Origin of the sequence: Aeromonas sp. OTU364 (assembly GCF_038440395.1) — a bacterium.
In the GTDB taxonomy this organism is placed as follows: domain Bacteria; phylum Pseudomonadota; class Gammaproteobacteria; order Enterobacterales; family Aeromonadaceae; genus Aeromonas.
This window is the reverse complement of record NZ_JASATR010000012.1, coordinates 1-54,568: the sequence shown is the minus strand read 5'-3', so window position 1 is coordinate 54,568 and position 54,568 is coordinate 1. Positions and strand designations below refer to the sequence as shown.

The window sequence follows — 54,568 nt, the reverse complement described above, 5'->3', positions numbered from 1 at the left end:
CATCATGGCGTCGGTCGCCAATCCGGCGATCCGTCGGCATGAGCTGATGGTGCGCATGCGGGGCTTTGAAGACATGGCGCAGGAGCAGGGCAAGCAGGGCCTGTTCCTGACCCTGACCGCCCCATCCAGCTATCACGCCTGGCGCCAGGGCAGCAAAGACAAGGCGAAGACCTACCAGAACGAGAAGTTCAACGGCGCCTGCCCGACCGACACCAACCGCCTGCTGTGCAAGCAGTGGGCCCGCTTTCGGGCGGCACTGGCCCGCGAGGGGATCATGGCCTTCGGCTTTCGGGTGGTGGAACCGCATCACGACGGTACCCCGCACTGGCACTGCCTGCTGTTTATCAACCCGGAACACCAGCGTGACTTTCTGACTCTGCTCGCCTACCACTTCACCGCCGCAGAACGGGCCGAGCTCAAGATGCCCAACGGTGACCAGCTCGACGCGCTAGCCGAGCTGAAAATCCGCAACAAGATGCCGCGCATCAAGTGGCTAATGGATGTGAATAGCCCGGCGGTGGTCAATGCCATCAACCCACGGGTGAACTGGAAGGAGATCGACCCGACCAAGGGCAGCGCCACCGGCTACATCGCCAAGTACATCGCCAAGAACATCGACGGCCACAAGGTGGGGATGGACTACGAGGCCGAGGCCCCAGTAGACCACACCACCATCGCGGTGGCGGCCTGGGCGAGCTGCTGGCGTATACGCCAGTTTCAGCAGATAGGCGGCCCTGCTGTGAGCGTATGGCGCGAACTGCGCCGCTTGGGTGACGAGGTAATCGAGTGGGATTGCATCCTGGAAGCCGCCCGCACCGCCGCCGACAACAACCGCTGGGGCGACTTTATCGACGCCATGGGCGGCATTGAACTGCCCCGCAAAGAGCACCTGATCCGCCTCTCCAAGCGCCTCGATGAAGCCGCCAACAAGTATGGCGAGGATGTGCTGCGCCTGATGGGGGTGATCACCGACATCGGCCAGACCACCGCCATCACCCGCACCGAGGGCTGGCAGATAGTGCGCAAGGGGGTCAACGGGTCGGGTTTGGGCGAGCAGCGCGAGCTTGCAGTGGGCGAGCGCAGCGAGTTGCCCTCAGGCGGCGGCAGCCGCACCCCTCGGAGTTCTGTCAATAACTGTACGGAAGGATCCAAATCGGGGGTGAAAGGATCCACTCTGGCTAAAGAGCTGGTCCGAATGGGGCTTGATGAGAGCAACGCCGCCCTGCTACAGCACGGCAGCATCGTCCACGCCGACGGCCAATATGTGCGACTGGTCGGCGATCGGCTGATTGTGAGCCGCACCTGGCCGGGTGCGGGCGATGCCGTGGCCGACCAGCTGACTGCCGAGGTCGAGGCAGAGCAGGCCAGAAAGCGGGCTGCCAGCAACGACAAGCTGAAACAGCAGGCCCGCGAGCTGATGCACTCCGGCGGCAACGTCACGGAATGGCTGGCCGCCCTGCCGCTGGCGCAGGCCGAAGTGGCGTTCGCCATCTTCACCCGCCTGCTGGATGACGAAGAGGACCGGGCCAGTTACCAGCCCACCGAACCGGAGCAGGCCCGCGTGGACTGGCTAGTAGCAGATAACAAACGCCATGAAGCAGAAATCGCAGCAGCCCGCCAACGCTGGGGCCTTTAACTAAGGAGGTTTGTATGAAGAAGAAACCCGCCCGCATGCTCTGGACTGGCACCATCGTATGTCAGAGCACCGGAAAGAAACTGTGGATTGCCGAGGGCTGCCACTACGACAAGGCCAACCCTGGTGCCCGCGAATGGCTTAACCCCACCTTCAATCCAGACGAATACGAATTTCCAAAGCCAGAGGAACCCAGAGAAACATGGTCGCCTTATGCAGAGGGGGAATAACGTGCAGGACATCATCCCCCGCGCCGACGTGGAGCGCCTGCTGCCGCTCTGTCAGCGGCTCTGGCCACTCCTCCAGCAGCACCCACCGGGATCGGCGGGTCGTTCCACCATCACCAGCACACTCGACAGCATGCCGGCCACTGACCGCCATTTCTGCGATTTGCTGCTCGACCGGATGGAACGGGTCATCCGGTTTGAGGATGACTGGTTCCCGTTCTACCAAGGCGAGGTCGACACCATCACCCCACCGAAGAAGGCGAAGCGGGTGCTGCCTGTCGGCCCAACACCCAAGCAGGTTTGGAAGGCAACTCGGGCGCGGCAGGGAGCGTTTGCCAAATGATAACGTCCTTACTTCACCACCGGCAGCTCGCCGAGCGCGGTGGTATAGCGGGGGCTTAACTGCTCCCGCTTCATCATCCACTCCCGGGTGTCGCGGCCGCGGGCCGCAAAGTAGACCTTCCCCAGCCGCCCCTGGTTGATCTTGTCGATGACCTGCATCAGCGCCTCGCTGCGCGGGGATGGCTGCTGTGCGGCGAACAGGTCGCCCTGCTGCATGCTGGCGGGGGTGAAGTCGGCCAGCATGACACCCCCTTTCTGGTATCGCTGCTCGTCGCGCCAGATGCGGGGGAGCAACTCGGGGATCAGGGCCAGCAGGGCCCGGGTGTCATGGGTGGGCGTGGCCAGCTTGGTGCTCACCTGGTTGCCGTAATAGGGCTCCCGGTTGCTGAATGGGCTGGTGCGGATGAACAGGGTCACGTGCCGGCAGCACATCCCCTCTCCCCGCAGCTTCTCGGCGGCACGTTCCATGTAGCCGGCCAGCGCCTGGTGCATGGGGCCTATCTGAGTGATGCGCTCGCCGAAAGAGCGCGAGCAGATGATCTGCTGCTTGGCCTGGGCCTCTTGCTCCAGCTCGGCGCAGGGGATCCCCCGCAGCTCCTGCACCGTGCGCTCGACCACCACGCCATAGCGGCGCCGCAGTGCCTTGGGATCAGCGGCGACCAGGTCAGCCACGGTCTTGATGCCCTGCGCTTCCAGCTTGGCCGACAGCCGCCGGCCAATGCCCCATATCTCGTCCACCGGGGTGATCGCCATGAGCCGTGCGTGCCGCGCTTCATCCCGCAGGTCGACCACTCCGCCCGTGGCCGGCCACTTCTTGGCGGCATAGTTGGCGAGCTTGGCGAGCGTCTTGGTGGGGCCAATGCCGACCCCAACAACCAACCCGGTCCACTGCTGCACCCGCTCGCGGATTTGGCGGCCATAGGCTACCAGGTCACCCGCCCAGGACTCGCTCAGTTCGATAAAAGCCTCGTCGATGCTATAGACCTCCACCGCCGGGGCCATCCCCTCCAGAATGGTCATCACCCGGTTCGACATATCGCCATAGAGGGCGTAGTTGCTGGAGAACCAGACCCCGCCCATGGCCTCGAAGAACTGTCGGATCTGGAAGTAAGGCACACCCATCTTGATGCCGAGCGCCTTGGCCTCCGCCGAGCGGGCCACCACGCAGCCATCGTTGTTGGAGAGCACCACGATGGGCCGCCCCTTGAGGTCAGGGCGAAACAGCCGCTCGCAACTGGCGTAGAAGTTGTTCACATCGACCAGGGCAACGGCGCAGCGCTTGTTCATGGACTATCCACCTGGTGCACGACAAAGGCCACTACCCCGAAGATTTCCAGCTCCTGCCCCTCACTGAAATGGATGGGCTGATAGGCCGGGTTGCCAGGCAGTAGCGCCACCGATGGCTCAAGCTGCAGCTTCTTCACCGTGAACTCGCCATCGACCGCGGCGACCACCACGCTTCCATGCTTGGCCTTGCGACTACGGTCGACGACCAGCAGGTCACCATCGCGGATCCCGTGATCCACCATGCTGTCACCAGCCGCCCGCACGAAGTAGGTGGCCGCCGGGTGGGCCACACACAGCTGATTGAGATCGATGGTCTGCTCGGTGTAGTCCTGCGCCGGCGACGGAAAGCCGCAGGCCACCGGGGAGAGAAACAGGGGTAACTCCAACAAGGGAGCATCGGGAGCGGGTTGAGCAAACATGCTGGCAATCTCGAAAGAACTGTATGGATAACCAGTATAGCAAGGCGCCAAAATCGGATCACCGTGCGGCGTTTGGCTCCGTCTACGCTGGCGCTGTAGCAGAGGGAGATCCGAGCCTATCCCAAGAGCATTGTGCTAAAGTTCAAGCCCTCAATAGAGTCAGAATGTTATGATTCAACTGGCTTTTTAATGACGAAACGTTAGGAGGAACTAGTGAAAGATAAACTCAAGATGAACCCAGGTGAAACCTTGAAGCGGGTACACTTTCGCACCAAAGGGACTATGGGCCAAACAGAGATAGAGACTCTATCGATTCTCAGTCCAAATGGGGAAGTTGTAGGCGAAGTGGTTTACACCGACCACACCAATTTGAGAGGTCTTCAAAGACAACAACATGTTTGCCAAACAGACCTTGAGGGCAATGTCATCGTGGATGAACGCTGGTAATTCCAGAATGAATACTACCGGGCCAAAGGCGCTATTGCGTCCTTGGCCCTTGTTATCTCTGTGTATGTCTCCTGCCGAAACTAACGTCCCCTTCCTTGTGTAGAACCGCTACCCTGCCGACGGTGTTGTGCTGCTGGGCGGGGTGATGGTGCCGATTTTTCCTGATAAGCGCTGATGCGGGCCGCAGAGGGTCGGAAAGGGACAAAAAGGGAGCATCGGGGACTATTGGGGTTGATTGGTGTCGCGCTGTTGCGCGATACTGCGCGGGCAACGGCAAAATCCGTTGCCGGGATTGGCGTCCCGAACATACTCAAGCGCACAACACGCGCCCGCGTGTTTTTTTATGTGCGGCCCAGTTGTACCCGCAATTTCAGTTATGGCGGGCTGGGCAGGGGCCCTTCGGGGCGCCGGTTTCCTTGAGTGCCCGGTACGCCAACCCTGTCCAGTTCGTCACCAGAAGATTGGCGTCGATGGTGGCGATTACTCTTTCACTCGAGGAATCACATCATGAACAGCATCCGCTTCCATGACACCCAGTTCACCGTTATCCCCCATCACGGCCAACCCTGGCTGACCGCAACCCAGATCGCCCAAGCTCTTGGCTATGCCAACGACGATGCAGTGAGCCGCATCTACCGCCGTAATGCGGACGAATTTACCCCCTGCATGACCGGGACGGTCAATTTGACCGTCCCGGGAAATCCCATGCAGATCCCGGTTCGGATCTTCTCCTTGCGCGGCGCCCATCTGATCGCCATGTTCTCCCGCACCGCGCTCGCCAAGGAGTTCCGCCGCTGGGTGCTCGATGTGTTGGACCGCGAAACCGCCGCCCATCCGCAGCCCGTCACCGTGCTGACCGACGACGAGCTGCATTCGCTGGCGTGGCTTTGGCGCGCCGCCGATTACATGATGGGGGCCGCCCGTCGCATCTATCCCCTGCTCGATGTCGCCGAACACCGCGAAGCCGGCACCTACTACTCCATCATCCACGAATACCCGATGACCCTGGCCGCCGCCCAACGCATCCTGGCCGACAAGACCCGCCATGTGCAGCCCACCACCCACAGCCACCGCGACTGGAACAGGTTGATCCCCCACCTGCACCGCTAGTCAATAGCAAAAAGTTGGTAATTGTGACAGGTCACGCACCTCGATGCGTGACCTGGAAACTTCAAACGAGTACCATCCATAAAGAATTGAATGTTGCCCAATTACAGGGGCCTCAATGGAAATTAATAAATTTAGACGTTCAACACAAACCAAGAAACTAACAAAAAATTTATTTTATTTGTAAGTCCTTTAACTTTAATAAAGAACCAGGAGCAGTAATGGAACTCGGAGTATATGACTTAGAGTCTGCGGTAGCATGGTATATAAACTATATATCGAATGGAGATGAATATCCGGATCAATCTGACATAGTTAGATGCATTCATGGAAAAACTTTTCCTCACTTAGATTACTTCTATGGTAAAAATGACATAGATCCTATTAAAATCAATGAGTCCCCCAAAATTACAAAAAGAAGAAATGGCTCTGTAATTATTACAAACATTCCTAATGATATCCAGGTAGATACTAAAGTCACAAAAAAAATGCCAGATGAATATAGCTACCTATCAACAAAGCTAAGGGAAAAAAATATAACCCTAGAAAATGTTTTGGATATTGAATTCTTTGAGCGTTACGAAGCACATATTAATTACCACTTACAGTTAACTGGAGGAATCGAAGAGGTTTATAAAGAATTTAGCAATTCCGTTGAGCCTTCGGTCAACCATAAGGGCATGTTTAGAACAACAAAATCTCCCCAAAGCCTGATCAAGCTCCTCTACGAGATGCAGTTCAATGAGTTTGAAAGTATTTTTATGGGTGGTGATTCAAGTCACCTTTATGACGTTCTTGATGACTCAGGGGAGAAAATTGACAAGAAAAAATTCACAGCATTTTTGGATACAGAAAAAATTCATATGCAGTTTGCAATGTGCAGTTTTGGCCCTTTCAAAAACATTCCAGTATTAGCATATTTCGGTTATGGTAACTACTATCCATTTTCACAAAAAGTAAAGAATAAAAATGACCGTTTAGAGCGTTTCTCACAAATTAATAAAGGAGATATTATTGACACCGAGTATTACATGCGAGAATTAACACGATCAAATAATGATAAGACCAAGGATCTACAGAAAAAAATCAATGAATGCCAAAAAAATTACCATGAATATTTCAAAGAAAAATTTGACCTTAAAGACATCAAGAAAAAGCATCTTGAAAATAATGGATGCGAGAATAACTATCCTTCATTTGTAGACAGTTTCATGATGCTAGAGCCTGTGATTCGAACTAAGTCTGCTGCACTAATCGCATATGAATACCCTTTTTACCCATGACTAATAATATCTACATATAGTTTGCCTAAAAAGCTTAGCTCCAATATTGAATGGATCTGACGGAAAATGAAGGATCGCAAAAAGGATCCGGTATCCCCCGCGCGGCCAGCGCTGGCGCGGGGAGCAGTAGGTAGCCAGCAGTCTTTCACTCGAATGGAAATCGACACAGGAAGCGCGCAGGCGAGGCGGGGTCCCGATTGCGCGCCAGCGGTGCTGGCAGGGGTCGGCAGGCGGCGCCTGCCGCTCTGAGAGGATGCTCGAGGATCAGGGGTGACGCTGGGCGCGGGAAGCTGGTCGATGCAGCAGCGGAGTGCTCAGACCGTCAGATGAGAGACAAAACAAAGCCCCCTCGGTGAGGGGGCTTTTCTTAAGCCATTCGGGCACACACAGACTCCAGGTGCTCGGTGTAACTCTAGCCTCGCCTATGCCGCCTGCCCTGTCAGATCTGACAGTCGGTAGGGATTGAACCGGATGATCTCCTCCCCCGCCCAGTCATTGAGCGCCAGCAAGCTGGCCTTGATGCTGTCTATCTCGTTGATGTCGAACACCAGGGCGGTCTTGGTCACATCGCCAAAGCCGCCAGTGCTGTTGGGCATGACCCCCATCAGTTGGGGCGGCACCCGGTGGCTGGCGAGCTGGTCATCCCGGCTCACGTTCTTGATGCTGAGGAAGTCATCCTTGGCGGCCACTTCGGCTACCGGGATCAGCTTGACCCCGTCCTTGCTGCCGCCCGGGGTGTAGAGCAAGAGGTTGCGGAAGTTGCCGGGGCCCTTGCTCTGGCGCAGGGCTTCTTTGAGCTTGGCAATGTCGCCCTCGTTCTGCACCGCGTCGGTGATGTGCATGATGAAGCCCGCGTGGCTGCCGTTCTCGTAGTAGCGGCGGCGGAACAGGGTGGCCGACTCGTTGAGCAGGGTGGAGTTGAGCCCGCCAACATAGTCGGGGATGCCGTAGATCTCCTGATTGATGTCGGCCTCCATCACGTGGCCCACCCCGCCTGCGGGCAGGGCCTGCTCCTGGCCGGGCTGGGCAATCCACCAATACTGGTTCAGATCCAGCGCGCGCCGGGTGTACTTGGCACGCAGGTGGTCATAGCGCAGCACCCCGCCGAGCCGGTTCTGCACCGCCTGCAGGTAGCCGTTGCCGAAGATGAGGTAGTCCAGCACCAGGCCGGTGAAGGCGGCCAGACTCAGTTTCGGGTGCGGGATGAAGCAGGAGCGCAGGATGTTGCGCTTAACCTGGATGGCCGAGGCGTGATGCACCCCGGCCCGATAGACCCGGGACAGCCCATTGAGGGAGAGGGGCGGCTCGTACCAGCGGCCGTTGTGCATGGCCTCCAGGTAGTCGAACACTTCCCGTTGCGATAAGACGGGCACCGGCTCGCCAAAGCTGAACGCCTCGATGGCCTCGCCGGGTTTCTGGGTCGCCGTCACCGGCGAGGTATGGCGCTGTGGGCGGCGCTTTCTCATGCGAAAATCTCCATCATGCTGGTATTGGCACCGGTGGCACCTGCCAGCGGCTCATGTAACAGGGCTTGCATGGTTGCCCAGGCAATGTCGGCGTGGCTGGTTTCGTCGGAGCGGCTCGCCTCAAAGGTCGGCATCTTGCCGCCCGCGGTCACGGCGCGGCGGATGCTCATGAAGGCCTGGGCCAGATCGGTCATTCCGCTGTCAAATTCCAGCCGCCCCTTGTTCATCACATCCTGGGCCTTCATCACCATCTGGATTTTCACGCTCGGGTTGTACTGGATGGCGGTCACTGCCGGGTAGAACTGCTTCACCAACTGATAAACCCCCTCCCCGATCCCGGTGGTGTCGATGCCGATGTAGCCCACGTTGTAGCGATCGCACATGGCCTTGATGGCCCGCGCCTGGGCGTCGAAGTCCATCCCGCTCCAGCGGTGGCGCTCCAGCACCCGGAACTTGCCGCCCGGTACCGCCGGCGGGGCCAGCACGGCGCAGCCTGCGCTATCCCCCTGCCCGCCTTTGGCCGGGTCATAGCCGATCCACACAGACCGGTTGCCCAGGGGGCGCAGAGCAAAGGGTTTGTAGTCGTCCCACAGCTCCCAACTGTCGACCATGCAGCGCTGCAGGGTGGCGAGCGGGAAGACGCTCGAGGTGTCGTCCATGAACTCGCACATCAGCAGGTTGCGGAAGCGCTCCTCGGAATACTCACTGTGCAATTGGGCCATGTCGAACAGGTCGCAGCCGCCGCGCACCGCATCTTCCACCGTGACGATCTGGCGCCATTGGCCATCGCCACCGAGCTTGCCGCCGGTCAGGTGGGCGTGGCTCAAGTCAAACTTGATCTGGTCGGCCTTGGGTCTGCCCTTGTTGAACTCCTCACCCGACCAGAATTTGTATGCCGGATGGGAGAGGCTGGAGGGGGTGGAGAAGTAGGTCTGACGCCACTTCTTGTGCATCGCCATCCCGCTGGCCACGTTGCGAAAATCCGCAAAGCCATGGATCCAGAAGTATTCGTCCATGTAGATGTTGCCATGGTAGCCCTGGGCGGTGCGGGCGTTGGTGCCGAGGAAGTAGAGGTGCGCCCCGTTCGGCAGCACCATGGGGTCGCCCTTGAGCTCCACCCCTTCTGCGTTGGCAAACTGGATGATGTACTGCTTGAAGATGTGGGCCTGCGATTTACTGGCCGACAGGAAAATCTGGTTGCGCCCGGTGACCAGGGCGTCGATGAAGGCCTCGAAGGCAAAGAAGTAGGTCGCCCCAATCTGGCGCGATTTGAGCAGGTTGCGCCGCCGATGCTGCTTGCCCGCCTCATACCAGACCCGCTGGTAATCGAACATGGTCGACTCAAAGCGCTCGATCAGCCGCTCCTGCTGTTCGGGCTCCACCACGTTGCGCTCGGGGGCCTTCTTCGGCCCCTTGTTGCGGTTCGCCACCTTGGGGTTGAGGTCGGCCTCGTTGCCGCCCTTGCTGTATTTGTTGACCCGGGCGATGCGCTCCAACTGCCTGCCCAGCAGGTCAATCTCCTTGAAATCACCACCGGTTTTCACCTCTTTGGCGATCAGCTGGCACATCCGCGCCTCGATGGCGAAGTCGACCCGGTCGATGGGTTTGATGTCATCCCAGCCGTCGCGGGATTTCCAGGTGCCGACCGTCCCCTCCGGGGTCGCCAGCAGCTCCGCAATGGCTCGGATCTTGTACCCCTGAAAGTACAGGTGCATGGCCTGCCTGCGGGGTTCGATATGGGGGAAAAGTAAGGGTGCTGTCATGGCGCCAGTCTACCCAGCCGCTACTGCTCCAAACGCCCCCGCGCCAATGTGCCAGCGCCGCACACACTGGCCGCCGATTGCACGATCCCGCCGCTCACCCAGACCATAACCGCGACATCACCACCCAATCACCAAAGGGATCCCAGCCCATGGCAAAGTCCAAATTTTTCCGTGTTGCCGTAGAAGGGGGCACAACCGATGGCCGCGCCATCACCCGCGAATGGCTTGAGCAGATGGCCCAGCGCTACAACCAGTCCACCTACGGCGCCCGGGTCAATATGGAGCACATCCGGGGTATCGACCCCAACGGCCTGTTCAAGATGTACGGCGACATCACCGCCGCCAAGACCGAAGAGGTCACCATCGAAGGCGAGCAGCGCCTGGCCCTGTTCGTGCAGATTGACCCGACCCCGGAGCTGGTCGAGCTGAACAAGAAGCGCCAGAAGGTGTTCACCTCGGTCGAGATCCACCCCAACCTGAACGAAAAGGGGGCCTACCTGATGGGGCTGGCGATCACCGACTCCCCCGCCAGCCTAGGGACCGACATGCTCCAGTTCTGCGCAGGTGCAGGCGACAAATCGCCGCTGGCCTCCCGCAAGCAGCACAAGGAGTGCCTGTTCACCGAAGCGCTGGAAACCGTCATCGAATTCGAAAGTGAACAGGCGAAAGGCCCCTCTCTGGCCGAGCGCATCGCCGCGCTGTTCTCCACCCACAAGAAGCAATCCACCGCCGATTTCAGCGATGTGCACCAAGCCGTCGAGACCGTCGCGAAAGAGGTCACCACCCTCGATGCCGACCTGCAGAAGAAGTTCACCGAGCAGGCCCAGACCATCACCGAGCTGACCAGCAAGCAGGACGCCACCGCCAAGGCGCTTGCCGACCTCACCGCCAAGCTGGAGGGCCAGGAAGCGTTCAACCAGCAACGCCCGCCCGCCACCGGTGGCGATAGCGCCTCCATTCAAACCGACTGCTAAGGACCATGCCCAATGCGTAACGAAACCCGCCAGAAGTTCAACGAGTTCACCAGCCAGGTGGCCAAACTCAACGCTATCACCAGTGCCATGGTGCAGTTCAACGTGCAGCCCAGCGTCCAGCAGACCCTGGAAACCAAAATGCAGGAGTCGGTCGCCTTCCTCGGCATGATCAGCGTCATCCCTGTCGATGAGATGAAAGGCCAAAAGGTCGGTATCGGCATCACCAGCACCATCGCCGGTCGCACCAACACCGACACCAAAGACCGCCAGCCCAACAGCCCGCACGGTCTCTACGACCAGAGCTACGAATGCGCCCAGACCAACTTCGACACCCAGATCGGCTACGGCCAGATCGACGCCTGGGCCAAGTTCCCCGACTTCCAGACCCGTGTCCGTGACGCCATCCTCACCCGTCAGGGGCTGGACCGCATCATGATCGGCTGGCATGGCACCAGAGCCGCCGCCGACACCGATCGCAACGCCAACCCCCTGCTGCAAGACGTCAACATCGGCTGGCTGCAACACATCCGCACCGACGCCCCGGCCCAGGTCATGAGCGAGGGCACCGAGGGCAGCGGCCAGATCTACGTAGATGCCACCGACGGTGATTACAAAAACATCGACGCCCTGGTATTCGACGTTGTGAGCGAGCTGATCAAACCCTGGTATCAGGACGATACCGACCTGGTGGTCATCTGCGGCCGCAAGATGCTCTCCGACAAATACTTCCCCATCATCAACGACGCGGGCGACAACCAGAACAAACTGGCTGGTCAGGTGCTGGTGAGCCAGAAGCAGATCGGCGGCCTCAAGGCCGTGCGCGTTCCCTTCTTCCCCGAAGACAAGCTGCTCATCACCAAGCTCAGCAACCTCTCCATCTACTGGCAGACCGGCGCCCGCCGTCGTCACATCGAAGACGAGCCCAAGCGCAACCGTATCGTCAACTACGAAAGCACCAACGACGCTTACGTGGTCGAGGACTACGACTGCGCCGCCCTGGTCGAAAACATCGTCATCGGGCCGAACCCGGCCCCTGGCGAGTAAGGGGGTGGCATGACTCCCGCCCGCCGCCACCGCGAAAGAGCACTGGCCGCCCTGCAAGGGGCGGCCAATCCCCAATTCGACCAGGCCCGTGCCAACGCCTACGAACTCCAGCTGATGCAGTTGGCCGAACATCGCCGCACCCTCAAGGGCATCCAGAGCATCGAGCGCAAGATCGACGCCAAGCGCACCATGCTGGGCGTCTACAAGCCGTGGATTGATGGCCTGCTGGCCGCTGACCGGGGCGGACAAGATGACGTCCTCGTCACCGTCATGCTCTGGACCCTCGACACCGGCGATCTCGAAGGGGCCTTCAACATGGCCGATTACGTGATCCGCCACGGCCTCAGCACCCCGGACCGCTACGAGCGCACCGCCGCCACCCTGATCGCCGAAGAGGTCGCCGACACCGGCATCAAGCTGCAAGAGACAGGCGCGGGCCCCAGTTATGGCCTGCTGTGCGCTTACCTCGAGCTGCTGACCCACTGCGACATCTTCGACCAGGTGCGCGCCAAGCTGCACAAGGCCGTGGGCCGCGCCGCTCTGGCCGAAGAGTTCAAGGAGCAGGCCGCCCAGCACTACCGCCGCGCCCTCGAACTGCACGACAAGGTCGGCATCAAGAAAGAGCTCGAAGTGCTCGAGCGTGAACTGAAAAAAGAACAGCAACCCGACGCCACCGGCGGCGGCAGCTAACAGAGCGAACCCCGCACCCTGGGCGGCTCGGGCCTGACGAATGCGCTTCGCATACCAGACGGCCCGACCACCGCCCAACAAGCGGAAAAGGAGCACCATGAGCACCGGATTCATTGCCAATGCCCCCACGTCGCCAGCCGAAGGGGAGATAGACTCCAGCCCCTTCTGGCCGGCGATCTCGCTGCCTGACCTGCGCGACACCGTCCGGCTCGATGGCACCGTCACCACGGCCCGCCTCAAGCATGCCGTGATCGACGCCATCACCAGCGTCAACCGGGATCTGGCTGACTGGCGCCGCGCCCGTGAGGCAGAAGGGGTCGCCACCCTTGCCGCCGTACCGGGCGAGGTCATCAATGGCGAATCGGCGCACCTGCACAGCTATCGGCGCGCCGTCTATGCCATGACCCGCGCCAACCTGCTCGAGCGTTACACCGACTACAGCGCCACCGGTGATGGCGTCAAAGGGGCCGATGCCAAAATCATCAGCTCTGACGACCTCTACCGCGACGCCCGCTTTGCCATTCGCGACATCCTTGGCACCACCCACAACACGGTGGAGCTCATCTGATGGAGCTGCGCAGCCAGCAGGGTGACACCCTGGATCTCATCCTGTTCCGGCACTACGGCTACACCGCAGGCATCACAGAGCAGGTGCTCGCACTCAACCCCGGTTTGGCCGCGCTCGGCCCCATCCTCCCGACCGGAACCCTCATCACAATGCCAGCGGCCCCCACCCAGGCCGAGCAGCCGCTGATCCAGCTATGGGACTGACCATGAGCCGCCTCGACGACGAACTCGAACGACTGGCCGACATCAGCGAGCTGCAACTCGCTGCCCGCATCCACGCCGCCCGCATCAGTGGCACCGGCCCGCACTACTGCATCGACTGCGAAAACACCATCCCGCAGGCGCGCCGTGAAGCGATCCGGGGCTGCGAACGCTGTGCCGAGTGCCAGACCATCCACGAATTTCAAACCGCTCGCCACTACGGCAGCAAACGATAGGAGAGCACGATGCCAGAACCCATTTCATCCAGTGCAGCAACCAGCACCCTGAGCGCCTTGGCGTTGCTGTCCCTCTTCCCAGGCGTTGACCCCGGCGTCCTGCTCGGTGCATTCGCCGGGGCGCTGGTGTTCATCGCCACCACCGCCGAGCTCGGCAACCTGCGCAAGGCGGGCCTGTTCGTTGCCGCCTTCGTGGCGGGCGCGCTGGCGGCCCCGCTGGTTGCCGCCATGCTGGCCAGCGTGCTGCCGCTCAGTGTCGAAGTCCCCAGGGCCGTCGGTGCAATGCTGGCCTCGGCGCTTGCCGTCCACCTGCTGCAGTGGATCTTGCGAAAAACGCCGGAAGACCTGCTCAAACTCCGCAAAGGAGGCTGACATGAACCAACGGGAAAAGAACGCTTTCTCTCTGATCAACTGGCTGGAAGCACTCCTGAAAATTGGTGAGAAATCAGCATTGATATTGGCAGCAATCTGCTTGTGGCTGATGTTGATTGAGTTTTTGAACGGAGCACCTCTAGACCCGGTGAGCACCTTCGGGAAAGCAGCCATTTGCGCGTTCGTTATTGAACTGGCGCGAGTGGTAATCCTGTTCATCAAATGGGCTCGGCGTAAGCACCAAGCCCTCAACGGGGGCTGACATGCTGACCATCCTCTACGCCATGATCTGCGCCGCCATCGCGCTGCGCATCGCCACCTTCAACCGCAACGGGGGCGACTATCGCCCCCTGCCGGCCCTGCTTGCATGGGCCATCACCGTCGCCGCCGGGTCCGTGCCGCTGCGCGTCCTGCTCGGTGTCATGTCCGCGCCAGATCCAGCCGCAGTGATGCTGGCCGCCGTACTGCTCACCGCCCTGATCGGTTCTCGCGGATCCGTCATGCGTCTGCTGCCACGGCGGCGCCAGCAACCGACCACCGCCAGCCACCTGAATGGGAGATTTCAGCCATGAGTCTGAAAAAAGGGGATACCGGCGCCGCCGTCGCCGATCTGCAGCGTCGCCTGACCAAGGCCGGTTACCCGCTCGAACCTGACGGCTGGTTTGGCGATGCCACCGAGCGCGCCCTGCTCGCCTTCCAGCGGGACCATATGATCACCGCCATCGGCCAGGCTGGCCCCCGCACCCTGGTCGCCCTGCTCGGCAGTGAGCGGGGCAACCAGCTGACCATCAACCACATGCAGGAGGGCGCTGACCTGCTGGACCTGCCGCTCGCCACCATGGCCACCGTCGCCCAGGTCGAGAGCATCGGCGAAGGCTTCACCCAGGATCAGCGTCCGGTGGTTCTGTTCGAGCGGCACGTGTTCTACAAGCAGCTCACCAAGCACCTGGGCAAGGCCGCCGCCGACCAGATGGCCGCAAGCTATCCCAACCTGGTCAACCCCAAGCGCGGCGGCTATGCCGGTGGGGCGGCCGAGTGGGAGCGGCTGCAACTGGCCATCAGCCTGCACCGGGAGGCGGCCATCGAGTCGGCCAGTTGGGGGATGTTCCAGATCATGGGCTTCCACTGGCAGGCGCTGGGCTTTGCCTCGGCCAGCGACTGGCAGGCCGCCATGCAGCGCAGCGAAGTGGACCACCTCACCGCCCTGTGCCGCTTCATCCAGCAAGACCCCGCCATGCACAAGGCCCTGCAGGGTCGCAAGTGGGCTGACTTTGCCCGCCGCTACAACGGCCCGGCGTTTAAGGAGAACGACTACGACACCAAGCTGGCCAAGGCATACAGCCACTTTGCCAAGGTCTACCCGGTGAAGGAGGTTGCGGATGTGGCGTAGCCTGCTGCGCTCCCCCCTCACCTGGTTGCTGCTGGCGCTGGCGATTGCCTTAGCTGGCTGGGGCTGGGCGGCCCGCTCTGCCGCCAAGGCTGAGGGCAAAGTCTCCACCCTGCAAAGCGACCTCAAGGCCGCCAACGACAAGGCCGTTGAGGCCGAGCGGCGGGAGAAGCTCAAAGACAGGGTCATCGATACCCTCACCGGCGAGCTGGACGCCCAGGCAACCGCCGCCGCCACGCTGCAGCGCCAGCTTGGCGATCTGACCATCACGGCCACTACCCGGGCCGACACCATCAAGAGGCTCAAACGTGAAAATACTGAACTCAAGGAGTGGGCTGATCGCTCTCTGCCTGATCCTGTTATCAGGTTGCTCCAGCGCCCCGCCCTCACCGGCGCCGCAGATTATCAGGCTCACCTGTCTGGGCCTGACTCCCTGCCAACTGCCGGCAGCCAGCCCGGCCAATAACGGCGACCTGCTCGACCAGTTGACCCAGGCCGAGGCCGCCTGGGCCATCTGCGCCGCCCAGGTCGACAGCCTTATCGCCTGCCAGCAACGCCACCAGAACGGGAGGGAGCATGGAAAAGCCAAAACAGATCCGTGAGGTACTGACCCGCTGCGTGCCCCACCTCAAGACCAACCCGGACAAGCTGCACATCTTCATCGCCCCGGGCAACGTCGAAAGCACCGGCGCCCGCTCGCTCTCGTTCGAGTGGCAATACCCGCTCACCATCGGCATCGAGGACTTTGCCGGCCACCCGGACCAGATCATGGTGCCGCTGCTGGCCTGGCTGCGCCAACACCAGCCCGAGCTGATGACTAACGACGAGCAGCGCAAGGAAGGCATCACCTTCGAGGCCGAATACCTCGCCAATGACCTGATGGATCTCATCATCACCGTCAAGCTGACCGAGCGGGTCAGGGTGTGGCAAAACGAACAGGGGATTGGCTGGGAGCACCTGCCGGAGCCACCGGAAGACCCCTATGACGGCATCACCTGGGAACTCTTTATCAACGGGGAGCCTCAGCCATGGCCGCCGACGACCTGAGCCACCTGACCCACTGGGCCGATGGCCTGCTAGCCAGCATGGAACCCGCCGCCCGCCGCCAGTTGGCGGGCGAAATGGCCCGCACCTTGCGCGCCAGCCAGGCCCAGCGGATCCGAGCCAATATCCAGCCGGATGGCAGCCCCATGGCCCCGCGCAAACCACAGCCCAAGCTGAAGCAAGGCCGGGGGCGCCTTCGCCGCAAGATGTTCTTCAAGATAAGCAACACCAGCTGGCTCAAGGCCCGCGCCAGCGAACAACAGGCGGTGGTGGAGTTTGTCGGCACCGCCAACCGGCTCGCCACCATTCACCAATACGGCCTCAAAGACCGCATCAAGGGCCGCGAGATCCGCTATCCGGCGCGAGAGCTGCTGGGCATCACCAACCAAGAGGTGGAAAAGCTGGAGGAGTTGCTGCTGGCCCATTTGACCAAATGAGACAGTCCGCCCCCTTGCCTGTGTAAACAGGGACTTATACGATGCCAAAGCAAATGGATAGGGTGGGTAAAACATGGACAGGCAAGCAGCATTACGTGAGCGCATCAAGCAGCGGATAAACACCAAAAAAGCGCCAGTAGAAAAGCCAGTAGTAAGCAACTTCACCGAGTCAAATTGGCAGTTCGTGCATACATTGTTGGCCGCCACCCCCTTGCTCACGGCTGCTATCTATTTGATGGGGATGGCGTATCACTACGGTTACATCACCACCTTTGGGCTAGACAGCACCGAGTTTTCGTTACCAGCAGATACCACCCTGTTATATGGCTTTATCTCGCTAATTGGTCTTGTCTCCCCCTACGGGTGGTGGTTTTTAGGTGGTTTCGCCGCACTCTTTGTTTGTCTATTCCTTATGCTGTTTTTGCCACCCATTCATCTGGACACGACTAGGCTGTGGAAACCGATCTGGATGATCACGTTCTTCCGCTGGATAGCCAAAAAGCTCAGAAGCCGCAGAGATTCGTTCATCATTACGTGCCTGGATTTCATGGTCCGTCTATATGACAAATTCTTTATCGTCGTGATGCCTATCCTGCTGACGATATTGCCAGCACTCTATTGCGTCCCCGATGGAATCGACCAAGCCAAGAAAGAGATCGCACAACTGGAGAAGGGGGATGAAATCACAAGCAAACTCAGCAGCACTTCTACCATGCTGAGCGATACCCCTCATATCAGGATCATCTGCAATACCACTCACTGCGCCTACCGGCTCAAAGACGGCAGAACCCTCATCCTGCGCCATGACCAGGTAGAGCAGACATTCCTCCCCCCCCAAGAGCCCAAGAAGTCCTGACAGCCCGGCACAGGGCCGCACCACTGTGGCCCTGTGTTTGCTCCCTGCCGAAACAGACGTCCCCTGCCCTGACGGAAATCGCTACCCTGCTGCTGGTGTTGTGTGCGGTCGGGCTGGTTTGTGTCGATTGGTGGTTGATTGGTTGCGGTTGGTTGCGCGATACTGCGCGGGCAACGGCAAAATCCGTTGCCGGGATTGGTCTCCCGACAGCATCACAGCGCACAACACGCGCCCGCGTGTTTTTTTGTGCAGCCCAGTAGTACCCGCAATCTCAGTTATGACGGGCTGGGCAGGAGCTCCTTCGGGGGCGCCGGATCCCTGTGATGCCCGGTAAGACCAATCCTGTCCAGTTCGTCACCAGTAAGATTGGTCTCTTCGGTGGCGATTCACTGCATCACAGGAATCACACTATGAACAGCATCAACAGTTTTACCCCTGCCGAGATCATCAGCCTTCATCAAGGCCAACCTGTTACAACCTCCCTCAAAGTTGCCGATCTCTTTGGCAAGCGTCACGACGACGTATTGAAGAAGATCCGCAACCTCGAATGCAGCTCAGATTTTCATCTCCGCAATTTTGCGGAGATGTCCCAAGAGGTCGAAATTGGAAACGGAGCAAAGCGTTCTTCCCGATTCTACGAGATGACCAAAGACGGCTTTATCTTTGTGGTGATGGGCTTCACCGGCGCCAAGGCTGCGGCAACCAAAGAGGCCTATATCAACGCCTTTAACTGGATGGCCGAACAGCTCGCCGCCCAGCGCCCGCAACCGGCGATCAGCCTGACCGATGATGAACTCTGCACCCTCACCTGGTGCTGGCGCGCCGCCGACCGGATGATGGAAGCCGCCCGCAGCATCTATCCGCTGCTCGAGGTCGCCGAACACCGTGATGCCGGTCGCTACTACTCCATCATCCACGAGTACCCCTACACCCTGAACCAGGCCCGCAAGATCCTGGCCGACCGCACCCGTCATATCCAACCCAACACCGACGGCGACAGCGACTGGCCCAAACTGATCCCCCACCTGCGCCGCGAGCCCAAACCGATCGGTTGGTAATGTGACCGGTCATATACTTATGTGCGTGACCGATCGTAGCCCAACAGGTAATCTACACATGCTGGTATCATGGCTAAAAGCTGAAGAAATTTACAAAAATATAATAGAATTTATTTTTATAGGAATTTTACGATGGTAAACGTTGAAGTTGGAAATAGAAAGGTTATCAGTACAAACACAATTTTAATTCCAGAAAACGAGACTGCAAAAATAATATTAACACCTATAACGACAGAACCGCCTCTATTTCTTGATGTTGTTTTTGAACAAAAGGATGACGCTGAAAACTCTCTACCTTCGTGTTCTATTACTGGTTCAGGGCAGAAAGGAGTAATGACATTCACAAACTGGACGAACAACCTTGGCTCTCACATAATGAAACCTATTTTTTTTGCAACGACTGATGGAGGATACCACGTTTCTTGTATTTTCATAGTAACAAAAATAGGTAACTCTTATCGACTGGATATTCAATTCATGCTTGGGGAGAACAAAGAATGAGCATGAATGAACCATCTCCTGAATTTAATAATCAACCGTCAGTTGGTATTAGTGAAGTACATACCAACGTGACTCAGGAAGTTGTCCAGATAACAATTGACAAATTAACATTAATATTAAACGAGCATAGTTTATCACAAGATAAATGTTCTGACTGGAAAACTCCTCTTGGTATTTCAATCACTATTGTAATCGTCTTGCTTACTACTGATTTCAAAACTGCCTTGTCCATAGAAGCTAGCGCATGGAAAGCAATTTTCATTGTATCTCTGGTACTATGCCTTGGTTGGCTAGCTAGAAGCTTATATAACATCAAAGACAAGCAGTCTATTTCTCAGGTAATAGAAAAAATCAAAAACAAATAATTATCAATATATCAAAAATAACATTGAAAATTCAAGCGTGCTTAAAAAGAGAGTCTCCATTATTAAAGAGCCTCAACTCGCCAGTGTATTCTCTGTAGATACACTGGCCTCCCCTCGCCTTCCCGGCCATTGCCCAAAACAATGGCCCCATGCAACCGACCCCGACTGAACTCCAACGCCTGATCGACAACCTGATCCGCATCGGCACAGTCACTGCCGTGCGATCAGGGGAATGTCGCGTCAAGACCGGCGACCTCATCACCAACTGGCGGCCCTACGCAGCAGCGCGGGCCGGGAAGAACCGCACCCGCCATCGCCTCTCCATCGGCGAACAAGTGCTGATGCTCTCGGTCAGCGGTGACCTGCGCAATGCCTACATCGTCGGCCCCATCCACTGCGACGCCTTCCCCGAACCGCTGGCAGGCGATGACAATCCGGACCTCGACCGCACCGAATACAGCGATGGTGCCGTCATCGAGTACAACCCGGCCACCGGGGCGCTCAATGCCAGCGGCATCAAGACCGCCACCCTCTCGGCCTCCGTCACCGTCAAGCTGATCACCCCCCTGGTGGAATGCACCCAGGCGCTCAAGGTCGGCTCGACCATCGAGGCGGGGGGCAAGATCACCGCCCCCAGCGCCAAGATTGGCGGCATCAAGGTGACCACCCACAAGCACGGCAACGTCAGCTCCGGCAGCGGCACTTCCGGGGGCCCGCAATGAACTGGCTCGGCATGAACGCCGCGAACGGGCGCGCCATCAGCGCCACCGACCACATCATCCAGTCGGTGCGCGACATCCTCATCACCCCGGTGGGATCCCGGGTCATGCGCCGCGACTACGGCAGCGAGCTGTTTTACCTCATCGATCAGCCCCAGCATCAGGCCACCCGCCTGCGCCTGATGGCCGCCACCGTGCAGGCCCTCATCAACTGGGAACCGCGCATCACCATCACCCGGGTCGATGTGCTGGGCGGCGGCATGGATGGTGCCCTCACCATCGAGCTCACCTGGCAGCGCAAGGACGGCGGCGCGCCGGAGTCTGCTTCTATTGCCATCCCCACAGGAGCCGCCAATTGAGTAACGTGGATTTGACCCAGCTCCCGCCGCCCTCGGTGGTAGAGCCCCTCGACTTTGAGACCATCCTGGCCGAGCGCAAGGCCACCCTGGTGAGCTACTACCCGGCAGACCAGCAAGCCGCCATCGCCGCTACGCTGGAGCTCGAATCCGAGCCGCTCAACAAGCTGCTGCAAGAGAACGCCTTTCGGGAGTTGGTGCTGCGGGCCCGCATCAACGATGCCACCAAGCAGACCATGCTCGCCTTTGCCAGCGGCACCACCCTCGACCACCTGGTCGCCGAGTACGACATCGCGCGCCTGCTGGTCACCCCGGGGGATCCGGCGGCCAATCCGCCTGTCGAGCCTGTCTATGAGTCGGATGATCGTCTGCGCCTGCGCGGCCAGATGGCCTTTGAGGGGCTGACTACCGCCGGGCCGGTCCATGCCTACAAGTTTCACGCCCTGTCGGCCAGTGCCGAGGTGGCGGATGTGTCCGTCGACAGCCCCTCGCCGGGTACCGTGCGGGTGACCCTGCTCTCCCCTGCGGGCCAACCCAGTGCCGACACCCTCAATCGGGTCAGCCAGGCGCTTTCGGCCGATGATGTGCGCCCTCTGTGCGATCTGGTTGCCGTCGAGCCCGCCCAGATCAAACCCTATGCCGTCGATGCCACCCTCAACGCCACCGGCCTTGGCAAAGAGCAAGCGATTGCAGCGGCCACCGCTGCCATGACCCAGACGGCCGCCGCCTATTACCGGGTCGGGGCCACCGTCCCGCTCTCGGCCATCTATGCCGCCCTGCACCAGCCGGGGATCGACAGTGTCACCCTGCGGTCACCGCTGGCAGATGTCACCTGCACGGCGCAGCAGGCCGCCAAACTCACCACCCTCCACCTCGATTAAGGACCAGACCATGGCAAACGCCCTCTATGACAAAGGCCGCGAGAAGTTTCTCACCGGCGCCATCAACGCCAGTGCCGACACCCTCAAGTGCGCGCTGATCAAAGACACCTACGCCCCCACCCTGGCCAGCGACGAGTTTTTCAGCACGCTCTCGTCCCATGTGGTCGGTACCCCGCAGACCCTGACCAGCAAGACGGTCACCGGCGGAGTGCTTGACGCAGCCGACCTCACTTTCAGCGCTGTGCCCACGGCGGCGGTGAAGTATTGCGCCATCTACAAAGACACCGGCAGCGCCGCGACCAGCCCGCTGATCGCCCTGTTCGACACGGCGGCGGGCCTGCCGGTCAGCACCAATGGCGGCGACATCATCATCGCCTGGGACAACGGCGCCAATAAGATCTTCAAACTCTGATGGCAACCCTCTATCCCGTCTGGCGCGGGTCACTGACCTATCACGACGGCGCCCTGTCATTCGACGGGGCGGCGATCTACCGGGGCTCCCTGCCGGGTGACGATGACCCCGCGCCGGTCGCCATTGCCGGGGTCAGGGTCGGCCTGTCACCGGGCGGGATAGCGGCAGGGCCAATCGGCGGCATGGCGGCATTGCAGCGCGCCAGGCCCGCCGGAGTCAGTCAGTTTGCAGCAGGCACGGCCAAGCTGACCCATCGCACCGCACCCGGCGCCATTGACGCTGGTGCCTATGGCACCCCGGATACCACCGCCCGCGCCAGCGTGGGGAGCCTGGGGGATCTGCTCGCCATGGGAGCGGCCGAGATGTCCACCCAGATCACCTTGACGGGACTTAGTGCGAGCGCACTGGGGGTGGCCACGGTCATGGCCAGGCTCGGGGCAGGCGGCATACAGCCTGATGACATCGAGGCGCCGACCATGGTGCAGCGCCTCGCCCCCGCAGGGTTTGGTCATGGGGCCCTTGGCAGCCTCCGGGCACGAGTGCGCCAGCGAGTCGGCGCCCTGTCTGATGGTCAGAGTGGTGCCCCAAGGCTCAACACTCGACTGGCCCAAGCCGCGACCCCGTTCACGGGCGCAGTGGGGAGCCCCACCGCCGAGTACGCGCGGATCCTCTATCCGCTGGCCCCGGCGGTACCGCTCCCCGGTCTGCCCGCCATCACCGCCGCACTGGTCCCGGCCCCGCTGCTGCCTTCGGCACTCTCGCCGATTGCCAGCACCGCGCGCCTGACCACACGGGGGGTTGATGGCTGCACTTTCGGCGCGGCCAAGGTGCATCGCCTGCCCCTGCCATTGCCGACCACCCGGGATCTGCTGCCGCCCTCTGCCACCAGGCTGGAGCACCTCGCTGCGGCCACCCTGGCCAGCACAGTGACGCCGGAGGTGATCACCACCACCCGCTGTGCTGACACCTGCCCGGCCCCGCTGCTGCCCTGGCTCGCCTGGGCTAGGTCGGTGGATTGGTGGGAGCTGGCCGAGTCAGAAGACCAGCAGCGAGCCCTCATCAGCGCCTCGTTCCGCCTGCACCAGCGCAAAGGCACCCCCTGGGCCATCAGGGAGGCGCTAGCCGTGCTGGGCTTTGGCGACAGCACCATCATCGAGCGCGCCACGGGCCGCCGCTATGACGGCACGCTCGCTTACAACGGCAACGAACCCCACGGGGATCCGTCCCAGTGGGCCGTCTATCGCGTCATCCTCGCCCGCCCGGTCACCACCGTGCAGGCGAACCGCATCCGGCGCCTGCTGGCAGAGATGGCACCGGCCCGCTGCCATCTGGCGGCCCTCGATTACACCCAGGCGCCCCTTACATACAACGGCGCCGCAACCTACAACGGCAACTACAACCACGGAGCCTCCTGATATGGCGAATTTACAAGAGGTGGTGAGCTGGGACGCAGGCGTCTATCAGCTCGAAACCAGCGACCCGGTGCTCGGCGGCCCGGGGGGTACCTCCAACAAGCAGGCCCAGGCGCTGGCGAACCGCACCGCCTACCTGAAAAAGCACATGGATGACCTAGAAGGCGGCACCACCGCCGCCGGCAAGGCCAACAAGCTCACCACGGCGCGCACCATCGCCGTGGCAGGGGATGTGACCGGTCAGGCCTCGTTCGATGGCAGCGGCAACATCTCCATCACCGCCACCTATAAAAACTCCGGGGTCGTGGCGGGGACCTATCGCTCTGTCACCGTCGATGCCAAGGGCAACGTCACCGCCGGCAGCAACCCCACAACCTTGTTGGGCTATGGCATCACCGATGCCGTCCCCAGCAGCCAAAAGGGGGCAGCCAACGGGGTCGCTACCCTGGACAGTGGCGGCAAGGTGCCCGTCGCCCAGATCCCAGCCACCGCCATCACCGACACCTTTGTCGTCGGCACCCAGGCCGCCATGCTGGCCCTGACCGCTGAAATCGGCGATGTCGCAGTGCGCACCGACCTGAACAAGAGTTTCATCCTGCGGGTGACGGGCGCCTCGACCCTGGCCAACTGGCAAGAGCTGCTCACCCCCACCGACGCGGTGCAGTCGGTCGATGGCCAGACCGGGGTCGTGGTCATCGCCACCGCCAGCGAAGGGGTGAAAGGCAAGGCGCAGATCGCCACCCAGGCCGAAGTCGACGCGGGGGAAGATGACGGCAAGTTTGTAACGGCCTTGAAGCTGATGAACTGGGTCAAGCAAGCCGGGGAGTCAGTGCTCGGCATGTTGAGGGTGGCTACGCAGGCGCAAACCGATGCAGGAACAGCGGATGATGTGGCTGTGACGCCGAAAAAAATACGCTTTGGGTTTGTCGCCCAGTTGAGTGGTATCGGATACATCAAATTCCCGAGTTGGCTGGGTGGGCTGATAGTGCAATGGGGTAGCAACACGGTTCCGATCAACGGCACGCTCAATGTGACATTGCCGATCACCTTCCCTAATGCAGGCCTGCAAGCTTGGGCAACCTACGACTACCCAGACAGCACGACTTATCCAACGCTGGCAATCCGGATCGCCTCCAGCTCTCAGATTCAGTTGGGTGGCAAGGCTGCGGCTGGCAGCAATTTTGGCCTGCGTTGGCTGGTTATTGGTTACTAGGAGGTGTCATGTACAAATTCGATCCCGAATCCAAAGGGTTCTACCTGATGGCTATTCATGGCGACAACATACCGTACACAGCGGTCGAGCTCAGGCCGGGGGACTATGAGAGGCTGGTCAACGGCCAGAGTGACCAGCAAGAGATCGCCATGGTCGATGGCTATCCAGTTTTACAAGAACGTCCTGCCCCGCCCGCACAGCAGATGGCAGAGCTGATGCTGGCCCAGCTCGACCACACCGCCGCAGGCGAGATTGAACGCCTCCGCCCTGCCGTGGATGGCGGCTATGCCAAGGAGGCCGATGTCGAGCTGTTGGCGCAATGGCAACGCTATCGCTACGAGCTGCCGGATGTGCGCAGCCTGCCGGGCTGGCCTGAGCAACCCGCCTGGCCGCCTCGCCCGGGGGATCCCGCCACCGAATAACCCTTGAGTCCGACCACCACCCCGCCCTGTGCGGGGTGTTTCGTGACTGCCGGCATCCGTCACCTTGTCACCGCTTCACCAGTGTGTACGGCCCTCACACACTGGCCGCCGCTCGCCTGTCATCCCCTGCCCCTGCATCCTGACCCTGCTCGCATCACATGCAACAAGCTCCGTCCGGACAACAGGAGAACCTATGGCACTGGACCAATTTCACCACGGCGTGCGCGTCGTGGAAGTCAACGAGGGCACACGCACCAACCGCACCGTCGCCACGGCGGTGATCGGCATCATCTGCACCGGCAGTGATGCGGATACCGCTTACTTCCCCCTCAACAAACCCGTGCTGATTGCCAACCTGCCGGCGGCCATCGCCAAGGCGGGCAGTACCGGCAACCTCAAGCGCTCGCTGCAAACCATCTATGACACCGTCAACACCATCGTCATCGCCGTGCGCGTGGCCGATGGCGCCGACGCCGCCGAGCTGACCAGCAACATCATCGGCACCATACTGCCGGATGGCAGCTATACCGGCCTCAAGGCACTGGAACGGGCCGCCCCGGTCACGGGCGTCAAGCCGCGTATCCTCTGCGTGCCGGAGAACTGCACCCTGCCCATCGCTACCGCCCTGGCGGGCGCGGCCAAGAAGCTGCGCGCCTTCGCCTATGTGCCGACCATCGCCGACACCGTCGAGGCGGCGCTCGCCTACCGCGAGAACTTCTCCAGCCGCGAACTGATGCCGATCCACGGCGACTGGACCGCCTGGGACACTACCGCCAATGCCAGCATCAAGCTGGATGCCTGCCTCAAGGCGGCCGCCATGCGGGCATTCATCGACAAGGAGATCGGCTGGCACAAGACCCTGTCCAATGTCGGTGTGACCGGAGTAGACGGCATGACCAAGGCGCTGTTCTGGGATCTGCAAGACCCCGACACCGAAGTCGGCCTGCTCAACGCCAGCGAGATCACCGCCCTCATCCGGGCGGACGGCTTCCGCTACTGGGGCAACCGCACCTGTTCCGATGATCCCCTGTTCCAGTTCGAGAGCTACACCCGCACCGCCCAGATCCTGGCCGACACCATGGCCGAGGCCCACATGTGGGCCAACGACAAGCCGCTCACCCCCACCCTGGTGAAAGACATCATTGAGGGCATCAAGGCCAAGGGCCGCGAACTGGTGGCGGGCGGTTACCTGCTCGGCTTTGACTGCTGGTACAACGAGGAGCTCAACGACAAAGACACCCTCAAGGCTGGCAAGCTGCGCATCGATTACAACTACACCCCGGTGCCGCCGCTCGAAGACCTCGGCTTCATCCAGCGCATCACCGACACCTACCTCATCGACTTCGGCGCCCGTGTTGCGGCCGCCGCATAAGGAGCCACCATGGCACTGCCTCGCAAACTCAAACACGGCAACATCTTCATGGATGGTGGGAGCTGGATCGGCGTCGCCGAAGACTTCACCCCGGCCAAGATGGGCCAGAAATTCGAAGCCTATCGCGGCGGCGGCATGATGGGCGCTGCCAACATTCACATGGGGCTGGAAGATGGCGCCCTCGACACTTCCTTCACCTTCGGTGGGGTAGAGGCTGACCTGGTCAAGCGCATGGGGCTCGCCAAGATTGACGGCGTCGCCCTGCGCTTTGCCGGTTCTTTCCAGCGCGACGACACCGGTGAAGTGGTCTCGGTCGAAATCGTCCAGCGCGGCCGCTTCAAAGAGCTGGACCGGGGCACCTTCAAGAGCGGTGACAACTCCCAGAGCAAAGTCAGCATGGTCAACACCTACTACAAGGAGACCATGAACGGCGTCGACCTGTGTGAAATCGACTTGCTCAACATGATCTGGATTGTCGACGGCGTCGACCTGATGGCCGAACACCGCAAGGCCATCGGCCTCTAACCTACTCCACAACCCAACGGGCGGCCCTTATCCAAACAGAAAGTGCCGCCTTCACCACATCACCAGGAACAAACACCATGGAAAACAAGACCGTTACCCTCGACCAGGCCATCCAACGCGGCGACACCGCCATCATCGAGGTGCAACTGCGCAAACCCAAGGCGGGCGAAATGCGCGGCCTCAATATGACCGATGTGGTGCAGATGGACGTCAACGCCCTCACCAAACTGCTGCCCCGCATCACCACCCCGATCCTGACCGAACTCGAAATTGGCAACATGGATCCGGCCGACCTGATGCAGTTGGGCAGCGAGGTAAGCGCTTTTTTGGTACCGAAGAGAATGGCCTACCTCATTGCGTAGACGAGGTGATGGCCGATCTGGCCATCATCGCCCACTGGCCGCCGTCCGAGATGGCGGCCATGGAGATCAGCGAGCTGATGGGCTGGCACCAACACCTCGTTGAGACTCACAACCGCATCAACGGGGCAACAGAGCAATGAACCCTCTCAAACTGCAAATTCTCCTCGGGGCGGTCGACAAGCTCACCGCCCCCCTCAAGGCAGCCAGCGGCCAGAGCCGCATCACTGCCAAAGACCTGGTCGAGACGAAAAAGCGCATCAAGGAACTGGAAACCCAGAGCGGCCAGGTTGACGGTTATCGCACCCTCGGCCAGCAGATTGGCGCCACTCGCGCCCAGCTCACAGCAGCCCAGCGCGATGCTCAGCAGATGGCCCAGCAGTTCGCCAAGGTCGAGCAGCCGACCAAGGCCATGACCCGCGCCATGGAACAAGCCAAGCAGAAGGTGCGCGACCTCTCCCAGCAAGAGCGGGAAATGGTCGCCCGTCATGGCAACCTGAAACGGGCCATGGGCGAGGCAGGCATCAACACCAAACAGCTGGGCCAGCACCAGCGCCAGCTCAAGAGCGACCTTGCCGCAGCCAACACCCAGCTCGACCAGCAGCGGGCCAAGCTGGGCCAACTGGCCGACCAGCAAAAGCGCATCAACCAGGTCAAGGCGAACTATGACAAGACCATGTCCATGCGCAGCACCATGGCAGGTTATGGCGCCGCAGGCATGGCAACCGGTGCCGCGGCTATCTACAAGGGCACCAACATCGCCAGCAAGGCCATGGGTTTTGATGTCGATATGTCCAAGGTGCAGGCAATCACCCGGCTGGACAAAGGCAGCAGCGAGCTGGCCGCCTTGCGGGCTCAGGCGCGGGAGCTCGGCGCCAATACTGCCTTCACGGCGGGCGAAGCGGCGCAGGGCCAGGGCTTCCTCGCCATGGCTGGCTTTACCCCCAAGGCGATCCGTGACGCCATGCCTGGGGTGCTCGATATTGCCAAGGCGGGTGGCGTCGAAATTGCCGCTGCAGCGGATATCGGATCCAACATCCTGACCGGCTTCAAACTGCCGGCAAATCAGATGAACCGGCTCGGGGATGTGATGGTCGGCACCTTCACCCGTGCCAACGTCGACCTGCAGATGCTGGGTGAAACCATGAAGTACGTGGGCCCTGTGGCGGCAGGCCTTGGCGTCGACCTTGAAACCGCCTCCGCCATGGCGGGCAAGCTGGGGGATGCCGGTATCCAGGGAAGCATGGGCGGTACCGCCATACGGGCCATTCTCGGCCGCCTGGCGGCGCCCCCCAAGGCCGCACACGATGCGCTAGCCGCCCTGAACGTGAAGACCTCCGATGCGGCGGGTAACCTGCGCGCCCTGCCCGATATTCTCGACGAGCTCTACAAGAAGACCAGCAAGATGGGGGATGCCACCCGCTCGGGCTATTTCAAGGCCATCGCCGGTGAAGAGGCCTTCGCCGCTCTGGCTGTGCTGACCGAACAGGCGGGCTCCGGCAAGCTGCAAGAGCTCATCGCCACCCTGAAACAAACCCAGGGGGAAGCAGGCAAGGTCGCCAAGGTCATGGCAGATAACGCCATCGGTGATCTGGATAACCTCACCTCCGCATGGGATGACGTGGGCATCCAGATGATGGAGACCGAAAATGGCCCGATGCGCGGGATCATTCAGCGCGTCACCGAGATTATCCAGGTCACCGGTGACTGGATGCGAACCAACCCTGAGTTGACCTCCACCCTGACCCGTATCGCGGCCGTGACAGCCGTGGCCGCTGCCGCTGGCGGGTCGCTGCTGCTGATTGTGGCGGGCCTGCTGGGGCCGCTGGCGGCCATCAAGATGGGGATGTCGATGTTGCTGGTCTATGGGAGCCCCCTGCTGACCTTCATCAAGGCGCTGACCATGGGCATGGTCAGACTCGGCCTTGCCATGCTCACCAACCCCATAGGCTGGTTCATCATGGGCATTGTGGCCATCGCCGCCGGGGCTTACCTGCTCTACAAAAACTGGGATGGGGTCGCCGCATGGTTCAGCGGATTGTGGGCGCAGTGCCAGGCCCCTGCGCTCGCCTTCTGGGAGCTCCTGAAAGAGCTCTTCTCGTGGACCCCCATCGGCTTGCTCATCATGCACTGGGGCGAGATCTGGGCCTTCTTCGACACCCTGCCTGCCGGGGCGGCCAACAAGGGCAAGGCCATCGTCGACGGCCTGATTGGTGGCATCACCGTGAAGTGGGAGAGCCTGAAAGCCAAGATAAAGGCACTCACCGACCTACTACCGGACTGGATGAGAGGGGGTGGCTCGGTCACGGCCAACGTCAACCCGTCAGGCTACCTCACCGGCAACTACAACACCCCGGCCATGGCGGGGGGATCCGGTTACGGTCCACGCATCGTGACGCCGCCACGCCCGGTCGCCAGAGGCAGCACCACCACCGAGATCAACGCCCCCATCCATATCGTCCAGCAACCCGGGCAATCCGGCGCGGATGTGGCGCAAGAGGTTCGCCGCGAACTGGACCGACGCGAACGGCAGGCCGCTGCCAACGGTCGCGCCTCCCTGACCGACCGCAACTAAGGAGCAACCACCATGATGATGACCCTGGGCTGGTTCGTGTTTATGCGCTCGACAGTGGCCCCCCTCTCACAACAAGACGAACGTGCATGGCGCCACCCGGGCAATAACCGGATCGGCGCTCGCCCTGCCTATCAGTTCCTCGGCCCGGATGATGAAACCAGCACCTTCAGCGGTGTGCTGCTGCCCGAGGTGACCGGGGGGCCGGTTTCCCTCGATATGCTCAACAGCATGGCCGACAGCGGCCAGGCCTTCCCCCTGATCCAGGGCGATGGCGTCATGCGTGGGTCATTCGTGATCGAGGGCATCAGCACCACCCGCAGCGAGTTTTTCAGCGATGGCACCGCCCGTAAAATCGAGTTCACCATCAAGCTCAAGCGGGTCGATGACAACGACAGCTCCCTTGGCAACACCCTGCTGGGCCGCACCGCGGGCAACCTCTTTGGCCGCCTGGGCCTAGGCAAGCTGGTCGGCAGTATCGGCAACAAGCTCGGGGGGCTTCTCTGATGGAGGCATTCGACCAGTTCGGCAGTCGCCTGGCCGAGAACTTAGGGATAACCAATCCGCTCGACGCCTTGCGCCAAGGCCACCCGGTACCGGCTTACCAGGTGCTGGCTGACGGCAAAGACATCTCGGCCGCCATCAGGCCGCGTCTGATGTCGATGACCATCACCGACAACCGGGGCTTCACCGCCGACACCATCGAGATCACCCTCGATGACAGCGATGGCCAGCTCGATATGCCACGCCGGGGCGCCACCCTGCGCGCCCTCATCGGTTGGCAAGGCAGCGCCCTGGTCGACAAGGGCACCTACAAGATCGACGAAGTGGAGCACGGCGGGGCACCGGATGTGCTCACCATCCGGGGCAAGTCGGCCGACCTGCGCGGCGGCATGAACAAGCTGCGCGAGCGCAGTTGGCACCAGACCACCGTTAACGGCATCGTCGAGCAGGTAGCGGCACCCTACCAGCTCACCCCCTGCGTGAGTGACTCGCTCAAGGGCCAAGTGATAGACCACATCGACCAAGCCAACGAGAGCGATCTCGCCTTCCTCACTCGCCTGGCTGGTCAGTGCGATGGCATCGCCACCGTCAAGAATGGCCGCCTGCTGTTTATCAAGGCAGGCCAGGGCACCACCGCCAGCGGTCAGCCTCTGCCCGCCATCACCATCACCCGTCGGGATGGCGATCAACACCGCTTCTCAGTGGCTGACCGCGATGCCTACACCGGCGTGACCGCCTATTGGCAAGACAACAAGGAGGCGGAGAAAAAGAGAGTCGAGGTGAAGCGCAAGAAGAAGACCAAGCCGACGCAGGAACGGCCATTGCCCCCGGGTGTCATGGTCAACAAGCAAGAGAACGAACTGCTGGTCGGTAGCAGCGAGAACGTCAAAGAGCTGCGGCATGTCTATGCCAGCCAGGCTAATGCCATGCGGGCAGCCCGGGCTGAATGGGAGAAGCTGCAACGCGGCGTGGCCGACTTCCAGATCACTCTGGCGCTGGGGCGCCCTGAACTCTACCCGGAGCAACCCACCACCGTCAGAGGGTTCAAGCCCCAGATTGACGAGGCCGACTGGCAGCTCACCCAGGTAGTGCACGACCTCACCAACCAGGGCTACACCAACCGCCTGCAGCTCGAGGTGAAGTTGGAGGAACTGCCAGACTAATTTCGAAATGCGAAAAGGGCTCCACAATGTGGAGCCCTTTTCAATCCGCCTGATTACGCACCGAAACATGGCCAGGGAAAAGTGCCGCATGAAGCACGCCATCAAGCAGATGCGGCATCATACAAGAAGGCCGAGTGACTACCCAGCCGGTGCTTGTGTAAGCCCATCAAAAAAACTCTGTCGCCACTCTGTCGCCATTTAGTCAAAACAAAAAAGGCCACTATCACTAGTGGCCTTAGTAACTCTTTGATTTTAATGGTGCCCGAGGCCGGAATCGAACCGGCACGACGCGAACGTCGAGGGATTTTAAATCCCTTGTGTCTACCGATTTCACCACTCGGGCACCGCAATCGGTATCAAGTCCGCGCCGCGGGCTTGTCAATATGGAGGCACGTTCCGGAGTCGAACCGGACTAAACGGATTTGCAATCCGCTGCATAACCGCTTTGCTAACGCGCCATGCAAAAGAGAGTTGGCTCTCGATTGTCTGAATTTGGAGCGGGAAACGAGACTCGAACTCGCGACCCCGACCTTGGCAAGGTCGTGCTCTACCAACTGAGCTATTCCCGCATCGGTCTGGCTGACTGCCTGACTACGAGAACGCATTCTAGCGATGTTCCTCGTCCAGTCAACCAAAAACATTTAATACGCTGATCGTTCGGGCATTTTTTGCCCTTCTCCCACACTTTTGCCACTCATGGCCGTTTCTCTGCCCCAACGGCAAGGAAACGGCCATTTGCCCATGGGTGGACTAGAAGCGGGAGTGGTAGGTCAGATCGCCCCAGGCGGCCTTCATGTACTGGAACATGGACCAGAAGGTGAGCACGGTGGCGACATAGAGCAGCACGTAGGCGAGCCAGACCATCCAGATGTCGTATTGCCAGATGAGGCCGGTGAGCGACACCATCTGGATCATGGTCTTCCACTTGCCGATCCAGCTGACCGCCACCGAGGAGCGCTTGCCGAGCTCCGCCATCCACTCCCGCAGAGCGGAGATGATGATCTCGCGGCCAATCATGGTCATGGCCGGTATGGTGACCCAGATGGTGTTGTAGTGTTCGACGATGACCACCAGGGCGGCCGCCACCATGATCTTGTCGGCAACGGGATCGAGGAAGGCACCGAAGGCGGTGGACTGGTTCAGCTTGCGGGCGAGATAGCCATCAAACCAGTCGGTCGCGGCCGCCAGGATGAAGACAAGCGCAGCCGCCAGGTAGGACCACTGATAGGGAAGGTAGAACAGGATGACGAAGACGGGGATGAGCAAAATCCGAAAAAACGTCAGCAGGTTAGGAATATTTGTCATTATTTTCAGCCACTTCTTGTATGCCGCTAGATGGTAGCCCCAAGCCGATCACCGTTGCAACCGGACAGGCGCCCGCCTTGGTCCATTAATCCATCAATAACCTCAGGATGCATGCCATTATGGCATTTGCGGGCCCCCTGCGTCACGGCTCTTGTGCTGCCGGGGCTGGTTTGCGGGATCCACATCAAATGCCACCCACTCAAGGTGGCCCGGGTCAGACCCGCTCCTGACGGGTACCAGGGATCCCCTGTCCTGAACAACAACGCCAACCCAGGGGGGAGCGAATGCAAGGCCCCTGAATGGTATGAACCCGCCGGCTCCTGGGTATATCCCCCAGAACAGCAACGTTTATCCAGGGTCAGAGCGAGTGCAGGGCGTCGTGGATGGATTGGGCCAGTTCTAGGCTGATGCCGGGCACCTTGGCGAGCTCATCCACCCCCGCCTTCTTCACCTCCTGCAGGCCCCCCAGGTACTTGAGCAGGGCCTGCCGCCGCTTGGGCCCCACCCCCGGGATGTCCTCCAGGGTACTGGTGGTACGGGCTTTCGCCCGTCTCGCGCGGTGGCCTGTGATGGCAAAACGGTGGGATTCATCGCGAATGTGCTGAATAAGGTGCAAAGCGGGCATATCTGCTGGCAAGTGCAACTCTTCGTGGCTCTCCCCCATGATCAGGGTCTCCAGCCCGGCCTTGCGGGTCACCCCCTTGGCGATGCCCACCAGCAGCGGGTATTTGCCCCCCAGAAACTCCAGCTGACGGGCCAGGATCTCCTCGGCGCGGCGCAACTGGCCGAGGCCGCCATCGATGAAGAGCACGTCCGGCACCTTGTCCGGCTCCTGCTGCTTGCCAAAGCGCCGCTCCAGCGCCTGCTCCATGGCGGCGTAGTCATCGCCCCCCGTGATGCCGTCGATGTTGAAGCGCCTGTATTCCGATGAGAGCGGCCCCTCCCGGTTGAACACCACGCAGGAGGCCACGGTGCGCTCCCCCATGGTGTGGGAGATGTCGAAGCACTCCATGCGGGCGATGGGGCGCTCGAGCTCCAGCAGCTCCTCCAGCTGGTCGTAGCGGGCGGTAATGGTGCTCTTGTGGGCCAGCCGCGAGCGCAGCGCCGTCTGGGCGTTGATGGAGGCTAGCTTGATGAAGCGGGCCCGCTCGGCCCGGGTGCGGCTCTGCACCCGCACCTTGTAGCCGGCGGTCTGGCTCAGGGTCTCGGCGATCACCGCCTCGTCTTCCAGCGCCACGTCCAGCAGCACCTCGCTCGGGATCTGCCGTCCCCCCTGCCCCGACAGGTAGAACTGCAGCAGGAAGGATTGCACCACCTCGTCCAGGGGGGTATCGGCCGGCACTTTCGGGAAGTAGCTGCGCGAGCCCAGCACCTTGCCCTGACGGATGAAGAGCACGTGGATGCAGGCCGCCCCCTGATCGAAGGCCACCCCCACCACGTCCAGCTCGTCCAGCACGTTGCCGCTCACCGACTGCTGCTCGGTAACCCGGCGCAGGGCCTGGATCTGATCCCGGTAGCGGGCCGCCTCCTCGAAGCGCAGATCGCCGCTGGCGGACTCCATCTTGCCCACCAGCTCGCCTATCACCTGCTGGTTCTTGCCCGCCAGGAACAGCTTGGCCAGCTCCACCTGCTGGGCATACTCGGCCTCGCTCACCAGCCCGGCCACGCAGGGGCCGGCGCAGCGCTTGAGCTGATAGAGCAGGCAGGGACGGGTGCGGTTGGCATAGACGGCGTCCTCGCACTGGCGCACCGGGAAGATCTTCTGCATCAGGTGCAGGCTCTCGCGCACGGCGCCGCCGGAGGGGTAAGGGCCGAAGTACTCCCCCTTCACCTTGCGGGCGCCGCGATGGACGCCGATGCGCGGGTGCTGGTGCGCCGTGATGATGATCCAGGGGTAGGACTTGTCATCCCGCAGCAGCACGTTGTAGCGCGGCTGGTACTGCTTGATGAGGTTGTGCTCGAGGATCAGCGCCTCTGTCTCTGTGTGGGTGACCGTGACCTGGATGTCGGCGATCTGGCGCACCAGGGTGCGGGTCTTGATGCTGTCCACATTGGTGCGAAAGTAGGAGGCGAGCCGCTTTTTCAGATCCTTGGCCTTGCCCACATAGATGACGGTGCCGCCGCCGTCATACATGCGGTAGACGCCGCTCTGGTGGGTGACGGCGCTCAAAAATGCCTTGCTGTCAAAATGGGGCTCGGGAGAGAGGGTCATCGGCAACTCGACTCAAGGGATGAATGCAAAAAGACGGGAAGAGCATACTGCGCCTGGCCTGCGAAAAGCAAAAAGGCGGCACTCGCCGCCTTGGGTGGACACAGGCATCCCTTACAGGGTGTCGGCATCCAGCATGCCATAGCGAATGGCCAGATGGGTCAGCTCCACGTCGCCATTGATCCCCAGCTTGCTGAACAGGCGGTAGCGATAGCTGTTGACCGTCTTCGGGCTCAGGTTGAGCTGCTCCGAGATGTCGGTCACCTTCTGTCCCTTGGTGATCATCATCATGATCTGCAGTTCGCGCTCGGAGAGGGACTTGAAGGGGTTCTCGTCCGCCGAGGCAAACTGGCTCAGGGCCATCTGCTGGGCGATCTCGGGGGAGATGTAACGCTGGCCGGAGTGCACCAGGCGAATGGCGTGGATCATCTCGTCCGGCGCGGCCCCCTTGGTGAGGTATCCGGCGGCCCCCGCCTGCATCACCTTGGTGGGGAACGGATTCTCGGAATGAATGGTCAGCACTATGATGCGCACATCGGGGCGCAGCCGCAGTATCTTGCGGGTCGCTTCCAGACCGCCGATGCCCGGCATGTTCATGTCCATCAGGATCACGTCGGGGTGATGCTGCCGACAGAAGGCCACGGCGGTTTCCCCGCTCTGCGCCTCGCCCACCACCTTGATCCCGCGGACATCTTCCAAAATGCGTCTTATCCCTGTACGCACCAACTCATGATCATCGACCAGGAATACATTAATCACCCAAACACCCCGTTTTTTATCTCGTTATATGCCAGTTAGGGTTAACACGGCGTCTTGCATCATAACCAAACTCGATGATTTGGCAAACCATGGCCGGGAAAAGTTTGAAAGTGCTCGTAAAAGCCGTTTTAAATCAAATTATTATATAAATAATCAACGAAAAAACGGCGCCTGAAGGCGCCGTATCGGTCAACTTTCGTGCCGCCAGCCTCAGTTGGCCAGCAGGGCACGCACCTTGTCCAGATCGGACTGGGTATCCACCCCGACCGGGGGGGCCTCCAGCGCCTGGGCCACATGGATCTTCTCCCCATACCAGAGCACCCGCAACTGCTCCAGCGCCTCTACTTGCTCGAGCGCGCTCGGCGCCCAGTCCACATAACGCTGAATGAAGCCGGCGCGATAGGCGTAGATGCCGATGTGGCGCTGGTAGTGATCGCCAATCTGATCGTGACTCCTAGCAAAGCGGTCCCTGTCCCAGGGGATGCTGGCGCGGCTGAAGTAGAGGGCGTAGCCATCCTTGTCAGTCACAACCTTGACGGTATTGGGGTTGAACGCCTCTTCGGCATCCTTGATCGGCACCGACAGGGTCGCCATCGGCGCCGTGGCGGCGGCCAGGTTGTCCGCCACCTGACGGATGATGGCGGGCGGAATGAGCGGCTCGTCCCCCTGCACGTTGACGATAATGGTATCGGCGGCGAAGCCGTAGTGACGGCACACCTCGGCCAGGCGCTCGGTGCCGGACTGGTGATCCGGTGAGGTCATGCACACCTCGACGCCGGTTGCCTGCAGCGCCTGCTGCACCCGCTCATCGTCGGTGGCGACTATCACCCGATCGGCGCCCGATTGCAGGGCCTTCTCCACCACGTGCTGCACCATGGGCTTGCCATGGATGTCCGCCAGCGGCTTGCCCGGCAAGCGGGTCGAGGCGTAACGGGCCGGAATGACGACGACGAAACTCATGGCTTCAGCTCTTCCAGGGGCAGATGACGGGCCCGGTTCTCCAGGAGGACGGGGATCCCCTCCTCCAGCGGATAGGCCAGTCTGTCGAAGCGGCAGATGAGCTCATGGGCGGCCTTGTCCGATTGCGGTTGATAGTGCAGCTTCCCCTTGCAAACCGGGCAGGCGATGATGTCGAGCAATTTGATATCCAGTGCCAAAACGAAACTCCTTCAACGATGTCGAGCAAGCGACGATCTCGGGCGGGCTAGGCTGCCGAGCAGTTTAATGGTCCATCGCCGGAGCCGGCACCCGGCTCCTTGCAACGGCGCCGCACGGGCTATGCCGTGCAGGCGATGATCTTGCGCCATTCAGTGTGCATGGTCAGGGCCGGACGCCTGCGGCGGGGTCAACCGCTGCAGCAGGGTCTCGAGCAGGGAGGCGGGCAACTCGGCGCTCACCGGCAGATACCACCAGTGCGCTGGCGCGAAGGCCCGGCACTTGACCGCATCCTTCTCCGTCATCAGCAGGGGGCGCACGCCGAAACGGGCGAGCAGCTCATCCCGATCAAAGGCCTGATGATCCGCATAACCGACACGCTCTGCCAGCTCATAGCCGAGTCCGGCCAGGGTGGCAAAGAAGCGAGGAGGATGGCCTATGCCCGCCAGTGCATCCACAGGTCCGGCAAGGGGAGCCGCGAGGAGCGCATCGTCGCACACGCGGCGCGGCGCGGCCGCCACCAGCGCCATGGGGTATTCCCCCTGGGCCGGGGTGCCACCGTTGCAGATGATGGCATCGACCCGCTTGAGGCGGGTCATGGGTTCCCGCAGCGGCCCCATGGGGAGCAGGCAGCCATTGCCGAAGCGCCGGGCCCCATCCACCACCACCAGCTCTATGTCCCGGTCCAGGGCGTAGTGCTGCAGGCCGTCGTCGGTGATGACGATGTCCACCTCGCCGCTTTGCTCCAGCAGACGCACCGCATCGGCGCGCCTGGGGGCCACCACCACGGGGCAGCCGCAGCGCCTTGCGATGAGCACAGGCTCATCCCCCGCCTGGGCCGTGGTGCTCTGCTTATCGAGTCGGTAAGGGTAATGGGGCGCCTTGCCGCCGTAACCCCGGCTGACCACGCCGGGGCGATAGCCACGGGCCTGGAGTTGCTCTACCAGCCAGACCACCACAGGGGTCTTGCCGTTGCCACCGACCGAGATATTGCCCACCACTATCACCGGCAGGCTGGCGCGATAGGCGCTGAACCAGCCGCGCCGGTAGGCGAAACGGCGCCCGCCGCTGACGAGGGCAAACAGCAGGGCCAAGGGGGCCAGCCACCAGCGCCAGCCACTCTTGCCGTACCAGAGACGCTCCAGCATCAGGCCGAATGACTCACGGCGCCGCCGAACTGGATGGCGCGCAGCTGGGCATAGGTGCCCTGTTGGCTCATCAGCTCGCCATGGTTGCCGCGCTCGACGATATGACCCTCGTCGATCACCAGGATCTCGTCCGCCTTCTCTATGGTGGAGAGACGGTGGGCGATCACCAGGGAGGTGCGCGCCTTGCACAGCTCGTCGATGGCCGCCTGGATGTGGCGCTCGGACTCGGTATCCAGGGCCGAGGTGGCCTCGTCCAGCAGCAGTACCGGGGAGTCCCGCAGCAGGGCGCGGGCGATGGCGATGCGCTGGCGCTGGCCACCGGACAAGGAGGCGCCATTCTCGCCGATGACGGTGTCATAGCCCTCCGGCATCTTGCGCACGAACTCGTCGGCATGGGCGATGCGGGCGGCATGCTGGATCTCTTCCCGGCTGTACTTGTCTTCTGCCGCGTAGGCGATGTTGTTGGCCACGGAGTCGTTGAACAAGTGGACGTGCTGGGAGACCAGGGCGTACTGCTTGCGCAGCTCGCTTAAGCGATATTCGCGGATGTTGACGCCGTCCAGCAGGATCTCCCCCTGCTCTATGTCATAGAAGCGGGTCAAGAGGCTGGCGATGGTGCTCTTGCCGGAGCCGGAGCGACCCACCAGGGCCACGGACTTGCCCGCCTCCACCTTGAAGCTGATGTTGTGCAGCGCCGGGGTCTCCTTGGTCGGGTAGGTGAAGGTGACGTTGCGAAACTCGATCTCCCCACGGGCCCGCTCCAGGGTGCGGGTGCCGGTGTCCTGCTCCGGGGTGGAGTCCAGCAGACCGAACAGGCTCTGGCAGGCGGTGATACCGCGCTGGAACTGGTTGTTCACGTCGGTCAGGCTTTTCAGCGGCTTGAGCAGCATCATCATGGAGGTGACCATGACGGTGAAGGTGCCCGCGGTCAGGGTCGCCTTGACCGAGTCTATGGTCGCCACATAGAGGAAGACCGCCAGGGCGACCGAGGCCACCATCTGGACTATGGGGCTGCCGATGGCGTCGGCCGCCACCATCTTCATGGTCTGCTGACGCATCCGGTTGCTGACCTGATAGAAGCGCTTGTCCTCCACCTGCTGGCCACCGAACATCAGCACCTCTTTATGGCCCTTGAGCATCTGCTCGGTAGAGGTGGTGATGTCACCCACCGCCTGCTGGATGTGGCGGCTGATCTTGCGAAAACGACGGCTGATGAGGCCGATCAGTATGCCCACCACGGGGCCGACCACCAGGAAGATCACCGACAGCTGCCAGGAGTGCCAGAACATCAGGCCGAGCAGGCCGATGACGGTGGCCCCTTCCCGCACTAGGGAGACCAGGGTGGAGCTCGCGGCTGACGACACCTGACCGGCGTCATAAGTCACCTTGGAGAGCAGGTTGCCGGTATTCTGGCGGTCGAAGAAGCTCATGGGCATGGCCATCAGGTGGCTGAACACCTGCTGCTGCAGCCGCATCACCACATGGTTGCCGACCCAGGCCATGCAGTAGTTGGAGAGGAAGGCGGCGCAACCGCGCAGGGCGACGATGCCGAGCACGAAGAAGGGCATCCACTTGAGCACGCTGCTGTCGTTGCCGTTGAGGCCCTGATCGATGAGCGGCTTGATGGAGTAGACGAAGGTGGTATCCACGGCCGCATAACCCAGCATGCCGATGATGCCGCCCACCAGCCCCAGTTTGCGATCCCGGACATAACCGAGCAGGCGCTTGAAGACGGGCCAGCTCTCTTGTGAGGTTTCTTGTTGCATGAATAGCCGTTAATAAGGGAAATGACGGGGTATTCTAGCCAAAGCGCAGGATTACACCAAGCGTTGCCATAGCACCGGCCCCACCCCAAAGAGAAATAACGGCCGAGGGAGAGTCCTAGTGCCATAGCCTGGGCCGCCACCAGTGGCCATTGCGCCTGTACCAGGGGCCCTGCTCGCGCTCGGCCCGGATCTCGAGCCCGGTCTCCCCCGCCTCGATCAGGATGGCGCCATCCTGCCCCGTCACCCATTGGCGAGCCCCCTCGTATCTCGCCACCACCTCGGGGCGGGGAAACTGCCACTGGTTCCTGTCGCCGGCGCTGTGGATGACGACATCCGGGTTCACCGCCGCCACGAAGCCCGGGGTCGAGGAGGTGCGGCTGCCATGGTGAGGGCTCACCAGCACGGCGCTGGAGAGGGTGCTGAAGCGAGCGCCGGAAAAGGTGCTGGCGAGTTCTTCACCTTCTCCTTTCGCTTCCAGCGCCAGCAGACGGCGCTCCGCCTCCTGCTCTATGTCGCCGCTGAGCAGGATGCGATGCCGGCCGTCGCTGATCTGCACCACGCAACTGTCGTTGTTGCGCCCCGCCCCCGGCCGCTCGGGCCAGAGCACCCGTACCTCCAGCCCCTGCCAGTGCCAGCGCTGACCACGGCGACACAGGGTCGTGCTGGGTACGAAGCCGAACGAGGAGAGCTCGCGGCGCACCGGCATCGCCTGCAGCATGGCGCGTCGATTGCCCGCATGATCCCTGTCCTTGTGGCTGATGATCAGGGCATCGAGCACCCGCACATCGAGCCGGCTCAGCACGGGCAATATGGTGGCCTCCGCCATGTTGTAACCGCCGGGGTAGCTATCCCCGGTGTCGTAGAGGATACCGCGATCGCCGCGGGTGACGAGCACCGACAAGCCCTGCCCCACGTCCAGCACCCGCACCTGCCAGGGCGTGGTGGCAGGCCAGGCTCCCAGCAGCAGGGCGGCTCCCACCGGGAGCAGCACGCCGCACCCTCCCGGCAACTGCCAGGCCCCCCACAGCAGCACCAGCAAGGCGCTGACGGGCATCAGCCAGCCGGGAACCGGCCACCAGAGCTGCAGATGATCCGCCAGCAGGCCGAGTCCCCACAACACCCACGTCAGCCCCAGATCGGACAGCCAGAACAGGCCATGAGCCAGGGCGGTGGAGAGCGGCGCCAGCAGCACGCCGACGAGCGCCAGCGGAATGATGCCGAGGCAGAACAGCGGCAACGCCAGCAGATTGAGCAAGAGCGCCAGCGGGGCCATGCCCTCGAACAGCAGCAGTTGCAGGGGCAGCAGGCCGAGCAGCAGCAGGCACTGCAGGCGCACCAGCCCGGGACGCACGTGCAGCAGGCTCGCCAGCAACAGCAGGGCCACCGCCAGGAAGGAGAGCCAGAAGCCGGCCGAGTAGAGGGCGAAGGGATCCCAGATCACGAGCACCACGAAGGCCCACAGCCAGATGCGGTGGCTGGGCCAGTCCCGCTTCAGCCAGCGCAGCAGGCTCCACACCAACACCATGATGAGGGCCCGCTCGGTCGCCACCGCAAATCCCGCCAGCCAGCTGTAGACAGCGGCAAACAAGAGGGAGATCAGAATGGCCCCCCGCAATCCCAGCAGCCGCCCCAGCCACCAGCCGAGCACCGCCACCAGGGCGATATGCTGGCCGGAGATGGCGATGATGTGGGTCAGGCCGCTGCCGCGAAACAGATCCCACTGGGCATCCGTGATACCCCCCTGCTCCCCGAAGCTGAGGGCCGCCAGCAAGGGGGCCTGCTCCAGCCCCTGCCAGGCGGTGCTGGCGGCGGCCAGCCAGCGCTCCCGCATCCCGGGGGCCGCCCCCTGGACCTCGATGAGACGGCGCAGGTTGCCGGTCGCCGTGATCCCCTTGCCAAGCAGCAGGCGCCGCCCATCCATGCCCGCCTCGTTGGCCAGCCCGTGGACGGGCTTGAGGGAAGTCACCAGGGTGATGCGGCTGCCGGCGGGCAAGTGCGGCAGTGCCTGATAGGCATTGATCCTGACGAGGGGGGCTAGCCCGAGGGGCTGCTCGTCCAGCGTCTCGACCCGCAGCAGCAGGCGGGCAAATTTATCTCGTGGTTTATCACCGGAGGACTCCGTACTTTGCACCCGTGCGGTTATGATGTGGCTGGTCTGTGTCTCCAGCTTGTCCAGCCAGGCCAGCCGATACTGCAGGTTCAGCTGCATCCAGAGCACCCCGAGCACCAGAAACAAGAGCCGCCAGTGGCGGCCATGGGCGAGCAGGATGGCCAGGGCCAGCAGCGCGCCGCCCCATGCAGTAGAGGGTAACCAGGGCCAGAGCAGTGAGGAGCTTGCCCCCAGGGCAAACGACAACAGACGCAGATCCATGGAGCAAGTATTTAGCAAGGTTTCAAACATGCCCAAACGACTCATAAAACGCTGGCTGCCCGATCAGGACAAGCTCAAGGAACACAAGCACTTGCGGCTGTTCGGCAAGCTGCTGCTCGATGCCAACCTCTGGCACCTCAACCGCCGCTCCGCCGCCGGCGCCTTCGCGGTCGGCCTCTTCATGGCCTGGATCCCCCTCCCCTGCCAGATGCTGCTGGCGGCCGGTGGCGCCATCCTCTTTCGGGTCAATCTGCCCCTCTCGGTCGCCCTGGTCTGGCTCTCCAACCCCTTCACCATGCCGCCGCTGTTCTATGGCGCCTACCTGGTGGGCTGCCAGCTGCTGGGGCACCCCGCCCAGCACATCGAGATCCAGTTCACCTGGGCATGGCTGATCTCGGTATTTGAAACCCTGGCCCCGCCGCTGCTGCTGGGCTCCCTGGTGCTCGCGCTCTTGAGTTCACTGATGGGTTACACCTTCATCCGCACCTTCTGGCGCATCAACACGGTGCGTCAGTGGCAGAAGCGCAAGGAGGCGCGGGCATGCTGAGCCGCTGGCTGGCCCGTTTCAAGATAGACCCGGACACCCTGCGCCAGCAGAAGTGGTTCGCCCTCTTTGGTGAGCGCCTGCTGACCCCCGCCCTCTGGCAGGGGGGCACCCGGGCACTCAGCGGCGCCGTGGCGGCCGGCCTCTTCGCCAGCTGGATCCCCATCCCCATGCACTCCCTCGTCGCCGTCGCGCTGGCGCTGGCATTCAGCCTCAACCTGCCGCTGGCCCTGCTGGCGGTCTGGTTCAACAACCCGTTGACGCTGCCCTTCATGTACCTCTATGCCTATCGCACCGGCTGCCTGGTGCTGCACCAGACGCCGGAGCCCTTCCACCTCACCTGGTCATTGCACTGGCTGGAGCACGAGGCGGCGACCCTGGTGCCCCCCTTCCTGCTCGGCAGCCTGCTGCTGGCGCTGCTGACCGCCACCACCGGGGCCCTGCTCACCCTCATGCTGCTGCAGCTGGGCAGGCTGACTCGCTCCCGCTGAGCCCCCTCCCCGCCCTTCGGCTTCGCCACAGGGCGCAATTCGCGCCGCCTTGCCATCGTTTGGCTCTGCCACCACACTCCTTGTAGCCCTCAGCTTGCCGCTACCTGCAAAGACAAGGAGTTCACCATGGCCCAACCCCTGACGCTGGCCTATGCCAATGGCCAACCCATCTCCCTGCTGCCCGCCATGGCCAACCGCCACGGCCTCATCACAGGTGCCACCGGGACCGGCAAGACAGTCACCCTGCAGGTGCTGGCAGAGGGGTTCTCCCGCCTCGGGGTGCCGGTCTTTCTGGCGGATGTGAAGGGGGATCTGAGCGGCCTTGGCGCCGCCGGCACCCCGTCGACCAAGCTGGATGCCCGGCTGGCCCAGCTCGGTATCCCGGCCCCCGCCTTCGCCCCCAGCCCGACCCTGTTCTGGGACCTGTTTGCGGAGCAGGGGCACCCGGTGCGGGCCACCGTCTCCGACATGGGGCCCCTGCTGCTGGCCCGTCTGCTCGGCCTCAACGACACCCAGAGCGGGGTGCTGGAGCTGGTGTTCAAGGTGGCGGACGACGAGGGGCTGTTGTTGCTCGATCTGAAAGACTTGCGCGCCATGGTGCAGTTTGCCGGAGACAACGCCAAGACCCTCACCACCCGTTATGGCAATGTGTCCACCGCCTCCATCGGCGCCATACTGCGCAACCTGCTCACCCTGGAGAGCGCGGGAGGGGACCACTTCTTCGGCGAGCCCATGCTGGACATCCAGGATCTGCTGCAGACCGACGGGGCCGGCCACGGCCACATCAATGTGCTGGCGGCCGGCAAGCTCACCCAGTCCAGCCGCCTCTATGCCTGCTTCCTGCTCTGGCTGCTCTCCGAGCTGTTCGAGCAGCTGCCGGAGGTGGGGGATCCCGATAAACCCGTGCTGGTGTTCTTCTTCGACGAGGCCCATCTCTTGTTCAACGACGCCCCCAAGGCGCTGCTGGAGAAGATAGAGCTGGTGGTGCGCCTCATCCGCTCCAAGGGGGTCGGCGTCTACTTCGTGACCCAGAGCCCGGCCGACATTCCCGACAGCGTGCTGGGGCAGCTTGGCAACCGGGTGCAGCACGCCCTGCGTGCCTTTACCCCGAGCGATCAGAAGGCGGTGCGCATCGCCGCCAACACCCTGCGCGCCAACCCGGCCTTCGACGCGGCCGGCGTCATCACCGAGCTCGGGGTGGGCGAGGCCCTGGTCTCCCTGCTCGACGAGAAGGGGCGCCCCTGCGTGGTGGAGCGCGCCTTCATCGCCCCGCCCGCCAGTCGCATAGGCCCCCTGAACGACGCCGAGCGGCAGGCCCTGATCCAGGGGTCTGTGCTTCACGGCAGATACGAGACCCGCGAGGATCGCGAATCCGCCTTCGAGCGCCTCAATGGCGGGGCACCGGCCGCCTCAGATGATGCCCCCCCATCCCCATCGGAGCAGGGCGGCGGATTGCTCGACGCCCTCAACGGCATCCTGTTCGGGCGCACAGGCCCGCGCGGGGGCCAGCATGACGGCGTGGTACAGACCGCCGCCAAGAGCGTGGCCCGCACCCTGGGCAACGAGGTGGGTCGTCAGCTGGTACGGGGCGTGCTCGGCTCTCTGCTAGTGGGCAGCAAACGGCGCCGCTGATACCGAAAAACAGGCATGAAAAAGCCCGCCGACATGGCGGGCTTTTTACTGAGCGGATGCCGATGGTTGTGCTTACAGCACCTTGGCGATGGCATCGCACAGGGGATCTATATTGACGCGGGTGATTCCCGCATAGAACCTCTTCGTCAGTTACAGCACCTTGGCGATGGCGTCGCACAGGGGATCTATGTTGGCGCGGGTGATCCCGGCCACGCTGATCCGGCCGGAACCGACGATGTAGATGGCAAACTCGCTCTTGAGGCGCTCCACCTGATCCTTGGAGAGGCCGGAGAAGGAGAACATGCCGTTCTGCTCGCGGATGAAGCTGAAGTCCTGGCTCACGCCGAGGGCGCCGAGTTTCTCCACCAGCAGCTCACGCATCTCGCGAATGCGCACCCGCATGGCCGCCACCTCTTCCACCCACTCTGCATAGAGGGCCGGATCGCTGACGATGGTGGTCACCACGGCGGCGCCGTGTGACGGCGGGTTGGAGTAGTTGGCACGGATGACGGTCTTGACCTGGGTGAAGGCCACGTCGGCAATCGCCTTGGTCGCGCTGACCAGGGTGAAGGCGCCGACCCGCTCGTTGTAGAGGCCGAAGTTCTTGGAGAAGGAGCTCGCCACCAGCAGCTCGTCGTGGCACTCGGCGAAGATGCGCAGCCCCTCGGCATCCTCTTCGATACCTCGGGCAAAGCCCTGGTAGGCGAAGTCAAACAGCGGCAGCCAGCCGGCGGCGGCGCTCTGTTTGGCCAGGGCGCGCCACTGATCCGCGGTGGGGTCAATGCCGGTCGGGTTGTGGCAGCAGCCGTGCAGCAGCACCAGATCACCGGCCTGGGCTTCGCAGAGCGAGGCCTGCATGGCGGCAAAGTCGAGACCCTTGGTCGCCGCATCGTAGTACTTGTACCACTTGACGGTGAGGCCGGCGGCCTGGAACACGCTGACGTGGTTGGCCCAGGTGGGATCGGAGATCCAGATGGTCTTGGCCAGACCGTTGCGCACCACGAACTCGGCGGCGATGCGCAGGGCCCCTGTACCACCCGGCGCCTGGGCTGTCTTGGCGCGGCCGCTGGCGACCAGGGCGGAGTCCTGCCCGAACAGCAGTTGCTGCACTATGCGGCCATATTCGATATTGCCTTCAATACCGAGGTAGTTCTTGGTCTTCTCGTCGGTGAGCAGCTTCTGCTCGGCTTTCTTGACGCAATGAAGGATAGGAGTGGCACCGGTCTCATCCTTGTAGATCCCGACCCCCAGATTGATCTTGTGGCTGCGAGAGTCGGCACGGAAGGCTTCGGTCAGGCCCAGGATCGGATCCGCTGGGGCGGCAACAACCTTTTCAAACATGGTATTCCCTGTATTCCGTTGAGTTCGTTGGCTGGCAAAGTAGGTTGGCAAACAAAAGCGCCCCTTTGGCGAGCGCTCCGTCAACTCTTTATACCACTGCCTTCCATAGGGGAAAACCGCTTTCTCAAGGGGGATGACGGCCTCGTCAGCCGATGGCATGCCAGCCCGATGCCAGGGCACATACTTCGGCCGACAGGCCACGGTTGGACTCCACCAGATCGCTGCACAAAGCCCGCAATGGACGGGGGATCCGGCTCGGCTCCCAGGGACGAGCGTCCTGCAGAGGGGTGGCATAAGCCTCCTTGATGGGGGCCAGCTCCCGGGGCAGCCACCAGCTGGCCGGGCGCCCCAGCCGCTGGGCCAATACCAGGACCCTGTCGACACCGGCCGGGTCCAGTGATGTGAGGTGGCTCCAGAGGGTCTGGGGAGGCAAGGCGGCAATCAGGGGTTGCAGGGCACCGGGATCCTGGGCGGGCAGCCAGACCAGCAAGGCATCATCCGGGAGGCTCAGCTCGGCGAAGACGCCAACGGAATCTGTGCTGATCACCCGCTGGATCTCCCCCTCTCCCCACAGGATCTTGCCAAGACCCGCCAGGGTGCGGGCGGGTAGCGCCACCTCTCCCAGGGTGCGCAACCAGGGAGCCGCATCGAGCAGGGTGCCACCGCTGAAGAACAGGCTGAACGGGCGGGCGGCCCGCAGCCGCAGCGGCAGATCGCTGCACAGCCGTATCCCCTTGTCTTCGAAGTTGATCTGCTCAACCGGACTGAAGCTCGCCTCCCCCTTGCGATAGAGCGCCGCCAGCACCCGCTCGTTGACCCGCTCCCCCAGTTGCCAACCCTGGGCATGGAGCCACTCCTCGGGCTCGGGGGGAGCACAGGCAAGCTCGGCCAGCATCAGCTCACGGGTGAGATAGCGCCGTCCGGCCGGGGTCAGCTCATAGCGGTGATTGCCAAGGGGAAGCAGCAACTGATTGTCCCTGAGCATGCCGATGAGGGGCTGCCATTGGCGACCGCGGATAACCTGGGGCGCCTCGTCCAGCAACTGCTGAGCCAGCGCTCGCCACTCGGGGTGACTGAAATCGATCACACGCATCCTTCCCTGTCGGCAGACCATCTTTCAACGAATTGAATAATCTAGCGATTTACGACCAAGGAGCCAAGGGCGGAAAAGAGACAACGTGACCTGGCGCAGGGCCAAACGGCGGGGTATGAGGAAGGTGAAAGACAGATAAAACAAAACGGCCAAGCAAGCTTGGCCGTTTATCAACTAAATCCGTACTAAGACTGGATTAGAAGTTGTATTGCAGGGCAACAGTGAACTCGTCGTCCATGTCATCGATACCCTGGATCTTGTACTCGGTGTACGCCTTCAGCTTGGAAGTGAAGTTGTACTGTACGCCCAGCAGGGTTTCGTCAACCATGTCTTCGTAGGAAGAACCGGCAGAGTTGTCCTTGCCTTCCTTGAAGTTGTAGCCAGCCAGGAAGGTCCAGGCATCAACGTTGTAGGAAGCAGCCAGCTCGTAGCCACGACCTTCACCCTTGTAACCGGTGGTGTCGTTCTTCAGGTCGCCTTCGGTGTAGACACCGGCGAAGTAGAAGCCGTTGATGGCGTAGTGTGCGCCCAGGGCCCACTCGGACTTGTCACCAGTGTTGGTGCTGGTGGTGCTTTCCAGGTCGGAGTAAGCGTAACCGCCGTTCAGGCCCAGACCGAAGTCGAAGTCATAACCGATGGCAGCTGCGTAGCCGTAGTTACGCTTCAGGTCCGGGAATACGGTAGTGACGGTTTGGCCACCCATGTCAGAAACCTTGACGGCTTCGTCGTCGTTGGTCTGGTAGGACACTTTGCCCTTGAAACCACCGTAGGTGTTGGAGTAGATGATCTGGCCTTCTTGACGACCGTCGTAGAAGTTACCGTAATCACCCCACTCGTTGAAGATATCGGTCGGCTCCAGCACGTCGTAGAACGCGGTGTCGGTCTGGCCGAAGATGATCTTGCCGTACTGGGTACCGTCGAAGCCAACCCAGATGTGACGGGAGTTGAACTTGTTGTCGGAGTTTTCGGCGGAAACCTGCCACTCGGTCTTGGCAATACCGGACCAGGTGTTGTTCAGCGCAACTTTACCGGACCAGCCCAGACGGGAGGAACCGATCAGCTCGGCATCACCAGCGTTGCTGGCAGTGATGGGGCTGGCGTCTTGGCTGTCAGCGTAGTAGTTAGCCTGAACACGGCCGTAGATATCAAAAGAGGTACCGTCTTTGTCATAAACGACTGCGGCGTTAGCGGCAGATGCGAACAGAGCCGGGATAGCAATAGCCAGAATTGTCTTTTTCATAGTTGTTTCCAATGCCTACTGTAATTAAACACTAAGTCCTTGTTATTCCCTGTGTTAGCGATGTTCTTTGCATCACTATGCCGCCGAGACTATCACCGGGTTTTACGATCCGCAACGAAAAAACTTGGAACTTTTTGAGAAAACCATAGTCATAGGGAAAAAATTGTGAGCTGAATCCCATATTGTTTGCCCTCTCAGGGAAAACGTTTACAGCGATACTTGCTGCCTGAACAGCCCTTTTTTGGTGGTTTATTGCACGCAAAATCCGCCCCATGACATAAGTGCGGATCCCGGCCCGCAACCCCTGCCTCGCCTTGCCTCGACCCCGGCCGCCTGTTGCGGGTATCCTGTGGCCATTCATCCCAGACACGGTCACGCCCCATTCATGCTATCGACTCGCCTCAAAGCCACCATTCGCAATACCTATCGACAGATTGCCGATGGTTTACCCGGTTTTGTGCCGCGCAAGGAGCAGAATTTTCTGGTGGCCGAAATCGCCAAGACCCTCACCGGAGAGTATGAGAAGAGTCGCCGCATCCTGGTGGCCGAGGCGGGCACCGGCATCGGCAAGTCCCTCTCCTATGCCCAGGGCGCCATCCCGGTGGCACGGCTCACCCAGAAGAAGCTGGTGATCTCCACCGCCACCGTCGCCCTGCAGGAGCAGCTGATCCACAAGGACCTGCCGTTCTACCATCGCCACAGCGAGCTGCCGTTTCGCTTCATGCTGGTCAAGGGCCGCCAGCGTTACTGCTGCGAACATCTGCTTGAACAAGCGGCAAGTGGCGCCGATATGGCCAATTTCGAGCTCGATTTCGGGAGCTTGAGCAAGCACAAGCCGTCAGATTCCGACAAGGAGCGCTATCAGGCGCTGTGGCAGGCCTATACCGAGGGGAAGTGGGACGGGGACAGGGACAACTGGCCCAAGCCCATCCCGGACACTTGCTGGGATCGCATCGCCGCCGATCGCCACAGCTGCAACAAGGCGCTGAGCCATCATCAGCACTGCCCCTTCCACCGCGCCAGGAACGACATGGACGCCGCCGATGTGCTGGTGGTCAACCATGCCCTGCTGCTCTCCGATCTCACCATGGGGGGCGGCATCATACTGCCGCCACCGGACGAGTGTATCTATGTGCTGGATGAGGCCCATCACCTGCCGACCATAGCCCGGGATCACGGCGCCGCCTCGGCCAGCATCAAGGGATCCCGCCGCTGGCTGGAAAAGCTGGTGCAGAGCGCAGGCAAGCTGGCCAGGGCGCTGAACAAGGAGAGCTTGCTCGACCCCCAGCTCAAGCTGCAGGATGCCCTGGCCTCCCTGCAGCCGGATCTCAAGGCGCTGGAGCAGTGGCTCGCCGGCAACGATCACCTGTTTGGCACCGAGCAGCACCACAGATTTGCCGAAGGGGTCCTGCCCGATCCCCTGCCCATGCTGGCGGAGAACCTGAAGGAGGCGAGCAAGAAGGCGCTGCGGGCGCTGGACAGGATGCAGGGCGCCATCGGCGAGGCGCTCAAGGACGGCGAAATCCGTCGCAAGGAGGCCGAACCCCTGCTGGCAGAGAGCGGTTTCCACCTGCAGCGGCTGGAGAGTTTCTGCGCCCTGTGGGAGATGCTGAGCCGCCATGTGCCCACTGGCAAGACACCGCTGGCCCGCTGGATGGCCAGGAGCGAGGACGGGGACATCTGGCTGCACGCCTCTCCCATAGAGGTGGGTTATCTGCTGGAAGAGTGGCTCTGGTCCCGCTGTCTGGGCGCCGTGCTGGTCTCGGCCACCCTCACCGCCCTCTCCTCCTTCAGCTATTTCCGCCACCAGGTGGGGCTCAAGGAGCACGACGGCACCCGCTACCTGCGTCTGCGCTCTCCTTTCGAGTACCACAAGGCCGAGCTCTATCTGCCCAAGATGGCCCATGAACCGAGCGCCCCCGGCTTTACCCAGGAGCTGGTCGATACCCTGCCCCGGCTGCTGGCAGGCAAGGAGGCGAGCCTGGTGCTCTTCTCCTCCTACCGCCAGATGAACGAGGTGGCGGTGGGGCTGCGGGCCAAGGGGCTCTCCCTGCTGGTGCAGGGGGAAGCGTCCCGCAACGCCCTGCTGACCTTGCACAAACAGAAGTGCGACGGCGGCCAGGCCAGCATCCTGTTTGGCACCGGCAGCTTCTCGGAAGGGCTGGATCTCCCCGGTCACTACCTCACCAACCTGGTGATCACCAAGCTCCCCTTCGCGGTGCCGAACTCCCCGGTGGAGGAGGCGACCGCCGAGTGGGTCGAAAAACGCGGCGGCAACCCCTTCCTGCAGCTGACGGTGCCGGAAGCGTCCCGCAAGCTCATCCAGGCCTGTGGTCGCCTGATCCGCAAGGAGGCCGATCGGGGCCGGGTAACCATTCTCGATCGGCGCCTTCTTACCAAGCGCTACGGCAAGGGGTTGCTCGACGCCCTCCCCCCCTTCACCCGGCGTATCGAGTGAGGCATGCCGGGTTTATTTGACAGATGAGTCAGCAATCTTCCCGCCGGGCGGCGCCATAAACGGCTATTGCTGCTGTGGGGCAAACCTGTAAAAATGAGCCCCTATTTTTCAGTGGGCAATCGCCTGACTGTTCAAGGAGATGAAATGAAACTGACTGTTCTGGTGCCGGCTCTGGCTGGTCTGTTGTGGGCAGGTAGCGCCCTGGCTGATAGCCAACTGGAAATACACAATCCCTATGTGGTGCAGCTGATCGATGGCGAGTCCATCAATCCCAAGCTGCTGGAGAAGACCAGCAGCTTCCCCATCAGTGCCGGCAAGCACCAGCTAGTGGTGGCCTTCGAAGGCAACTACTCCAACCGCAACGACATCAAGCTGGTGACCGCCGAGCCCCTGGTGATCAACTTCACCGCCGGTGACAACCAGACCCTGATGCTGGATTTCAAGAAGCCCCGTAACGAAGACGAAGCCAAGGCGTTCGTGAAAGAGCAGAAAGTCGTGCTCAAGGACAAGGTCAGCGGTCAGGCCCTGGCCAGCGAGCAGTTCGTCATGCCGAAAGTGGGTGGCTTCCAGCTGACCCGCGACTACCAGCAGGAGCTGCTCAAGATGGGCAAGGCCTTCAACCAGCCAGCGACCGTTGCCGTCTCCACCGCTGCCGTGATGGCCGCCGCCAGCGCACCGGTGGAAGTGGCGCCGAGCAAGGCCCAGAGCAATCCGGAAGCCCTGACCCAGCTGCAAAACTGGTACAACAAGGCCGATGCGGAAACCCGCAAAGCCTTCCAGATCTGGGTGATCCAGCAGCAATAAGGGCGCAGCGCGTCTCTTTATGCATAGAGGGGAGCCTGGCTCCCCTTTTTCATATCAGTTCGGGCCTATTGCCATGTCCCTGCGCATCTTCTACCACCCCTATTACTCCTCCCTGACACTGCCCGAGCGGCACCGCTTTCCCCTGGCCAAGTATCAGGCGCTCTACCAGCACCTGGCAGCACTGGGCTATCCGCTGGCAGAGGCCGCGCCCGCCACGCCTGAGCAGATCAAAAGAGTGCACGACACCGGCTATGTGGAAGCGGCCCTTGCCGGCACCCTGGATGACGGCGCCATCCGCCGGCTCGGCTTTCCTTGGTCACCCATGCTGATGGAGCGCACCCTGCGCTCGGTCGGGGCCACCCTGGCCGCCAGCCGCCACGCCCTCGAGCAGGGCTGCGGCCTGCAGATCTCCGGCGGCTATCATCACGCCCACAGGGACTTTGGCAGCGGCTTCTGCCTGTTCAACGATCTGGTGATCGCAGCCCGGGCCTGCCTCGACGAGGGGCGCTGCGAGCAGGTGCTCATCGTGGATCTCGATGTCCACCAAGGGGATGGCAGCGCCGCCCTGTGCACGGGGAGCCGGGAGATCATCACCCTCTCCCTGCATGGCGAGCACAACTTCCCCCACCACAAGCCCGCCTCCCATCTGGACTTCGCCCTGCCAAGCGGCATGAAGGACGATGCCTACCTCGAGACCCTGAGCCAGGCGCTCTCTCTGGCGCTGCGCCTCTACCGTCCCGATCTCATCCTCTATCAGGCCGGGGTCGACGTGCACCAGGCCGACGAGCTCGGCTATCTCTCCCTGAGCGACGCCGGGGTGCGCCAGCGGGACGCCATGGTGTTTGACTGTGCGATAAGCCACGGCCTGCCCATCGCCGCCGTACCGGGGGGTGGTTACCGGCGCGACTGGCGGCAGTTGATCCCGCTGCACCTCTCCCTGTTTGAAGAGGCGAAAAAACGCCATGGCTAGCGCCCCTTTCTCCCTCCCCAGCCCCTGATAACAACAAGGCGGCCCAGGGGCCGCCTCTTCTTGTATCGGGCACGGCTGCCTTTTGCTGCCCCTGTCACCAGAGACAGCACAGGGCATCATGCCTGGCTCGCGGCGCCTCCTTCCATCAGACACTAGCCATCAGACACTCGCCATCAGGCATGGGCCACCGGCGTCGGATGCTCACCCATGGGGCGCAGCAGCATCAGCAGATAGATGAAGGAGACGCTGGCGATCATGATAAACAGCAGCTTATCCGAGTAGTGCTGCATCAAGAGCGCGGTATAGGCCGGGCCCAGCAGGCTGCCTATGGTGTAGCTCAGCAGCAGCGCCTGATTCATCGCCACCAGCTGATGCTGCTCGACCCTCTCGCAGGCCCAGGCCATGGCCACCGGATAGAGGGTAAAACCGGCGGCGCCCAGGATGAAGAGCGCCGGCCCCATCGCCAGGTTGCCCAGCATCGCCAAGGCGCCCAGGATGACCACCAGCACCTGCAGCCGCAGTACCGGCAAGCGACCGAACCTGTCTGCCAGACGGCCGGCGGGCCACTGCCCCAGGATGCCGGCGCTCACCATCACCGCCATCCAGTAGCCGATACCGGCATCACTCACCCCCTGGTGGTTCAGGTAGAGCGGCATCAGGCCATAGAGCGACCCCAATACGATGCCGGAGATGATGCAGCCATTGACCCCGAGGCGCGCCTGACGCAGGCGCAGCATGGGCCACACCCGGGTTGCCCCCTGCGGCTCCCCCTGCTTGCTGACAATTCGGGTAAACAGCAGCGGCAGGATAGCGGCCAGTACCAGGCCCGTCACCCAGGGCAGCACGTCCATCAGCGCGGTCGGCAGCGTACTGACCAGCAGTTGCCCGAGCACAGTCCCCAGGTAATAGACCATCATGTAGGCGGCGAGCAGGCGCCCCCGGTTGCGCACGTTGCCGCTGCACATCAGCGCACTCTCCACCACCACCCAGATCATGGCGCAGCCGATGCCGGCGATGAAGCGCCAGGCGAGCCAGCTCCAGAACCCCAGGGTGACTCCTAGGCCCACACAGGCGGCGGCAAAGATCAGGGACGCCAGGTAGTAGCTGCGGTTGAACCCGGCGCGTTTGATCAGCGCCCCCGCCAGCAGGGTCCCCAGCAGGTTGCCGCAAAAATAGGCGGAGCCGACCATGCCCACCTGCCAGGTCGGCAGCTGGGCATGGGCGAGCCAGAGCGGCACCAGGGTATTCAACACTGCGATGGCCAGGGTCAACAGCAGCAGGCCACAGAGCAATAACAGCACTGGCCGGGAGTATGTGGTCATGGATAAAACCGTGGGGAGAGTCAAAATGCGAGCGCATCATGCCACCGCCAAAGCCATTGTCAATCGGCGCTGAACGAACCGCAGCCAGGTTTGCTTCGCACTGGCCTTGCGCCCTGGTGCTGCCCCCTGCAACCCCTGCCCGGCAGCAGGATGAACCACTGACTAAACAGGCCTTGGACTGGAAGGGATAGGGCCGGATGGGGATCTTCATCCCCCTGTTAGCGGCGGCATCAAGGTGAAGCGGGGCTGCTCCCTTGCGCTATGGACGCGCCATCGTTTCGGCTACTTTTTCCTTGCCTCGTCCCTGACCATAAAGGCCATAACGGAAGAGGGGGGCCCCGGGG

At 61.8% G+C, this 54,568-nt stretch carries 61 protein-coding genes and 3 tRNA genes (1 of these 64 cut by a window edge); 45 read left to right on the top strand and 19 right to left on the bottom strand.

Translation table 11 applies throughout. The features are described from left to right. The 3 genes in view from AAHB08_RS13050 to AAHB08_RS13040 are tightly spaced (at most 14 nt apart) and all read left to right on the top strand, a layout consistent with a single transcriptional unit that may run on beyond the window. Positions 1–1,636 carry the 3' portion of a replication endonuclease gene (locus AAHB08_RS13050; RefSeq protein WP_342059213.1) on the top strand. 746 nt of this gene lie to the left of the window's left edge, so only the last 1,636 of its 2,382 coding nucleotides appear in the window; the start codon falls outside the window, past its left edge; its stop codon occupies positions 1,634–1,636. Positions 1,637–1,650: 14 nt separating this feature from the next. Next, entirely contained in the window at positions 1,651–1,863 is a 213-nt protein-coding gene (locus tag AAHB08_RS13045) for a hypothetical protein (protein ID WP_342059163.1), read from the top strand. A 1-nt stretch (position 1,864) separates the two neighbouring features. Next, entirely contained in the window at positions 1,865–2,203 is a 339-nt protein-coding gene (locus AAHB08_RS13040) for a hypothetical protein (protein WP_342059162.1), read from the top strand. Between the two features lie 8 nt (positions 2,204–2,211). On the opposite strand, the gene umuC is transcribed toward AAHB08_RS13040, so the two are convergent. Next, a complete protein-coding gene (gene umuC / locus AAHB08_RS13035) occupies positions 2,212–3,489 on the bottom strand; it encodes a translesion error-prone DNA polymerase V subunit UmuC (protein ID WP_342059161.1) in 1,278 nt (425 codons plus the stop codon). Further along, positions 3,486–3,908 (bottom strand): translesion error-prone DNA polymerase V autoproteolytic subunit, encoded by a 423-nt coding sequence (gene umuD, locus AAHB08_RS13030; protein ID WP_342059160.1) that lies wholly within the window; start codon positions 3,906–3,908, stop codon positions 3,486–3,488. Before umuD ends, umuC begins: the two co-directional genes overlap by 4 nt. 213 nt (positions 3,909–4,121) lie before the next feature. Between umuD and AAHB08_RS13025 the strand changes: the two genes are divergently transcribed. The 4 genes from AAHB08_RS13025 to AAHB08_RS13015 all read left to right on the top strand — a co-directional run bounded on the left by AAHB08_RS13025 (position 4,122) and on the right by AAHB08_RS13015 (position 6,745). Continuing rightward, on the top strand, positions 4,122–4,355 hold the full coding sequence (locus AAHB08_RS13025) for a hypothetical protein (RefSeq protein ID WP_342059159.1): 234 nt from the start codon (positions 4,122–4,124) through the stop codon (positions 4,353–4,355). A gap of 174 nt (positions 4,356–4,529) precedes the next feature. After that, entirely contained in the window at positions 4,530–4,775 is a 246-nt protein-coding gene (locus AAHB08_RS21160) for an ash family protein (RefSeq protein WP_422836334.1), read from the top strand. Positions 4,776–4,862: 87 nt separating this feature from the next. Next, positions 4,863–5,465 carry a P22AR C-terminal domain-containing protein gene (locus AAHB08_RS13020; RefSeq protein ID WP_342059158.1) on the top strand — a complete coding sequence of 201 codons (603 nt, stop codon included), beginning with the start codon at positions 4,863–4,865 and terminating at the stop codon, positions 5,463–5,465. A 218-nt stretch (positions 5,466–5,683) separates the two neighbouring features. Beyond that, the gene (locus tag AAHB08_RS13015; RefSeq protein WP_342059157.1) at positions 5,684–6,745 is read left to right on the top strand and encodes a hypothetical protein; all 1,062 of its coding nucleotides are present in this window, start codon (positions 5,684–5,686) and stop codon (positions 6,743–6,745) included. Positions 6,746–7,167: 422 nt separating this feature from the next. Here AAHB08_RS13015 and AAHB08_RS13010 read toward each other — a convergent pair whose 3' ends face one another. Further along, positions 7,168–8,211: a phage portal protein gene (locus tag AAHB08_RS13010; protein ID WP_342059156.1), complete on the bottom strand. Its 1,044-nt coding sequence runs from the start codon at positions 8,209–8,211 to the stop codon at positions 7,168–7,170. Continuing rightward, positions 8,208–9,974 carry a terminase ATPase subunit family protein gene (locus AAHB08_RS13005; RefSeq protein ID WP_342059155.1) on the bottom strand — a complete coding sequence of 589 codons (1,767 nt, stop codon included), beginning with the start codon at positions 9,972–9,974 and terminating at the stop codon, positions 8,208–8,210. Before AAHB08_RS13005 ends, AAHB08_RS13010 begins: the two co-directional genes overlap by 4 nt. 149 nt (positions 9,975–10,123) lie before the next feature. On the opposite strand from AAHB08_RS13005, the gene AAHB08_RS13000 reads away from it, so the two are divergent. From AAHB08_RS13000 to AAHB08_RS12845, 32 genes are all read left to right on the top strand, one after another. Continuing rightward, a complete protein-coding gene (locus AAHB08_RS13000) occupies positions 10,124–10,948 on the top strand; it encodes a GPO family capsid scaffolding protein (RefSeq protein ID WP_342059154.1) in 825 nt (274 codons plus the stop codon). 12 nt (positions 10,949–10,960) lie between these two features. Then, a complete protein-coding gene (locus AAHB08_RS12995) occupies positions 10,961–11,992 on the top strand; it encodes a phage major capsid protein, P2 family (RefSeq protein ID WP_342059153.1) in 1,032 nt (343 codons plus the stop codon). Positions 11,993–12,001: 9 nt separating this feature from the next. Beyond that, the gene (gene gpM / locus AAHB08_RS12990) at positions 12,002–12,682 is read left to right on the top strand and encodes a phage terminase small subunit (protein ID WP_342059152.1); all 681 of its coding nucleotides are present in this window, start codon (positions 12,002–12,004) and stop codon (positions 12,680–12,682) included. A gap of 97 nt (positions 12,683–12,779) precedes the next feature. Next, positions 12,780–13,250: a head completion/stabilization protein gene (locus AAHB08_RS12985; RefSeq protein WP_342059151.1), complete on the top strand. Its 471-nt coding sequence runs from the start codon at positions 12,780–12,782 to the stop codon at positions 13,248–13,250. Further along, positions 13,250–13,453: a tail protein X gene (locus AAHB08_RS12980; protein ID WP_025327452.1), complete on the top strand. Its 204-nt coding sequence runs from the start codon at positions 13,250–13,252 to the stop codon at positions 13,451–13,453. The genes AAHB08_RS12985 and AAHB08_RS12980 overlap by 1 nt, the downstream gene beginning before the upstream one ends. 2 nt (positions 13,454–13,455) lie before the next feature. Continuing rightward, positions 13,456–13,686: a TraR/DksA C4-type zinc finger protein gene (locus AAHB08_RS12975; protein ID WP_342059212.1), complete on the top strand. Its 231-nt coding sequence runs from the start codon at positions 13,456–13,458 to the stop codon at positions 13,684–13,686. A 9-nt stretch (positions 13,687–13,695) separates the two neighbouring features. Continuing rightward, positions 13,696–14,058, top strand: coding sequence for a putative holin (locus tag AAHB08_RS12970; RefSeq protein WP_041214915.1), 363 nt, complete (start codon positions 13,696–13,698; stop codon positions 14,056–14,058). 1 nt (position 14,059) lies between these two features. Then, positions 14,060–14,320 carry a hypothetical protein gene (locus tag AAHB08_RS12965; protein ID WP_342059150.1) on the top strand — a complete coding sequence of 87 codons (261 nt, stop codon included), beginning with the start codon at positions 14,060–14,062 and terminating at the stop codon, positions 14,318–14,320. Position 14,321: 1 nt separating this feature from the next. Next, positions 14,322–14,630: a phage holin family protein gene (locus tag AAHB08_RS12960; protein WP_342059149.1), complete on the top strand. Its 309-nt coding sequence runs from the start codon at positions 14,322–14,324 to the stop codon at positions 14,628–14,630. Then, on the top strand, positions 14,627–15,448 hold the full coding sequence (locus AAHB08_RS12955) for an N-acetylmuramidase family protein (protein ID WP_342059148.1): 822 nt from the start codon (positions 14,627–14,629) through the stop codon (positions 15,446–15,448). The genes AAHB08_RS12960 and AAHB08_RS12955 overlap by 4 nt, the downstream gene beginning before the upstream one ends. Continuing rightward, complete coding sequence (gene lysB / locus AAHB08_RS12950; RefSeq protein WP_342059147.1) at positions 15,438–15,911, top strand: Rz-like lysis system protein LysB; 474 nt, start codon at positions 15,438–15,440, stop codon at positions 15,909–15,911. The genes AAHB08_RS12955 and lysB overlap by 11 nt, the downstream gene beginning before the upstream one ends. Beyond that, positions 15,796–16,047 (top strand): Rz1-like lysis system protein LysC, encoded by a 252-nt coding sequence (gene lysC, locus AAHB08_RS12945; RefSeq protein ID WP_342059211.1) that lies wholly within the window; start codon positions 15,796–15,798, stop codon positions 16,045–16,047. The genes lysB and lysC overlap by 116 nt, the downstream gene beginning before the upstream one ends. Beyond that, positions 16,022–16,492 (top strand): phage tail protein, encoded by a 471-nt coding sequence (locus AAHB08_RS12940; protein ID WP_201926206.1) that lies wholly within the window; start codon positions 16,022–16,024, stop codon positions 16,490–16,492. The genes lysC and AAHB08_RS12940 overlap by 26 nt, the downstream gene beginning before the upstream one ends. Beyond that, on the top strand, positions 16,474–16,926 hold the full coding sequence (locus tag AAHB08_RS12935) for a phage virion morphogenesis protein (protein WP_342059146.1): 453 nt from the start codon (positions 16,474–16,476) through the stop codon (positions 16,924–16,926). Before AAHB08_RS12940 ends, AAHB08_RS12935 begins: the two co-directional genes overlap by 19 nt. A gap of 73 nt (positions 16,927–16,999) precedes the next feature. Next, a complete protein-coding gene (locus tag AAHB08_RS12930; protein WP_342059145.1) occupies positions 17,000–17,782 on the top strand; it encodes a hypothetical protein in 783 nt (260 codons plus the stop codon). 410 nt (positions 17,783–18,192) lie between these two features. Then, positions 18,193–18,840, top strand: a complete 648-nt coding sequence (locus AAHB08_RS12925) for a Rha family transcriptional regulator (protein ID WP_342059144.1) — start codon at positions 18,193–18,195, stop codon at positions 18,838–18,840. A gap of 132 nt (positions 18,841–18,972) precedes the next feature. After that, complete coding sequence (locus AAHB08_RS12920; RefSeq protein WP_342059143.1) at positions 18,973–19,341, top strand: DUF6864 domain-containing function; 369 nt, start codon at positions 18,973–18,975, stop codon at positions 19,339–19,341. After that, positions 19,338–19,706, top strand: a complete 369-nt coding sequence (locus tag AAHB08_RS12915; RefSeq protein WP_342059142.1) for a hypothetical protein — start codon at positions 19,338–19,340, stop codon at positions 19,704–19,706. The genes AAHB08_RS12920 and AAHB08_RS12915 overlap by 4 nt, the downstream gene beginning before the upstream one ends. Positions 19,707–19,855: 149 nt before the next feature. After that, positions 19,856–20,428 carry a phage baseplate assembly protein V gene (locus tag AAHB08_RS12910; protein ID WP_342059141.1) on the top strand — a complete coding sequence of 191 codons (573 nt, stop codon included), beginning with the start codon at positions 19,856–19,858 and terminating at the stop codon, positions 20,426–20,428. After that, positions 20,425–20,784 (top strand): GPW/gp25 family protein, encoded by a 360-nt coding sequence (locus AAHB08_RS12905; RefSeq protein ID WP_342059140.1) that lies wholly within the window; start codon positions 20,425–20,427, stop codon positions 20,782–20,784. The genes AAHB08_RS12910 and AAHB08_RS12905 overlap by 4 nt, the downstream gene beginning before the upstream one ends. Before the next feature lie 5 nt (positions 20,785–20,789). Further along, a complete protein-coding gene (locus AAHB08_RS12900; protein WP_342059210.1) occupies positions 20,790–21,662 on the top strand; it encodes a baseplate assembly protein in 873 nt (290 codons plus the stop codon). 10 nt (positions 21,663–21,672) lie between these two features. Then, entirely contained in the window at positions 21,673–22,074 is a 402-nt protein-coding gene (locus AAHB08_RS12895; protein WP_342059139.1) for a hypothetical protein, read from the top strand. Further along, the gene (locus tag AAHB08_RS12890) at positions 22,074–23,489 is read left to right on the top strand and encodes a phage tail protein I (protein ID WP_342059138.1); all 1,416 of its coding nucleotides are present in this window, start codon (positions 22,074–22,076) and stop codon (positions 23,487–23,489) included. The genes AAHB08_RS12895 and AAHB08_RS12890 overlap by 1 nt, the downstream gene beginning before the upstream one ends. A 1-nt stretch (position 23,490) precedes the next feature. Next, positions 23,491–24,699, top strand: a complete 1,209-nt coding sequence (locus tag AAHB08_RS12885; RefSeq protein ID WP_342059137.1) for a gp53-like domain-containing protein — start codon at positions 23,491–23,493, stop codon at positions 24,697–24,699. An 8-nt stretch (positions 24,700–24,707) separates the two neighbouring features. Further along, positions 24,708–25,121, top strand: a complete 414-nt coding sequence (locus AAHB08_RS12880) for a tail fiber assembly protein (RefSeq protein ID WP_342059136.1) — start codon at positions 24,708–24,710, stop codon at positions 25,119–25,121. A gap of 193 nt (positions 25,122–25,314) precedes the next feature. Then, positions 25,315–26,493: a phage tail sheath protein gene (locus tag AAHB08_RS12875; protein ID WP_446699532.1), complete on the top strand. Its 1,179-nt coding sequence runs from the start codon at positions 25,315–25,317 to the stop codon at positions 26,491–26,493. A 9-nt stretch (positions 26,494–26,502) separates the two neighbouring features. Then, positions 26,503–27,018, top strand: coding sequence for a phage major tail tube protein (locus AAHB08_RS12870; RefSeq protein ID WP_342059135.1), 516 nt, complete (start codon positions 26,503–26,505; stop codon positions 27,016–27,018). A 77-nt stretch (positions 27,019–27,095) separates the two neighbouring features. Then, a complete protein-coding gene (locus AAHB08_RS12865) occupies positions 27,096–27,380 on the top strand; it encodes a phage tail assembly protein (protein WP_342059134.1) in 285 nt (94 codons plus the stop codon). Between the two features lie 8 nt (positions 27,381–27,388). Beyond that, positions 27,389–27,520: a GpE family phage tail protein gene (locus AAHB08_RS12860; RefSeq protein ID WP_319916666.1), complete on the top strand. Its 132-nt coding sequence runs from the start codon at positions 27,389–27,391 to the stop codon at positions 27,518–27,520. Next, positions 27,517–29,952, top strand: coding sequence for a phage tail tape measure protein (locus tag AAHB08_RS12855; protein ID WP_342059133.1), 2,436 nt, complete (start codon positions 27,517–27,519; stop codon positions 29,950–29,952). The genes AAHB08_RS12860 and AAHB08_RS12855 overlap by 4 nt, the downstream gene beginning before the upstream one ends. A 12-nt stretch (positions 29,953–29,964) precedes the next feature. Continuing rightward, the gene (locus tag AAHB08_RS12850) at positions 29,965–30,456 is read left to right on the top strand and encodes a phage tail protein (RefSeq protein ID WP_342059132.1); all 492 of its coding nucleotides are present in this window, start codon (positions 29,965–29,967) and stop codon (positions 30,454–30,456) included. Then, positions 30,456–31,616: a phage late control D family protein gene (locus AAHB08_RS12845; protein ID WP_342059131.1), complete on the top strand. Its 1,161-nt coding sequence runs from the start codon at positions 30,456–30,458 to the stop codon at positions 31,614–31,616. The genes AAHB08_RS12850 and AAHB08_RS12845 overlap by 1 nt, the downstream gene beginning before the upstream one ends. 256 nt (positions 31,617–31,872) lie before the next feature. Here the strand turns inward: AAHB08_RS12845 and AAHB08_RS12840 are convergent. The 11 genes from AAHB08_RS12840 to AAHB08_RS12790 all read right to left on the bottom strand — a co-directional run bounded on the left by AAHB08_RS12840 (position 31,873) and on the right by AAHB08_RS12790 (position 42,329). Beyond that, positions 31,873–31,959: transfer RNA gene (locus AAHB08_RS12840), tRNA-Leu, on the bottom strand. 41 nt (positions 31,960–32,000) lie between these two features. Beyond that, positions 32,001–32,074, bottom strand: a tRNA-Cys gene (locus AAHB08_RS12835). A 35-nt stretch (positions 32,075–32,109) separates the two neighbouring features. Then, positions 32,110–32,185: transfer RNA gene (locus AAHB08_RS12830), tRNA-Gly, on the bottom strand. Between the two features lie 181 nt (positions 32,186–32,366). Then, positions 32,367–32,921 carry a CDP-diacylglycerol--glycerol-3-phosphate 3-phosphatidyltransferase gene (gene pgsA / locus AAHB08_RS12825; RefSeq protein ID WP_139436951.1) on the bottom strand — a complete coding sequence of 185 codons (555 nt, stop codon included), beginning with the start codon at positions 32,919–32,921 and terminating at the stop codon, positions 32,367–32,369. Positions 32,922–33,279: 358 nt separating this feature from the next. Then, positions 33,280–35,133: an excinuclease ABC subunit UvrC gene (gene uvrC / locus AAHB08_RS12820; RefSeq protein WP_342059130.1), complete on the bottom strand. Its 1,854-nt coding sequence runs from the start codon at positions 35,131–35,133 to the stop codon at positions 33,280–33,282. 111 nt (positions 35,134–35,244) lie between these two features. Beyond that, positions 35,245–35,889 (bottom strand): UvrY/SirA/GacA family response regulator transcription factor, encoded by a 645-nt coding sequence (gene uvrY / locus AAHB08_RS12815; RefSeq protein WP_025327477.1) that lies wholly within the window; start codon positions 35,887–35,889, stop codon positions 35,245–35,247. A gap of 210 nt (positions 35,890–36,099) precedes the next feature. After that, entirely contained in the window at positions 36,100–36,849 is a 750-nt protein-coding gene (gene kdsB / locus AAHB08_RS12810; RefSeq protein ID WP_342059129.1) for a 3-deoxy-manno-octulosonate cytidylyltransferase, read from the bottom strand. Then, positions 36,846–37,046, bottom strand: coding sequence for a Trm112 family protein (locus AAHB08_RS12805; protein WP_005331987.1), 201 nt, complete (start codon positions 37,044–37,046; stop codon positions 36,846–36,848). The genes kdsB and AAHB08_RS12805 overlap by 4 nt, the downstream gene beginning before the upstream one ends. A 150-nt stretch (positions 37,047–37,196) precedes the next feature. Next, positions 37,197–38,192, bottom strand: a complete 996-nt coding sequence (gene lpxK / locus AAHB08_RS12800; RefSeq protein ID WP_342059128.1) for a tetraacyldisaccharide 4'-kinase — start codon at positions 38,190–38,192, stop codon at positions 37,197–37,199. Further along, positions 38,192–39,958: a lipid A ABC transporter ATP-binding protein/permease MsbA gene (gene msbA / locus AAHB08_RS12795; protein ID WP_247626543.1), complete on the bottom strand. Its 1,767-nt coding sequence runs from the start codon at positions 39,956–39,958 to the stop codon at positions 38,192–38,194. Before msbA ends, lpxK begins: the two co-directional genes overlap by 1 nt. A 115-nt stretch (positions 39,959–40,073) precedes the next feature. Continuing rightward, a complete protein-coding gene (locus AAHB08_RS12790) occupies positions 40,074–42,329 on the bottom strand; it encodes a DNA internalization-related competence protein ComEC/Rec2 (RefSeq protein WP_342059208.1) in 2,256 nt (751 codons plus the stop codon). A gap of 28 nt (positions 42,330–42,357) precedes the next feature. Here AAHB08_RS12790 and AAHB08_RS12785 point away from each other — a divergent pair, with 28 nt between their 5' ends. The 3 genes from AAHB08_RS12785 to AAHB08_RS12775 all read left to right on the top strand — a co-directional run bounded on the left by AAHB08_RS12785 (position 42,358) and on the right by AAHB08_RS12775 (position 44,996). Beyond that, complete coding sequence (locus AAHB08_RS12785; RefSeq protein WP_342059127.1) at positions 42,358–42,876, top strand: DUF2062 domain-containing protein; 519 nt, start codon at positions 42,358–42,360, stop codon at positions 42,874–42,876. Further along, a complete protein-coding gene (locus tag AAHB08_RS12780) occupies positions 42,870–43,364 on the top strand; it encodes a DUF2062 domain-containing protein (RefSeq protein WP_342059126.1) in 495 nt (164 codons plus the stop codon). The genes AAHB08_RS12785 and AAHB08_RS12780 overlap by 7 nt, the downstream gene beginning before the upstream one ends. 126 nt (positions 43,365–43,490) lie before the next feature. Then, on the top strand, positions 43,491–44,996 hold the full coding sequence (locus tag AAHB08_RS12775) for a helicase HerA-like domain-containing protein (RefSeq protein WP_342059125.1): 1,506 nt from the start codon (positions 43,491–43,493) through the stop codon (positions 44,994–44,996). A 150-nt stretch (positions 44,997–45,146) separates the two neighbouring features. Here AAHB08_RS12775 and AAHB08_RS12770 read toward each other — a convergent pair whose 3' ends face one another. From AAHB08_RS12770 to AAHB08_RS12760, 3 genes are all read right to left on the bottom strand, one after another. Then, the gene (locus tag AAHB08_RS12770) at positions 45,147–46,337 is read right to left on the bottom strand and encodes an amino acid aminotransferase (protein WP_247626545.1); all 1,191 of its coding nucleotides are present in this window, start codon (positions 46,335–46,337) and stop codon (positions 45,147–45,149) included. Positions 46,338–46,482: 145 nt separating this feature from the next. Next, the gene (locus AAHB08_RS12765) at positions 46,483–47,424 is read right to left on the bottom strand and encodes a hypothetical protein (RefSeq protein ID WP_342059124.1); all 942 of its coding nucleotides are present in this window, start codon (positions 47,422–47,424) and stop codon (positions 46,483–46,485) included. A 202-nt stretch (positions 47,425–47,626) separates the two neighbouring features. Beyond that, entirely contained in the window at positions 47,627–48,670 is a 1,044-nt protein-coding gene (locus AAHB08_RS12760) for a porin (protein WP_202046094.1), read from the bottom strand. 385 nt (positions 48,671–49,055) lie between these two features. Here AAHB08_RS12760 and dinG point away from each other — a divergent pair, with 385 nt between their 5' ends. From dinG to AAHB08_RS12745, 3 genes are all read left to right on the top strand, one after another. After that, on the top strand, positions 49,056–51,128 hold the full coding sequence (dinG, locus tag AAHB08_RS12755) for an ATP-dependent DNA helicase DinG (protein WP_342059123.1): 2,073 nt from the start codon (positions 49,056–49,058) through the stop codon (positions 51,126–51,128). Positions 51,129–51,272: 144 nt separating this feature from the next. Next, on the top strand, positions 51,273–51,932 hold the full coding sequence (locus AAHB08_RS12750; RefSeq protein WP_202046096.1) for a YccT family protein: 660 nt from the start codon (positions 51,273–51,275) through the stop codon (positions 51,930–51,932). Between the two features lie 73 nt (positions 51,933–52,005). Further along, a complete protein-coding gene (locus AAHB08_RS12745; protein WP_342059122.1) occupies positions 52,006–52,902 on the top strand; it encodes a histone deacetylase family protein in 897 nt (298 codons plus the stop codon). A gap of 173 nt (positions 52,903–53,075) precedes the next feature. Here AAHB08_RS12745 and AAHB08_RS12740 read toward each other — a convergent pair whose 3' ends face one another. Further along, positions 53,076–54,224, bottom strand: a complete 1,149-nt coding sequence (locus AAHB08_RS12740; RefSeq protein WP_342059121.1) for an MFS transporter — start codon at positions 54,222–54,224, stop codon at positions 53,076–53,078. Between the last annotated feature and the right edge of the window lie 344 nt (positions 54,225–54,568).

Excerpts from the sequence above, each read along its gene's own strand:
- AAHB08_RS12760 (WP_202046094.1), bottom strand. The coding sequence starts at position 48,670 with ATGAAAAAGACAATTCTGGCTATTGCTATCCCGGCTCTGTTCGCATCT.
- AAHB08_RS12790 (WP_342059208.1), bottom strand. The coding sequence starts at position 42,329 with ATGGATCTGCGTCTGTTGTCGTTTGCCCTGGGGGCAAGCTCCTCACTG.
- AAHB08_RS12970 (WP_041214915.1), top strand. The coding sequence starts at position 13,696 with ATGCCAGAACCCATTTCATCCAGTGCAGCAACCAGCACCCTGAGCGCC.
- AAHB08_RS12985 (WP_342059151.1), top strand. The coding sequence starts at position 12,780 with ATGAGCACCGGATTCATTGCCAATGCCCCCACGTCGCCAGCCGAAGGG.
- AAHB08_RS12750 (WP_202046096.1), top strand. The coding sequence starts at position 51,273 with ATGAAACTGACTGTTCTGGTGCCGGCTCTGGCTGGTCTGTTGTGGGCA.
- AAHB08_RS13010 (WP_342059156.1), bottom strand. The coding sequence starts at position 8,211 with ATGAGAAAGCGCCGCCCACAGCGCCATACCTCGCCGGTGACGGCGACC.
- AAHB08_RS12785 (WP_342059127.1), top strand. The coding sequence starts at position 42,358 with ATGCCCAAACGACTCATAAAACGCTGGCTGCCCGATCAGGACAAGCTC.
- AAHB08_RS12870 (WP_342059135.1), top strand. The coding sequence starts at position 26,503 with ATGGCACTGCCTCGCAAACTCAAACACGGCAACATCTTCATGGATGGT.
- pgsA (WP_139436951.1), bottom strand. The coding sequence starts at position 32,921 with ATGACAAATATTCCTAACCTGCTGACGTTTTTTCGGATTTTGCTCATC.
- AAHB08_RS12865 (WP_342059134.1), top strand. The coding sequence starts at position 27,096 with ATGGAAAACAAGACCGTTACCCTCGACCAGGCCATCCAACGCGGCGAC.
- lpxK (WP_342059128.1), bottom strand. The coding sequence starts at position 38,192 with ATGCTGGAGCGTCTCTGGTACGGCAAGAGTGGCTGGCGCTGGTGGCTG.
- AAHB08_RS12780 (WP_342059126.1), top strand. The coding sequence starts at position 42,870 with ATGCTGAGCCGCTGGCTGGCCCGTTTCAAGATAGACCCGGACACCCTG.
- AAHB08_RS13015 (WP_342059157.1), top strand. The coding sequence starts at position 5,684 with ATGGAACTCGGAGTATATGACTTAGAGTCTGCGGTAGCATGGTATATA.
- umuC (WP_342059161.1), bottom strand. The coding sequence starts at position 3,489 with ATGAACAAGCGCTGCGCCGTTGCCCTGGTCGATGTGAACAACTTCTAC.
- lysB (WP_342059147.1), top strand. The coding sequence starts at position 15,438 with ATGTGGCGTAGCCTGCTGCGCTCCCCCCTCACCTGGTTGCTGCTGGCG.
- AAHB08_RS12940 (WP_201926206.1), top strand. The coding sequence starts at position 16,022 with ATGGAAAAGCCAAAACAGATCCGTGAGGTACTGACCCGCTGCGTGCCC.
- AAHB08_RS12910 (WP_342059141.1), top strand. The coding sequence starts at position 19,856 with ATGCAACCGACCCCGACTGAACTCCAACGCCTGATCGACAACCTGATC.
- AAHB08_RS12875 (WP_446699532.1), top strand. The coding sequence starts at position 25,315 with ATGGCACTGGACCAATTTCACCACGGCGTGCGCGTCGTGGAAGTCAAC.
- AAHB08_RS12885 (WP_342059137.1), top strand. The coding sequence starts at position 23,491 with ATGGCGAATTTACAAGAGGTGGTGAGCTGGGACGCAGGCGTCTATCAG.
- AAHB08_RS12845 (WP_342059131.1), top strand. The coding sequence starts at position 30,456 with ATGGAGGCATTCGACCAGTTCGGCAGTCGCCTGGCCGAGAACTTAGGG.
- msbA (WP_247626543.1), bottom strand. The coding sequence starts at position 39,958 with ATGCAACAAGAAACCTCACAAGAGAGCTGGCCCGTCTTCAAGCGCCTG.
- uvrC (WP_342059130.1), bottom strand. The coding sequence starts at position 35,133 with ATGACCCTCTCTCCCGAGCCCCATTTTGACAGCAAGGCATTTTTGAGC.
- AAHB08_RS12855 (WP_342059133.1), top strand. The coding sequence starts at position 27,517 with ATGAACCCTCTCAAACTGCAAATTCTCCTCGGGGCGGTCGACAAGCTC.
- gpM (WP_342059152.1), top strand. The coding sequence starts at position 12,002 with ATGACTCCCGCCCGCCGCCACCGCGAAAGAGCACTGGCCGCCCTGCAA.
- AAHB08_RS12915 (WP_342059142.1), top strand. The coding sequence starts at position 19,338 with ATGAGCATGAATGAACCATCTCCTGAATTTAATAATCAACCGTCAGTT.
- AAHB08_RS12860 (WP_319916666.1), top strand. The coding sequence starts at position 27,389 with ATGGCCGATCTGGCCATCATCGCCCACTGGCCGCCGTCCGAGATGGCG.
- AAHB08_RS12740 (WP_342059121.1), bottom strand. The coding sequence starts at position 54,224 with ATGACCACATACTCCCGGCCAGTGCTGTTATTGCTCTGTGGCCTGCTG.
- AAHB08_RS12890 (WP_342059138.1), top strand. The coding sequence starts at position 22,074 with ATGGCAACCCTCTATCCCGTCTGGCGCGGGTCACTGACCTATCACGAC.
- kdsB (WP_342059129.1), bottom strand. The coding sequence starts at position 36,849 with ATGAGTTTCGTCGTCGTCATTCCGGCCCGTTACGCCTCGACCCGCTTG.
- AAHB08_RS12995 (WP_342059153.1), top strand. The coding sequence starts at position 10,961 with ATGCGTAACGAAACCCGCCAGAAGTTCAACGAGTTCACCAGCCAGGTG.
- AAHB08_RS12770 (WP_247626545.1), bottom strand. The coding sequence starts at position 46,337 with ATGTTTGAAAAGGTTGTTGCCGCCCCAGCGGATCCGATCCTGGGCCTG.
- AAHB08_RS12980 (WP_025327452.1), top strand. The coding sequence starts at position 13,250 with ATGGAGCTGCGCAGCCAGCAGGGTGACACCCTGGATCTCATCCTGTTC.
- AAHB08_RS12975 (WP_342059212.1), top strand. The coding sequence starts at position 13,456 with ATGAGCCGCCTCGACGACGAACTCGAACGACTGGCCGACATCAGCGAG.
- AAHB08_RS13045 (WP_342059163.1), top strand. The coding sequence starts at position 1,651 with ATGAAGAAGAAACCCGCCCGCATGCTCTGGACTGGCACCATCGTATGT.
- AAHB08_RS12895 (WP_342059139.1), top strand. The coding sequence starts at position 21,673 with ATGGCAAACGCCCTCTATGACAAAGGCCGCGAGAAGTTTCTCACCGGC.
- AAHB08_RS12955 (WP_342059148.1), top strand. The coding sequence starts at position 14,627 with ATGAGTCTGAAAAAAGGGGATACCGGCGCCGCCGTCGCCGATCTGCAG.
- umuD (WP_342059160.1), bottom strand. The coding sequence starts at position 3,908 with ATGTTTGCTCAACCCGCTCCCGATGCTCCCTTGTTGGAGTTACCCCTG.
- AAHB08_RS13005 (WP_342059155.1), bottom strand. The coding sequence starts at position 9,974 with ATGACAGCACCCTTACTTTTCCCCCATATCGAACCCCGCAGGCAGGCC.
- AAHB08_RS12930 (WP_342059145.1), top strand. The coding sequence starts at position 17,000 with ATGGACAGGCAAGCAGCATTACGTGAGCGCATCAAGCAGCGGATAAAC.
- AAHB08_RS12920 (WP_342059143.1), top strand. The coding sequence starts at position 18,973 with ATGGTAAACGTTGAAGTTGGAAATAGAAAGGTTATCAGTACAAACACA.
- AAHB08_RS12965 (WP_342059150.1), top strand. The coding sequence starts at position 14,060 with ATGAACCAACGGGAAAAGAACGCTTTCTCTCTGATCAACTGGCTGGAA.
- AAHB08_RS13020 (WP_342059158.1), top strand. The coding sequence starts at position 4,863 with ATGAACAGCATCCGCTTCCATGACACCCAGTTCACCGTTATCCCCCAT.
- AAHB08_RS12925 (WP_342059144.1), top strand. The coding sequence starts at position 18,193 with ATGAACAGCATCAACAGTTTTACCCCTGCCGAGATCATCAGCCTTCAT.
- AAHB08_RS12745 (WP_342059122.1), top strand. The coding sequence starts at position 52,006 with ATGTCCCTGCGCATCTTCTACCACCCCTATTACTCCTCCCTGACACTG.
- AAHB08_RS12775 (WP_342059125.1), top strand. The coding sequence starts at position 43,491 with ATGGCCCAACCCCTGACGCTGGCCTATGCCAATGGCCAACCCATCTCC.
- AAHB08_RS12880 (WP_342059136.1), top strand. The coding sequence starts at position 24,708 with ATGTACAAATTCGATCCCGAATCCAAAGGGTTCTACCTGATGGCTATT.
- AAHB08_RS12905 (WP_342059140.1), top strand. The coding sequence starts at position 20,425 with ATGAACTGGCTCGGCATGAACGCCGCGAACGGGCGCGCCATCAGCGCC.
- AAHB08_RS12850 (WP_342059132.1), top strand. The coding sequence starts at position 29,965 with ATGATGATGACCCTGGGCTGGTTCGTGTTTATGCGCTCGACAGTGGCC.
- dinG (WP_342059123.1), top strand. The coding sequence starts at position 49,056 with ATGCTATCGACTCGCCTCAAAGCCACCATTCGCAATACCTATCGACAG.
- AAHB08_RS21160 (WP_422836334.1), top strand. The coding sequence starts at position 4,530 with ATGCGGGCCGCAGAGGGTCGGAAAGGGACAAAAAGGGAGCATCGGGGA.
- AAHB08_RS12960 (WP_342059149.1), top strand. The coding sequence starts at position 14,322 with ATGCTGACCATCCTCTACGCCATGATCTGCGCCGCCATCGCGCTGCGC.
- AAHB08_RS12935 (WP_342059146.1), top strand. The coding sequence starts at position 16,474 with ATGGCCGCCGACGACCTGAGCCACCTGACCCACTGGGCCGATGGCCTG.
- AAHB08_RS13000 (WP_342059154.1), top strand. The coding sequence starts at position 10,124 with ATGGCAAAGTCCAAATTTTTCCGTGTTGCCGTAGAAGGGGGCACAACC.